This window comes from Acinetobacter sichuanensis, assembly GCF_003024515.2.
Lineage (GTDB): Bacteria > Pseudomonadota > Gammaproteobacteria > Pseudomonadales > Moraxellaceae > Acinetobacter > Acinetobacter sichuanensis.
The window spans coordinates 1-57,671 of record NZ_PYIX02000020.1 but is presented as its reverse complement, the minus strand read 5'-3'; the positions used below and the strand labels follow the sequence as shown (position 1 = coordinate 57,671).

At 35.2% G+C, this 57,671-nt stretch carries 58 protein-coding genes and 1 pseudogene; 31 read left to right on the top strand and 28 right to left on the bottom strand.

Translation table 11 applies throughout. The features are described from left to right. Window positions 1-173: 173 nt before the first annotated feature. Window positions 174-1,379 (top strand): amino acid aminotransferase, encoded by a 1,206-nt coding sequence (locus C9E89_RS12575; protein ID WP_107008690.1) that lies wholly within the window; start codon window positions 174-176, stop codon window positions 1,377-1,379. Between the two features lie 65 nt (window positions 1,380-1,444). Here C9E89_RS12575 and C9E89_RS12570 read toward each other — a convergent pair whose 3' ends face one another. Then, a complete protein-coding gene (locus C9E89_RS12570; protein WP_107008689.1) occupies window positions 1,445-1,879 on the bottom strand; it encodes a putative hemolysin in 435 nt (144 codons plus the stop codon). 139 nt (window positions 1,880-2,018) lie between these two features. Beyond that, window positions 2,019-3,128 carry an S-(hydroxymethyl)glutathione dehydrogenase/class III alcohol dehydrogenase gene (locus tag C9E89_RS12565; protein WP_107008688.1) on the bottom strand — a complete coding sequence of 370 codons (1,110 nt, stop codon included), beginning with the start codon at window positions 3,126-3,128 and terminating at the stop codon, window positions 2,019-2,021. Between the two features lie 192 nt (window positions 3,129-3,320). Between C9E89_RS12565 and C9E89_RS12560 the strand changes: the two genes are divergently transcribed. After that, window positions 3,321-4,799, top strand: coding sequence for a phospholipase D family protein (locus C9E89_RS12560; RefSeq protein ID WP_107008687.1), 1,479 nt, complete (start codon window positions 3,321-3,323; stop codon window positions 4,797-4,799). Window positions 4,800-4,816: 17 nt separating this feature from the next. Here C9E89_RS12560 and C9E89_RS12555 read toward each other — a convergent pair whose 3' ends face one another. Continuing rightward, entirely contained in the window at window positions 4,817-5,440 is a 624-nt protein-coding gene (locus tag C9E89_RS12555) for a class I SAM-dependent methyltransferase (protein WP_107008686.1), read from the bottom strand. 135 nt (window positions 5,441-5,575) lie between these two features. On the opposite strand from C9E89_RS12555, the gene C9E89_RS12550 reads away from it, so the two are divergent. Continuing rightward, complete coding sequence (locus C9E89_RS12550) at window positions 5,576-6,013, top strand: hypothetical protein (RefSeq protein ID WP_107008685.1); 438 nt, start codon at window positions 5,576-5,578, stop codon at window positions 6,011-6,013. A gap of 10 nt (window positions 6,014-6,023) precedes the next feature. Here C9E89_RS12550 and C9E89_RS12545 read toward each other — a convergent pair whose 3' ends face one another. Continuing rightward, on the bottom strand, window positions 6,024-7,412 hold the full coding sequence (locus C9E89_RS12545) for an aminotransferase-like domain-containing protein (protein WP_107008684.1): 1,389 nt from the start codon (window positions 7,410-7,412) through the stop codon (window positions 6,024-6,026). A 136-nt stretch (window positions 7,413-7,548) separates the two neighbouring features. On the opposite strand from C9E89_RS12545, the gene C9E89_RS12540 reads away from it, so the two are divergent. Then, entirely contained in the window at window positions 7,549-8,421 is an 873-nt protein-coding gene (locus C9E89_RS12540; RefSeq protein WP_107008683.1) for a DMT family transporter, read from the top strand. A 120-nt stretch (window positions 8,422-8,541) separates the two neighbouring features. Here C9E89_RS12540 and C9E89_RS12535 read toward each other — a convergent pair whose 3' ends face one another. The 3 genes from C9E89_RS12535 to C9E89_RS12525 all read right to left on the bottom strand — a co-directional run bounded on the left by C9E89_RS12535 (window position 8,542) and on the right by C9E89_RS12525 (window position 12,772). Beyond that, entirely contained in the window at window positions 8,542-9,828 is a 1,287-nt protein-coding gene (locus C9E89_RS12535) for a DcaP family trimeric outer membrane transporter (RefSeq protein WP_107008682.1), read from the bottom strand. Between the two features lie 102 nt (window positions 9,829-9,930). After that, window positions 9,931-11,304 carry an MFS transporter gene (locus C9E89_RS12530; RefSeq protein ID WP_107008681.1) on the bottom strand — a complete coding sequence of 458 codons (1,374 nt, stop codon included), beginning with the start codon at window positions 11,302-11,304 and terminating at the stop codon, window positions 9,931-9,933. Window positions 11,305-11,854: 550 nt separating this feature from the next. Continuing rightward, entirely contained in the window at window positions 11,855-12,772 is a 918-nt protein-coding gene (locus tag C9E89_RS12525) for a LysR family transcriptional regulator (protein WP_107008680.1), read from the bottom strand. A 249-nt stretch (window positions 12,773-13,021) separates the two neighbouring features. On the opposite strand from C9E89_RS12525, the gene catA reads away from it, so the two are divergent. The 6 genes from catA (at window position 13,022) to benE (ending at window position 19,243) form a co-directional block, all read left to right on the top strand. Then, on the top strand, window positions 13,022-13,942 hold the full coding sequence (gene catA, locus C9E89_RS12520; protein ID WP_107008679.1) for a catechol 1,2-dioxygenase: 921 nt from the start codon (window positions 13,022-13,024) through the stop codon (window positions 13,940-13,942). Window positions 13,943-14,032: 90 nt separating this feature from the next. Then, window positions 14,033-15,433, top strand: a complete 1,401-nt coding sequence (benA, locus tag C9E89_RS12515; protein WP_107008678.1) for a benzoate 1,2-dioxygenase large subunit — start codon at window positions 14,033-14,035, stop codon at window positions 15,431-15,433. After that, entirely contained in the window at window positions 15,430-15,930 is a 501-nt protein-coding gene (gene benB, locus C9E89_RS12510; protein WP_107008677.1) for a benzoate 1,2-dioxygenase small subunit, read from the top strand. The genes benA and benB overlap by 4 nt, the downstream gene beginning before the upstream one ends. A gap of 78 nt (window positions 15,931-16,008) precedes the next feature. Then, window positions 16,009-17,025, top strand: coding sequence for a benzoate 1,2-dioxygenase electron transfer component BenC (gene benC / locus C9E89_RS12505; protein WP_107008676.1), 1,017 nt, complete (start codon window positions 16,009-16,011; stop codon window positions 17,023-17,025). A gap of 79 nt (window positions 17,026-17,104) precedes the next feature. After that, on the top strand, window positions 17,105-17,890 hold the full coding sequence (gene benD, locus C9E89_RS12500; protein WP_107008675.1) for a benzoate diol dehydrogenase BenD: 786 nt from the start codon (window positions 17,105-17,107) through the stop codon (window positions 17,888-17,890). Window positions 17,891-18,025: 135 nt separating this feature from the next. After that, window positions 18,026-19,243: a benzoate/H(+) symporter BenE gene (benE, locus tag C9E89_RS12495; protein ID WP_107008674.1), complete on the top strand. Its 1,218-nt coding sequence runs from the start codon at window positions 18,026-18,028 to the stop codon at window positions 19,241-19,243. Window positions 19,244-19,285: 42 nt separating this feature from the next. Here benE and C9E89_RS12490 read toward each other — a convergent pair whose 3' ends face one another. From C9E89_RS12490 to C9E89_RS12450, 9 genes are all read right to left on the bottom strand, one after another. Continuing rightward, on the bottom strand, window positions 19,286-19,564 hold the full coding sequence (locus tag C9E89_RS12490; RefSeq protein WP_107008673.1) for a DUF7710 domain-containing protein: 279 nt from the start codon (window positions 19,562-19,564) through the stop codon (window positions 19,286-19,288). Window positions 19,565-19,587: 23 nt separating this feature from the next. Further along, the gene (locus C9E89_RS12485) at window positions 19,588-19,983 is read right to left on the bottom strand and encodes a tautomerase family protein (protein WP_107008672.1); all 396 of its coding nucleotides are present in this window, start codon (window positions 19,981-19,983) and stop codon (window positions 19,588-19,590) included. 150 nt (window positions 19,984-20,133) lie between these two features. Beyond that, complete coding sequence (locus C9E89_RS12480; protein WP_107008671.1) at window positions 20,134-20,721, bottom strand: TerD family protein; 588 nt, start codon at window positions 20,719-20,721, stop codon at window positions 20,134-20,136. Window positions 20,722-20,733: 12 nt separating this feature from the next. Then, window positions 20,734-21,450 (bottom strand): TIGR00266 family protein, encoded by a 717-nt coding sequence (locus C9E89_RS12475; protein ID WP_107008709.1) that lies wholly within the window; start codon window positions 21,448-21,450, stop codon window positions 20,734-20,736. Between the two features lie 11 nt (window positions 21,451-21,461). Further along, the gene (locus tag C9E89_RS12470) at window positions 21,462-22,769 is read right to left on the bottom strand and encodes a vWA domain-containing protein (RefSeq protein ID WP_107008670.1); all 1,308 of its coding nucleotides are present in this window, start codon (window positions 22,767-22,769) and stop codon (window positions 21,462-21,464) included. A 133-nt stretch (window positions 22,770-22,902) separates the two neighbouring features. After that, window positions 22,903-23,481, bottom strand: coding sequence for a TerD family protein (locus tag C9E89_RS12465; RefSeq protein WP_107008669.1), 579 nt, complete (start codon window positions 23,479-23,481; stop codon window positions 22,903-22,905). A gap of 3 nt (window positions 23,482-23,484) precedes the next feature. Then, on the bottom strand, window positions 23,485-24,588 hold the full coding sequence (locus C9E89_RS12460) for a DUF475 domain-containing protein (protein ID WP_107008668.1): 1,104 nt from the start codon (window positions 24,586-24,588) through the stop codon (window positions 23,485-23,487). A gap of 16 nt (window positions 24,589-24,604) precedes the next feature. Beyond that, a complete protein-coding gene (locus C9E89_RS12455; protein WP_107008667.1) occupies window positions 24,605-25,180 on the bottom strand; it encodes a TerD family protein in 576 nt (191 codons plus the stop codon). A 51-nt stretch (window positions 25,181-25,231) separates the two neighbouring features. Further along, entirely contained in the window at window positions 25,232-26,467 is a 1,236-nt protein-coding gene (locus tag C9E89_RS12450) for a TerD family protein (protein WP_107008666.1), read from the bottom strand. 368 nt (window positions 26,468-26,835) lie between these two features. Between C9E89_RS12450 and C9E89_RS12445 the strand changes: the two genes are divergently transcribed. From C9E89_RS12445 to C9E89_RS12425, 5 genes are read left to right on the top strand one after another with little or no spacing between them, the layout of a single operon-like run. Beyond that, window positions 26,836-27,843, top strand: coding sequence for an ATP-grasp domain-containing protein (locus tag C9E89_RS12445; RefSeq protein WP_107008665.1), 1,008 nt, complete (start codon window positions 26,836-26,838; stop codon window positions 27,841-27,843). Window positions 27,844-27,852: 9 nt separating this feature from the next. Beyond that, window positions 27,853-28,974 (top strand): phosphoribosyltransferase domain-containing protein, encoded by a 1,122-nt coding sequence (locus tag C9E89_RS12440; protein WP_107008664.1) that lies wholly within the window; start codon window positions 27,853-27,855, stop codon window positions 28,972-28,974. Then, entirely contained in the window at window positions 28,964-29,746 is a 783-nt protein-coding gene (locus C9E89_RS12435) for an HAD family hydrolase (RefSeq protein WP_107008663.1), read from the top strand. The genes C9E89_RS12440 and C9E89_RS12435 overlap by 11 nt, the downstream gene beginning before the upstream one ends. Further along, window positions 29,739-30,893, top strand: coding sequence for a cysteine protease StiP family protein (locus tag C9E89_RS12430; protein WP_107008662.1), 1,155 nt, complete (start codon window positions 29,739-29,741; stop codon window positions 30,891-30,893). The genes C9E89_RS12435 and C9E89_RS12430 overlap by 8 nt, the downstream gene beginning before the upstream one ends. 4 nt (window positions 30,894-30,897) lie before the next feature. Continuing rightward, complete coding sequence (locus C9E89_RS12425; protein WP_107008661.1) at window positions 30,898-31,830, top strand: HpcH/HpaI aldolase/citrate lyase family protein; 933 nt, start codon at window positions 30,898-30,900, stop codon at window positions 31,828-31,830. A gap of 66 nt (window positions 31,831-31,896) precedes the next feature. On the opposite strand, the gene C9E89_RS12420 is transcribed toward C9E89_RS12425, so the two are convergent. From C9E89_RS12420 to C9E89_RS12390, 7 genes and pseudogenes are all read right to left on the bottom strand, one after another. Beyond that, window positions 31,897-33,426 carry a helix-hairpin-helix domain-containing protein gene (locus C9E89_RS12420; RefSeq protein WP_107008660.1) on the bottom strand — a complete coding sequence of 510 codons (1,530 nt, stop codon included), beginning with the start codon at window positions 33,424-33,426 and terminating at the stop codon, window positions 31,897-31,899. 63 nt (window positions 33,427-33,489) lie between these two features. Continuing rightward, window positions 33,490-35,241 (bottom strand): PP2C family serine/threonine-protein phosphatase, encoded by a 1,752-nt coding sequence (locus C9E89_RS12415; RefSeq protein ID WP_107008659.1) that lies wholly within the window; start codon window positions 35,239-35,241, stop codon window positions 33,490-33,492. A 34-nt stretch (window positions 35,242-35,275) separates the two neighbouring features. Continuing rightward, window positions 35,276-36,328 (bottom strand): TerY-C metal binding domain-containing protein, encoded by a 1,053-nt coding sequence (locus tag C9E89_RS12410; protein WP_107008658.1) that lies wholly within the window; start codon window positions 36,326-36,328, stop codon window positions 35,276-35,278. Between the two features lie 138 nt (window positions 36,329-36,466). Continuing rightward, window positions 36,467-37,101 (bottom strand): annotated as a pseudogene (locus tag C9E89_RS12405) (vWA domain-containing protein). A 36-nt stretch (window positions 37,102-37,137) separates the two neighbouring features. After that, entirely contained in the window at window positions 37,138-37,779 is a 642-nt protein-coding gene (locus tag C9E89_RS12400) for a TerD family protein (protein ID WP_107008657.1), read from the bottom strand. 85 nt (window positions 37,780-37,864) lie between these two features. Next, a complete protein-coding gene (locus C9E89_RS12395) occupies window positions 37,865-38,503 on the bottom strand; it encodes a vWA domain-containing protein (RefSeq protein ID WP_107008656.1) in 639 nt (212 codons plus the stop codon). A gap of 273 nt (window positions 38,504-38,776) precedes the next feature. Further along, window positions 38,777-39,403: a cation transporter gene (locus C9E89_RS12390; RefSeq protein ID WP_107008655.1), complete on the bottom strand. Its 627-nt coding sequence runs from the start codon at window positions 39,401-39,403 to the stop codon at window positions 38,777-38,779. Window positions 39,404-39,468: 65 nt separating this feature from the next. On the opposite strand from C9E89_RS12390, the gene C9E89_RS12385 reads away from it, so the two are divergent. The 3 genes from C9E89_RS12385 to C9E89_RS12375 all read left to right on the top strand — a co-directional run bounded on the left by C9E89_RS12385 (window position 39,469) and on the right by C9E89_RS12375 (window position 41,618). After that, window positions 39,469-39,879, top strand: coding sequence for a Cd(II)/Pb(II)-responsive transcriptional regulator (locus tag C9E89_RS12385; protein ID WP_107008654.1), 411 nt, complete (start codon window positions 39,469-39,471; stop codon window positions 39,877-39,879). An 81-nt stretch (window positions 39,880-39,960) separates the two neighbouring features. After that, window positions 39,961-41,361, top strand: a complete 1,401-nt coding sequence (trhP, locus tag C9E89_RS12380) for a prephenate-dependent tRNA uridine(34) hydroxylase TrhP (RefSeq protein ID WP_107008653.1) — start codon at window positions 39,961-39,963, stop codon at window positions 41,359-41,361. A 2-nt stretch (window positions 41,362-41,363) separates the two neighbouring features. Next, window positions 41,364-41,618, top strand: coding sequence for a YfhL family 4Fe-4S dicluster ferredoxin (locus C9E89_RS12375; RefSeq protein WP_107008652.1), 255 nt, complete (start codon window positions 41,364-41,366; stop codon window positions 41,616-41,618). Window positions 41,619-41,880: 262 nt separating this feature from the next. On the opposite strand, the gene ahpF is transcribed toward C9E89_RS12375, so the two are convergent. Then, window positions 41,881-43,446 carry an alkyl hydroperoxide reductase subunit F gene (gene ahpF, locus C9E89_RS12370; RefSeq protein ID WP_107008651.1) on the bottom strand — a complete coding sequence of 522 codons (1,566 nt, stop codon included), beginning with the start codon at window positions 43,444-43,446 and terminating at the stop codon, window positions 41,881-41,883. Window positions 43,447-43,604: 158 nt separating this feature from the next. Here ahpF and C9E89_RS12365 point away from each other — a divergent pair, with 158 nt between their 5' ends. From C9E89_RS12365 to C9E89_RS23290, 8 genes are all read left to right on the top strand, one after another. Continuing rightward, window positions 43,605-45,410: a DUF4116 domain-containing protein gene (locus tag C9E89_RS12365; protein ID WP_107008650.1), complete on the top strand. Its 1,806-nt coding sequence runs from the start codon at window positions 43,605-43,607 to the stop codon at window positions 45,408-45,410. A gap of 539 nt (window positions 45,411-45,949) precedes the next feature. Continuing rightward, entirely contained in the window at window positions 45,950-46,822 is an 873-nt protein-coding gene (locus tag C9E89_RS12360) for a MetQ/NlpA family ABC transporter substrate-binding protein (protein ID WP_107008649.1), read from the top strand. 74 nt (window positions 46,823-46,896) lie between these two features. Next, window positions 46,897-47,922 (top strand): methionine ABC transporter ATP-binding protein, encoded by a 1,026-nt coding sequence (locus C9E89_RS12355; RefSeq protein WP_107008648.1) that lies wholly within the window; start codon window positions 46,897-46,899, stop codon window positions 47,920-47,922. Next, window positions 47,919-48,614 (top strand): methionine ABC transporter permease, encoded by a 696-nt coding sequence (locus tag C9E89_RS12350; protein WP_107008647.1) that lies wholly within the window; start codon window positions 47,919-47,921, stop codon window positions 48,612-48,614. The genes C9E89_RS12355 and C9E89_RS12350 overlap by 4 nt, the downstream gene beginning before the upstream one ends. Before the next feature lie 160 nt (window positions 48,615-48,774). Further along, window positions 48,775-49,332 carry a hypothetical protein gene (locus C9E89_RS12345; protein ID WP_147305721.1) on the top strand — a complete coding sequence of 186 codons (558 nt, stop codon included), beginning with the start codon at window positions 48,775-48,777 and terminating at the stop codon, window positions 49,330-49,332. A 12-nt stretch (window positions 49,333-49,344) separates the two neighbouring features. After that, window positions 49,345-49,920 carry a hypothetical protein gene (locus tag C9E89_RS12340; protein WP_116746695.1) on the top strand — a complete coding sequence of 192 codons (576 nt, stop codon included), beginning with the start codon at window positions 49,345-49,347 and terminating at the stop codon, window positions 49,918-49,920. A gap of 100 nt (window positions 49,921-50,020) precedes the next feature. After that, the gene (gene yddG / locus C9E89_RS12335) at window positions 50,021-50,947 is read left to right on the top strand and encodes an aromatic amino acid DMT transporter YddG (protein ID WP_107008644.1); all 927 of its coding nucleotides are present in this window, start codon (window positions 50,021-50,023) and stop codon (window positions 50,945-50,947) included. A gap of 127 nt (window positions 50,948-51,074) precedes the next feature. Beyond that, window positions 51,075-51,230: a hypothetical protein gene (locus C9E89_RS23290; protein ID WP_171405126.1), complete on the top strand. Its 156-nt coding sequence runs from the start codon at window positions 51,075-51,077 to the stop codon at window positions 51,228-51,230. A 38-nt stretch (window positions 51,231-51,268) separates the two neighbouring features. Here C9E89_RS23290 and C9E89_RS12330 read toward each other — a convergent pair whose 3' ends face one another. The 3 genes from C9E89_RS12330 to C9E89_RS12320 are packed head-to-tail and all read right to left on the bottom strand — an operon-like array spanning window position 51,269 to window position 52,972. Next, the gene (locus tag C9E89_RS12330) at window positions 51,269-52,141 is read right to left on the bottom strand and encodes an MBL fold metallo-hydrolase (protein ID WP_107008643.1); all 873 of its coding nucleotides are present in this window, start codon (window positions 52,139-52,141) and stop codon (window positions 51,269-51,271) included. Window position 52,142: 1 nt separating this feature from the next. Beyond that, on the bottom strand, window positions 52,143-52,556 hold the full coding sequence (locus C9E89_RS12325; RefSeq protein WP_107008708.1) for a DUF6691 family protein: 414 nt from the start codon (window positions 52,554-52,556) through the stop codon (window positions 52,143-52,145). A gap of 2 nt (window positions 52,557-52,558) precedes the next feature. Next, window positions 52,559-52,972 (bottom strand): YeeE/YedE family protein, encoded by a 414-nt coding sequence (locus tag C9E89_RS12320; RefSeq protein ID WP_107008642.1) that lies wholly within the window; start codon window positions 52,970-52,972, stop codon window positions 52,559-52,561. Between the two features lie 361 nt (window positions 52,973-53,333). On the opposite strand from C9E89_RS12320, the gene C9E89_RS12315 reads away from it, so the two are divergent. The 3 genes from C9E89_RS12315 to C9E89_RS12305 all read left to right on the top strand — a co-directional run bounded on the left by C9E89_RS12315 (window position 53,334) and on the right by C9E89_RS12305 (window position 55,366). Then, entirely contained in the window at window positions 53,334-53,450 is a 117-nt protein-coding gene (locus C9E89_RS12315; RefSeq protein ID WP_107008641.1) for a hypothetical protein, read from the top strand. Window positions 53,451-53,785: 335 nt separating this feature from the next. Next, complete coding sequence (locus C9E89_RS12310) at window positions 53,786-54,535, top strand: HD domain-containing protein (RefSeq protein WP_107008640.1); 750 nt, start codon at window positions 53,786-53,788, stop codon at window positions 54,533-54,535. Window positions 54,536-54,550: 15 nt separating this feature from the next. Then, the gene (locus C9E89_RS12305; RefSeq protein WP_107008639.1) at window positions 54,551-55,366 is read left to right on the top strand and encodes an alpha/beta fold hydrolase; all 816 of its coding nucleotides are present in this window, start codon (window positions 54,551-54,553) and stop codon (window positions 55,364-55,366) included. A 53-nt stretch (window positions 55,367-55,419) separates the two neighbouring features. On the opposite strand, the gene C9E89_RS12300 is transcribed toward C9E89_RS12305, so the two are convergent. Next, on the bottom strand, window positions 55,420-56,319 hold the full coding sequence (locus tag C9E89_RS12300) for a LysR family transcriptional regulator (RefSeq protein WP_107008638.1): 900 nt from the start codon (window positions 56,317-56,319) through the stop codon (window positions 55,420-55,422). Window positions 56,320-56,417: 98 nt separating this feature from the next. On the opposite strand from C9E89_RS12300, the gene C9E89_RS12295 reads away from it, so the two are divergent. Continuing rightward, a complete protein-coding gene (locus tag C9E89_RS12295) occupies window positions 56,418-56,867 on the top strand; it encodes a CidA/LrgA family protein (protein ID WP_107008637.1) in 450 nt (149 codons plus the stop codon). After that, the gene (locus C9E89_RS12290) at window positions 56,867-57,562 is read left to right on the top strand and encodes an LrgB family protein (RefSeq protein ID WP_107008636.1); all 696 of its coding nucleotides are present in this window, start codon (window positions 56,867-56,869) and stop codon (window positions 57,560-57,562) included. The genes C9E89_RS12295 and C9E89_RS12290 overlap by 1 nt, the downstream gene beginning before the upstream one ends. The last annotated feature ends 109 nt before the right edge of the window (window positions 57,563-57,671 follow it).

The window sequence follows — 57,671 nt, the reverse complement described above, 5'->3', positions numbered from 1 at the left end:
AAAAAATATGACTAAAATTGATCTTTCCCCTTAAAAAGTACAAAATTTATCCACTATATAAACTAAAGTTGAAAGATTTATAAGAATTTATCTTCAATCCTGAGTTGAGTCAGTCAAAATTTCGCTTATATTATCTAAACACAATAACTTTGTTTGATTTAGGACTTTTCACCATGTTTCAACATGTCGATCCTTATGCAGGTGATCCAATTCTTTCATTGATGGAAGAGTATAGTAAGGATGAACGTACTCAAAAAGTAAATTTGAGTATCGGTTTATATTATAATGAGGACAATATCGTTCCTCAGCTTGAAGCGGTTAAAACTGCGCTTAAAAATATTGAACCTTTAAATGATAAAGTAAAACTTTACTTACCAATGGATGGTTCTAAAACTTATAATCAAGCAACACAAGCACTTGTATTTGGTGAAAACTCACAAGCACGTAAAGACGGTCGTGTTGTGACGATTCAAACTTTAGGTGGCTCAGGTGCGCTTAAAGTCGGTGCAGATTTCTTAAAAAAATACTTCCCTGAATCTGATATCTGGGTCAGCCAACCGACTTGGGAAAACCATATCGCTATTTTTAATGGTGCGGGTGTAAATTCTCATTTCTATCGCTATTTTGACGCTGCAACTAATGGTGTCAATATTGAAGCAATGCTCGAAGATTTAAATAAAATTCCAGCAAAAGGCATCGTTTTACTGCACCCGTGTTGTCATAATCCAACGGGTGCGGATTTAACCCCTGCACAATGGGATCGTGTGATTGAAGTGTTAAAAGCACGTGATCTCATTCCATTCTTGGATATTGCATATCAAGGTTTTGGTCAAGGTTTAGAAGAAGATGCTTATGCGATTCGTGCCTTAGATCAATCTGGTATGAACTTTATTGTGAGTAACTCTTTCTCTAAAATTTTCTCATTATATGGCGAACGTGTTGGTGGCTTAAGCTTCGTTTGTGATGATGCAGAAACTGCACAGAAAGTTTTGGGTCAATTAAAAGCAACTGTACGTCGTATCTATTCAAGCCCAGCAACAACAGGTGCTTTGATTGTAGACAATGTATTGCACGATGAAGCTTTGGCTGCAAACTGGAAAGCTGAACTACAAGAAATGCGTGAACGTATTATTAAAATGCGTGAGTTATTAAAAGCAAAACTTGAAGCAGCATTGCCTGAACGTGATTTTAGCTATCTTGTTAAACAACAAGGTATGTTCAGCTACACAGGTTTAACGGCTGAACAAGTAGATACGTTAAAAGATCAATACGGTATTTATTTAGTACGTAGCGGTCGTATGTGTGCGGCAGGTCTAAACTTAAATAATATCGACACAGTTGCAAATGCATTTGCTGAAGTCATTAAAGCAACGGCTTAATTGTTAAATTGTATCAAAAACCCAAGTTCGCTTGGGTTTTTCTACTTCAACGATAATTTTTCTACTTAACCACAATTTGCTTGCACAATTTTTTGTGTGACTGGATCAGTGATAATGGTAATTCGCTCCACACGATAGTCTTGTGTCACAGCATCATTTGGTTGTATATGACGAATATTTTGAGCATGAGTGAGTTGCTTAATAATCTCATCTGATAAGTTTGATTGACCAATCAGTTTTTTAGCTTCATCTGCAACACATTGTGCGTGATTTTGGCGAAATAACGCCCATTCTTCAATTTTCTCACCATTTTGCAAATGACAATAGGCAGATTCACCCTGCGCATCTTTCACAACTTCTAACTTTCCGCCCTGTTCAATACAATACTGACTTGCAGGATTTGGCATCCCAATCAATGGTGCTGCTTCCTGTTGATTTTGAATGGTAGAACAGGCACTTAAGGAAAGTAGAATAACACTAGAAAATACAATATTTTTCATAAATAATTTAAAGTCAAAATAAAGGCACTAGACTAGCAAACTTATAGAAATTTAATGTCAAATTCTTGCAAAATTAATAAAAAATCAGCAGAACTTTGGCTCTGCTGATTTTAAAGTTTTAACAATTGTGATTTGAAGTTTAAAAATGAATCACTGTACGAATTGACTTGCCTTCATGCATTAAATCAAATGCTTCATTGATCTCTTGCAAGCCCATTGTATGTGTGACAAAAGGTTCCAATTGAATCTCACCTTTCATTGCATCTTCAACCATACCCGGCAATTGACTACGCCCTTTAACCCCACCAAATGCTGTTCCCATCCATTTACGTCCTGTCACCAATTGGAACGGACGCGTTGAAATTTCTTGACCTGCACCCGCAACACCGATAATCACAGATTGACCCCAACCACGATGGGCACATTCAAGTGCTGAACGCATTACATTGGTATTACCAATACATTCAAATGAATGGTCAACACCCCAACCCGTCATTTCTACAATCACTTGTTGAATGGGTTGATCATAATCTTTAGGGTTTAAGAAATCAGTTGCGCCAAATTCTTCAGCCAGTTTAAATTTGTCTGGGTTAGTGTCGACAACAATAATACGTCCTGCTTTTGCTTGACGAGCGCCTTGTACTACAGCCAAACCAATCCCACCTAAACCAAAGACAGCAACTGAGTCGCCTTCTTGTACTTTCGCTGTATTATGTACTGCGCCAATGCCTGTGGTTACACCACAACCAAGTAAACATACATGCTCAGGATTTGCATCAGGATTGATTTTTGCTAATGATACCTCAGCAACAACGGTATATTCACTAAAAGTTGAACATCCCATATAGTGATAAATTGGCTCGCCATTATATGAAAAACGTGTTGTGCCGTCAGGCATTACACCTTTACCTTGCGTTGCTCGTACTGCTGTACATAAGTTGGTTTTACCTGACTTACAAAATAAACATTCACCACACTCTGCGGTATAAAGTGGAATAACATGATCACCCACAGCAACAGATGTTACGCCTTCGCCCACTTGCACCACAATGCCTGCACCCTCATGCCCCAGTACTGCTGGAAATACACCTTCTGGATCATCGCCTGATAAGGTAAATGCATCTGTATGGCATACACCTGTATGGGTAATTTTAACCAACACTTCACCTTTTTGTGGTGGAGCAACATCAATCTCCACAATTTCCAAAGGTTTTCCTGGCGCAAATGCCACCGCTGCACGTGATTTCATACACTATCATCCTTCATAGGGTCGTTCTTTAACAGATTAGCTACAGTAACCTTTTTTCATTTGATGATTCAACCAATAACTAGTGTTATGATTTATTAAAATTTAACAATTTATTCAATAAGAATGAAATTTTCCCACGCTTCAATTGCACTCACACTAAGTTTGTCTTTTTTGTCAGGATGCAGTTTGCCTATGAATCAATCAAAACCCACCAATGAAATTCAGATTCATAGTAAACATTGGCTGAATGGAGAAAATACTCAAAATCAACTACAACAAGGTTTAACTGCTTATTTAGCCATGAGTGATGCATTTCAAAGTATTGCTGCTCGTATTCACTTAATTCGTCACGCAAAATCTAGCCTAGACTTACAGTACTATATTTGGGCAGATGATTTTATTGGCAATCTGATGCTACATGAATTACTTAAAGCGGCTGATCGTGGCGTAAAAGTTCGTGTACTCATTGATGACCAAAATGGTACAAAAATAGACCCTCAATTAAAGGCATTAAGCACACATCCCAATATTGAAATTAAACTCTATAATCCCTATAAATTTAGACACTTCAGAGTTTTAGATTATATTTTCCGTTTAAAACAAATTAACCATCGTATGCACAATAAGCTGATCATTGCCGATGGTATTATTGCTGTCACTGGCGGACGTAATATTAGCAGTGAATATTTTGATGCCAGTGAATCCTTCCAGTTTACAGATATGGATATTTTATTTTTTGGTACAGCAGTACATGATGCAAATACTGTATTTTCAAACTTTTGGAAAAATGATTTAAGCTATCCAAATCAACAATTTATTACTCAAGGCAATGCTAAAGATCTAGAAAAGTTAAGATTAGACTATCAAAAATTAGAAAAAAAAGAGCCTGAAACTGATACAAAAGTGGATACTGAACAACGAGAACTCGCAAATGAGCTAAAGCAAAATCGTATCAATTGGGCACGCGCACATTTCCTTGCAGATTCACCTAAAAAAACCTTAGGGCAAGCCCAAAATGGCGAATTAATTTCTCACCAAATTCGTCAACATTTAGGTGAGCCTAAACAAGAAATGGACTTAATTTCAGCTTATTTTGTTCCAACGAAAGTAGGTACACAATATTTAGCACAATTCCCCAAGCAAGGCGTTGATGTTCGCGTTCTGACCAACTCCTTTGTCGCAAATGATGTTGCATTAGTTCATGCTTTTTATCAAAAATATCGTACAGATTTATTGAAAAGTGGTGTAAAACTCTATGAGTTTAAACCTTATATTGAACGTAACAATCGAACTTGGTATGAAGTAGTTACAGGGAATGTTATTCCTAAAAAAGGTAAAGATAAATCAAGTTTACATGCCAAATTTATTGATATAGACAATAAGGTTTTTATTGGTTCTTTTAATCTTGATCCTCGTTCTTTTAACTTAAATACTGAAGTTGGCTTAGTGGTTGAGTCAGATCAACTGCAAGAACAAGTGTCATTATTACTTGATACCTATCTATTAAAAGTTGCCTATGAACTTAAACTCGACTCACAAGGCAAAATCAATTGGTATGACCACCAACCCGATGGCAGCATCAAAAAATACACTCAAGAACCCGAAACAACACGTTTTCAGCGTGGTGTGATGCATAGTGTCTCGTATTTACCGATTGAGTGGATGATGTAAGTTAGTCATCACAACAGTCAAGCTTTACACTCAAATAAACACAAACTTTCTTTTTGCATCACCAAGTCGATATCTTTAAAACTTGCTGACTTTAAACTTTGAACGTGTTCTTGCGTAGACATATATAAATCATGATTTTGCATCGCATGTGGTGCAAAAATATGATCACATACCAAATAAATGGCTGTAGGTTTTAATAATTTTCTGACTTGGCAATGAAAGTTTAAGACATAAGATTTATGTCGCAGCTCATGCAAAGCTTGATGAATAATAATCACATCATATTGTGGTAAATGATCTGCCCACGTTGTTGTTTTAAAATCTGCCACATAAAAAGTGGTCTTTTCTAACTGCTGTGCTGATAATTTACTTCTTGATAGCTCATGCATGGCTTCAGAAAAATCTAAAGCACTATAATCAATATTTTCACACTTTTCTAATAAATATTGAGCCAGAAAACCAGGACCAGAACCTAATTCTAAAACACAAATAGGTTGAATATTCAAATTATTAATTAAACGTGAATAATAATTAAAAAATTCATAACGCCACGGTCTTTTTTCATTTGCCTCGCTTGCCCATAAAGCTGCATCTTGGGGATTACGAAGATCTATAGGGCTTGCAACTTCTTGTATCGCCATCAAAATAAAGCCTAATCAATCAGTGATGTTTCTTTATACAGAATAATAGCCAAGTATTGCAAAGGTTTTACTCTCCACAATGCTTCGCATAAAATATGATTTTTCATTGTTTATTTTGTTATAAGTTTTCCTCCCATGCAATTTTTCGATTTAAGCCAAAAATTTAATCTTGATGATATTTTAATCCCCCACCACACTTTAGATGAGTTAAAAATGCAGGAGTGGTTTTTAAGTAAAGTAAGAGTAGATCATGACTGTCTATCTACAAATGATTTTCTCGAAGGTCAAGCTATTTTAAAGTCTAATAAAAACATAGAAATAGAACTAGAGTGGCAAATCATTGACACAGGTCACAGCTTACAGGTTTTATTTAAAGGAATTGAAACTGTTGTTTGTGAGCAAACTTTGATTGTGGTCAAAGGTGTACATCTTATTGATGCGGCACAACGAAAAATCTCAACGCAAGCATTTAGCTTATGGATAGATGGTACACTTTTACCCTTATTACCAAATATTCGTAGTGAAATTAAAGCCCGTTTAAATCTTTGGGATTATGTAGAATATACTGATTAAACAATGATATTCATTGAATATTCTTCATTTCCTCCATTGCACTTTCTAAAACATCAAATACTTTTTTATACCCACATTGTGCAACATTAAAACGCATAAATTGCCCTGCATCAGGTGACTGACTAAATGAGTTTCCTGGTGCTAAAATAACACCCTGTTTCAAGCATAATTTTGATAAAACTGAAGCATTCATCTGTTTTGGTAACTGACACCACAAAAAAATGCCTGCTTTAGGAATAATCACAGGTTCAATTCCAAGTTTAGCCAATGATTGAATCGTGAACTGCATTGTTTTTAATAATTTTTTATGTAAGTTATCCAGATGCTTTTTATAGCTACTATCAAGTAAAGCTTGATAAATAATTTCTGCATTTAAATGCCCACCACTAAAATTGGTGGCAATTTTTAAATCAATACATTCATCAATAAATTTTTCATGTGAAATAATATAACCACAACGAATAGCCGCCGTTACTGTTTTAGAAAAGCTGCCTATTTGTATAACGCGCTCAAATCCCATTAAAGATGAGTAACGTGGTGCTGGGATCTGTTCAAACTCAGCAAAAATATCATCCTCAATAATGATTAAATTTGCCTGTTCTGCTAATTTTGCAATTTGATACGCATGTGCAATAGATAATGTTGCACCTGTTGGATTATGGATGCCTGAATTCGTTAAATAAATTTTGGGTTGATATAATAATGCTTGCTGAAAATGCTGTACGCTTGGACCATGCTCAGTAAATGGAATTGAAATAACTTGTAAATCATGTACTTGACTTAAAGCTAAAAAATTAAAATAACATGGATCATCCACTAAAATGACATCTCCTGCTTTTAACAATTTTCGAAATAATAAATCAATTGCTTGTGTGGCAGAATCGGTCATTAAGATTTGAGAAACACTCAATTCAAGATCATATTTTTTGTTTTTTCGCGCAATCCATTGTCTTAAACCTAAATGACCATGTGGAATAGGATAATCAACCAAAAGAGAAGCTTCTGCTTTGGCAACCTGTTTGAGTGCTCGGCGAAGACTTAACTCAGGCATCCACTCCACAGGTAGCCACCCACACCCTGCTTTAATGACATCAGATTTAGCCTCTAGGGATTGGCGTGAAATCCATAAAGGATCTACTTCACGTTCGTATTGTACAGGTTTTTCAATATTGTGAATGACCTGCATCTTTGTGGATACATAATAACCCGAGCCTGTTCGTGCCTCAATTAAACCCTCAGCCACTAAGCGCGCATAAGCCTCAACCACTGTAGAGACTGAATAGTTTAAATGTTGTGCAAGCTGTCGCACAGACATTAAACGTGTACCTGCTATGAGTTTTTTATTGCTAATTTCTTGCTGAATAAAAGCAATGACTCGTTCAATTTTACTGATCGTCATGGGCTGCACTTTGGTCTATTTTTCAAATTGTACTGTATACAGAAGCATAACAGTTTCTTTTTATTGTATTGCACTGTGGCTTTTTTCAAAAAAGATAAAAGCTTTAAATAAGCCTTATTTGTCAAGATTTTAAAATATGAATCGTCAAAATATAGGTTGGCTCAATGGTTTGATTGGCGTTGTAATTTTTGCAGCTTCACTTCCTGCTACACGTATTGCAGTACAAGGATTTAGTCCTGAATTTCTCACGGTAGCCCGAGCTTCAATTGCAGCAGTTTTGGGACTTTTTTGTTTGCTATTTTCTTATAAATTTCAATTAAAATATCCCAGTATTCCCCAAATAAAATCTTTAAGTCTTGTTGCTTTGGGTGTTGTACTTGGTTTTCCTTTGTTTACTGCTTTAGCATTACAAAGTATTCCTTCATCTCGTGCCATTGTTTTTGTTGGTTTATTACCACTTTCAACCGCAATTTTTGGTGTGTTTCGAGCACATGAAAAACCTAGTATTCAATTTTGGTTATTTGCCCTACTCGGCAGCAGTTTTGTACTGATCTTTATGTTCAGCCAGAGTACAACCCAAGAGGTCGCAATTGGTGATGCCTATATGTTGGTTGCGATTATTTTATGTGGGCTAGGTTATGCTGAAGGTGGATATTTATCTCGTGAATTAGGTAGCTGGCAAGTGATTTGTTGGGCACTTATTTTAACTTTTCCAATCATGGCACCCTTAACTATTTATTATTTCCCTCAAAGTTTTACAGGCATTAAAGCTACTGAATTTTTAGCGCTATTTTATGTTGCTATCTTTAGTATGTTAATCGGTTTTTTCTTTTGGTATAAAGGCTTAGCACTTGGGGGTATTGCAAAAATAGGGCAAATTCAATTATTACAGCCTTTGATTGGCTTAATGCTTTCAGCTTTTTTATTGGGTGAACAAGTCACGATGAGCATGCTTATGGTCAGTTGTCTGGTCTTAATTTGTGTACTACTTGCAAAGAAATATGCTTAACTTTTCATCTAAAACATGTTCTTATTTTTAAAAATATCATGTGTAAAATAAAAGTCCAATAAGTCAAAATAGGTTTATATATCGACTTATTGGAACTCTTTTAACTCATATAACTTTAACTTAGAAGTTATACATTGCCACCGCATTTACACGATTATCTTCACCTGTTTTGCTGCCATTTGGTGCTGCACCAAATGCTTCACGCTCACCGTAAACATATTCAACACCAAAGCTGAGTGGTTTAACTGGGCTATAAAATACGTTACCCCATGCTTGCCATAAGTCTTTGTTGGCTTTGGTTTTATCTGCAAGGGCATTGATATAACGGTCATTTTGATCCGCTTTCATATAACCATAAGCCAAAGTACCACGCAGTTTTTCATTGAACTGTTGAGTAATACCGAAGGTAATAGAATCAAATTCATTGGTTTCAAGAATCTGATTATTCGCATCAGTCACAAAACCTTGGTTTGTCCATGACACGAAACTACTGTCACCATTGACATGGTAGTAGTCCGCCTTCAATGTTGTAGTTGGTGTTACATCATATTTTAAACCAACACCTACACCCCATGCTGTTTGCTCATCTGCTTTGGTACGTTTTTCAGTTACCATTGCACGCGCACCAAGTGATAAATTATCCACTATTTTATGGTTAAGTCGTGCTGTCAAAGCAGGTAAACGCATATCTGAACTGCTATCTTTAGAATCTTCTAAAGCATAGACAAAGTTAGTATCTGCATTTAATTTTTGCGTATAACGAACCTGTGGTGTACGTTTAACTGAACCACCAACAAAGCCAAGTGCATCAACGACTTCAGGCATAAAATCTACAGGTGCAAAGTTTGACCATGTCTGACCAACCAACCAATTTCCATAGGTTAAATAAGCATGACGAATACGTAAGGTATCTAAAGACGAGCCGCCTAAGAAGTCAACTTCAAGCTTACCACCGACATCACCGACTTGAGTTGGCGTTTTAAAATCAAAACCAAAACGTGTAGCAGCCAATGTTGATTTTAGGTTGTCGCTATTTTCATTGACACCATCTAAAGCAACTGTGCTGATTTGGTTATATAGTCTATTCGCTGGACCACCTTCAATTTGATATTGAAGATCAGCACGTACATTTCCATAAAAGCTTATTTCAGCGCCACCTTTAGTTAAAGCCAAACCACCGCGTGTTGTATTTGCTGCGAGTTGAACTTTTTCTTCCTGATAGTTTTGCAGTTGTACGGCTTGTTGCTGTTGTGTCTGCTGATTTAACAGTTGGCGTAATTCACTAATCTCATTACGCAATTGTTCAATTTCAGGATTCACATCTTTTGCATGCGTTAGCGCAGTACTACATACGCCCATAGCCAATAGAAGCGTTTTTACTTTAAAAAATTTCTTATGAGTATTCATCCAAACCTCATTTCTTGATGATAGTGGCATCATCCTTTGATGCCACGAATAAATTTATCTGATTCAATAAGATAAAGAAAACTTAAATTATTTTTCTTTAGTTTAATTGACAGATGACTCTATTGTTGATCCATTTTTAACCGAAGCAGAAGGACGAGTCTCTTTGCTTTGGTCTACCGATGCTTTCAAATTCACCAAGAAAATTGCGAGTGCTGCGATTACCCCTGGAATTGCAATTGCTAAGAAATTCATTTGATGTGGCAATTGTAAAGTTAATAACGCTCCTGTTAATACAGGTCCTACAATTGCACCAATACGTCCGATGCCTGAAGCCCATCCCATGCCTGTAGAACGTACAGCGGCTGGATAAAACTGTGCAACAAAAGTATAAAGTAAAATTTGTGAACCAATGGTTGCCGCACCTGCGATTGCAATCAGTGTATATAAAACCGCTTGTGGGCTCTTAAATCCAAGTAAAATTAATGCGATTGCACCAACTGCAAACATAATGGTTAATACAGGTTTTAAATGGAAACGGTCTGATAACACCCCACCACCAATTGCACCGACCATCCCACCAATATTTAATGCAAATAAGAAAATCATACTTGCACCAAGCGAGTAACCTGCTTGAATCATTAGTTTTGGTAGCCAACTGCCTAATGCATAAACCATCAGTAAACACATAAAGAAAGCGACCCAGAACATCAAGGTACTGAAAGTACGCCCTTGTTGGAATAAAGCACGTAATGGCGCTTCATCGCCTACAGTTGCTTCATTCAGTACAAATACGGTATCAGCAGAAATATTTTTTTCTGGTGCAATTTTTTGTACAGTTTGACGGACTTGTTCAGTTTTCCCCTTATTGGTCAAGAACATGAGGGATTCAGGTAAAAACTTCCAAATTAATGGCAAGGCAACAAATGGAATAATGGCAATATAGAACATGATTTTCCAACCATAGTCTGTCACTAACCACGCGCCTAATAATGCAGATGTCATACCACCAATGGCATAACCACTAAACATCACAGCAACTAATGTACTGCGAATTTTTTTGGGTGCGTATTCGGTCATGAGTGCCACAACGTTTGGCATGACCCCACCAATGCCTAAGCCTGCAAGGAAACGTAAAATACCAAATTCAATTGGGTTAGAAGCAAATGCGCCTAAAAAAGTAAACCCACTAAAAATTGCAACGCAAATCATGATGGTTTTTTTACGACCTAGTTTGTCTGACAAGGTTCCGAAGCACATTGCACCGAACATCATGCCAAATAAGGCGGTACTTGCGAGCATACCTGCTTGTACAGCAGATAATCCCCACTCTTGCATTAATAATGGTAATGCAACGCCATAAATAACTAAATCATAACCATCAAAAATAATAATCAGTAAACACCAAATTAATACGTTCCAATGAAATGGGGTGAACTTCGCTTCATCCACAATTGTATTTATATTTAGATTCGCCATACACTTTGCGCCTCCTGCGCGTGAACGGTAGAAAATTTCTCAAACAATGGATTAAAGTGTTTTTAATGTCCAAAACCAATTGCGTATAAATCTATACCTAAAAAGTAGGTTTTATTTTTATTATATAAATAACAATAACTTATAATTAAATAACCGCTTTTTTAAGCAGTTCTACAAAATGACGAACGGTTTTAACCGCTATTTTGGATTTTATTTAAAAAAATCATATTAAGAGAATTTTAATAGAGTTTTTTCACAAAAAATTTAAATCGTCTTATTTTAATTCTTGCCTGATGATGTTTAATCTTTAAATAACTCATTATATTATTTTCTGCTCTTTTGTAAGATTTTTTATAAATATAATAATATTGAATAGATTTTCTAATCAGTTAATGATTATATTGCGACAAAGGTCTATATTTAGTGATGAAATATTATTCTACTTCAAATTTAATATGTATTAAAAATAAACAATTCAAAAAAATAAGTGCTATTTATCTTGAAATAAAAAGCACGTATGTTTAAATTTTAAGCACAAAATTATTTTTCTTTAGAGAACGCGGCGCTCATATTCAATCTGCTCAAGGTCATAAACCTGATAAACACAATCAAATAAAGAGTGAATATCGTTATTTTCATCCATATTACGCATTGCCATAAAGATTGGACTCACCGCAGCATCATCTAATAAAGGTATAAAGTGCAGATGGGATAAATGTATATTTTGGGCACTGCTTGGGACAATTGAGATGCCTTCAGCAGCAGCAACAAAACCTAAAGCAAGTTGTAACTCGCGTACTTCTCGTGCATTTTTTAAGTCGAGTCCATACTCTGAAAATAAATGACGAATCTGTGTTGAAAAGTTTGGTTTATGGTGGTTTGGGTATAGCAAAATATGCTGGTCTAATAAGTCTGCCAAGTAAATTCCATCTTTATATTGGCGTACTAAAGGGCTACTTCCATGCACCGCAACCATTAACGGTTCTTCTCGTAGTAAAACGCGTTTTACTGCTGAGTCTGAAATTCTTAAACGTCCAAATCCGACATCTATACGTCCTTCTTTTAATGCCTCAATTTGATCTGTTGTGGTCATTTCAACCATTTCTATTTTGACATCGCGGTTTTGTTGCTTAAATAAATAGACAATATTTGACAACAAACCGAACAATAATGAACCAACAAAACCAATATTTAATGTGCGATCGGCTAGACCAACACGCTTGGTCATGCTCTTTACTTCTTCAGCATTAGACAAAAGTTTAACGGCATGTTGATAGAAAAATTGACCTGCTTCTGTTGTTTTTAAAGGGCGACTTCCTCGTATAAATAGTTGAACATCCAACTCATTTTCTAAATTTTGAATCTGACGGCTCAAAGGTGGTTGAGCAATAAACAATTTTTCTGCTGCTTTTGTAAAGCTTTGCTCCTCAACAACAGCAACAAAATAGCGAAGGTGTCTAAGTTCCATGACAGCGAATACCTTTGAAGTATAAAAAAATACATAATTGATCTTCGACAAGACCTAATTCATTCATTTAAGGTATATAGCATGAAGTAAATTAGCAACAAAGTGAAGTTTTTTTAAACGGAATTTTATTCTAGAGATTTAAAAGCCTAATCATGTTGTTGTGATCAAATTTGGGCCAGCCTGTCAGCCAGCTACAAAAAGGAATGCTTGTCGCTCAGGATGACCTCATACTCTAGGAGCATAGATAGTATGAATCGTCAAGAAATTAATGAACTTGTTAAAAAAATGAATGTTGACACTGCCACAGGTGTTGTCGATGCTCGTGTGCAACAAGTCGTCGTCCGTCTTGTCAGTGACTTATTCCAAGCCATCGAAGACCTTGATTTATCTGCAACTGAAATTTGGAAAGGACTTGAGTACTTTACCGATGCAGGTAAAGCAAATGAACTTGGGCTACTTGCTGCGGGTCTTGGTTTAGAACATTATCTCGATTTACGTGCCGATGAAGCCGATGCTAAAGCAGGCATAACAGGTGGAACACCGCGTACGATTGAAGGTCCACTGTATGTAGCAGGCGCTCCTGAGTCGATTGGTTTCACACGTATGGACGATGGTTCTGAGTCTGATCACGTTGATACTTTATTTATTGAAGGTCAAGTGACAGATACCAATGGTCAGCTGATTGAAGGTGCTAAAGTTGAAATCTGGCACGCAAACAGCTTAGGTAATTATTCATTCTTTGATAAATCTCAGTCTGATTTTAATTTACGTCGTACAGTTTTATCTGATAACAACGGTCAATATGTCGCTCAGACGACTATGCCTGTAGGTTACGGCTGTCCACCAGAAGGTACAACTCAATTTGTACTTGATAAACTGGGTCGTCATGGTAACCGTCCTTCTCATGTTCATTATTTTGTTTCTGCACCAGGTTATCGCAAACTCACCACTCAATTTAATATCGAAGGTGATCAGTACCTGTGGGATGACTTTGCATTTGCAACACGTGATGGTTTAGTCGCAGTCGCAGAAGATGTCACAGACGAAGCTGAAATCGCGCGTCGTGGTTTAAACAAAGCTTTCAAACACATTACATTCAATATTCAGTTAGTCAAAGAACAAGTTCAAGCGCCATCAACCGAAGTTGAACGTCGTCGAGCTTCTGCATAATTTCCCTTTTATTTAAAGCGCTTTTGGAACCGAAATATATTTAAACATATTTCGGTGACTTGCCCACATTTGGACAGTCGGAGAACGGACATGCCACGTATTCCAGTGATTAATACCAGCCATCTTGATCGTATTGATGAGCTTCTTGTAGATGATTATGAAACAGGTGAATTTAAACTTCATCGTTCAGTATTTACAGACCAAGCCCTTTTTGACCTAGAAATGAAATATATTTTCGAAGGAAATTGGGTGTATTTGGCACATGAAAGCCAAATTCCAAAAAACAATGACTACTATACAACTTATATTGGTCGTCAACCGATTCTGATCGCACGTAACCGTAATGGTGAATTGAACGCAATGATTAATGCGTGTTCACACCGTGGCGCTCAGCTTTGCCGTAATAAACGTGGTAATAAAGCAACTTATACTTGCCCTTTCCATGGTTGGACATTTAATAACTCAGGTAAATTACTTAAAGTTAAAGATCCAAGTGAAGCAGGTTATTCAGATTGCTTTAACCAAGAAGGCTCTCATGATCTGAAAAAAGTTGCGCGTTTTGAAAACTATAAAGGTTTCTTATTCGGTAGCTTAAACCCAGATGTTCCATCATTAGAAGAATTTTTAGGTGAAACTACAAAAATCATTGACATGATTGTTGACCAATCTGAACAAGGTTTAGAAGTTTTACGTGGTGCATCAACCTATACCTATGAAGGTAACTGGAAACTCACTGCTGAAAATGGTGCAGATGGTTATCACGTTTCTGCGGTACATTGGAACTATGCAGCAACAACGCAACAGCGTAAAGAAAAGCAACAAGAGCTTGATAATGTTCGTGCAATGAGCGCAGGTTCTTGGGGTAAACAAGGCGGTGGTTCTTACGGTTTTGATCACGGTCATATGTTACTTTGGACACAATGGGCAAACCCAGAAGACCGTCCAAACTTCCCTAAAGCTGAAGAATATACAGAAAGATACGGCGCGGCGATGTCTAAATGGATGATCGAGCGTTCACGTAACTTATGTTTATATCCTAACGTATATTTGATGGATCAATTCGGTTCACAAATCCGTGTATTACGTCCAATCTCTGTGAATAAAACAGAAGTTACGATTTATTGTATCGCGCCTGTCGGTGAAGCACCTGAAGCACGTGCTCGTCGTATTCGCCAATATGAAGACTTCTTTAATGCTTCAGGCATGGCAACACCAGATGACCTTGAAGAATTCCGTGCATGTCAAGCAGGTTATGCAGGTATTGAACTTGAATGGAACGACATGTGCCGTGGTTCTAAACATTGGATTCAAGGTCCAGATGATGCTGCAAATGAAATTGGTTTAAAACCAGCATTAAGCTGTATCAAAACTGAAGATGAAGGCTTATACCTTGCTCAACATCAATATTGGTTAAAAACCATGAAACATGCCATCGCAGCTGAAAAAGAATTGGCTGAGTTAGAAACGTCTGCACAAGGAGAAAATGCATGAGCGCGCAAGATAAAGCATCATTAGAAAATATTGCACAATTTCTCTATCGTGAAGCTCGTTTTTTAGACGATGAACAATGGGATGAATGGTTACAGTGTTATGCACCATCTGCATCATTTTGGATGCCAGCTTGGGATGACGATGACAAACTTACTGAAGATCCTCAAGCTGAGATCTCATTGATTTATTACCCTGACCGTCAAGGTTTAGAAGACCGTGTGTTCCGTATTAAAACTGAACGCTCTTCTGCAACCATGCCAAATACACGTACTGCACACAACATTGCTAACGTAGAAGTTGTTGAACGTGATGGCGATAAAGTCACTGTTCGCTTTAACTGGAATACATTGAGCTTCCGTTATAAAAACAGTTATAGCTATTTTGGTATGTCTCGCTATGAAATTGATTTTTCAGGTGAACAACCACAGATTTTAAGTAAATACGTTGTACTTAAAAATGACTATATCAATCAAGTCATTGATATCTACCACCTCTAAAAACAAACAAGGATGGCATTCGTCAAACTCCCATTTGGCGAATGTCAGAAGTATCAAAATTTAAGTAGGATTCTAGCCATGTCAAACCATAATGTTGCACTTCAATTTGAAGATGGCGTAACGCGTTTTATCAGTGTCGCTCAAGGTGAAACCTTATCAGATGCTGCATATCGTCAAAAAATTAACATTCCTTTAGATTGCCGTGATGGTGCTTGCGGAACGTGTCGTGCGTTTTGTGAGTCTGGCTCTTATGACATGCCTGAAGAAAACTATATTGAAGATGCTTTAACACCTGAAGAAGCAGAAGAAGGCTATATTTTAGCTTGCCAATGTAAACCAACTTCAGATGCAGTATTCCAGATTCAAGCAACTTCTGATGTCTGTAAAACTCAGATTCACGAGTTCCAAGGCACTTTAGCACGTGTAGAAAACTTATCTGAATCGACTATTACCTTTGATATTCAACTTGATGAAGGTCAGCCAGATATTCATTTCCTTGCAGGACAATATGTCAATGTTGCGCTACCAGGCACAGCAGAAACACGCTCTTATTCATTTAGCTCAAAACCAGGCAACCGCTTAACAGGCTTTGTTGTACGTAATGTACCTAATGGTAAGATGAGCGAGTTTTTAAGTGCCAATGCTCAAGCTGGCGACAAAATGACATTCACAGGTCCTTTTGGTAGCTTCTATTTACGTAATGTTGTTCGCCCTGTTCTTATGCTTGCAGGTGGTACAGGTATTGCACCATTTATGTCAATGCTACAAGTTCTAGAAGAAAAAGGTTCTGAACAACCTGTACGTCTTGTTTTCGGTGTAACCAATGATTTTGACTTAGTTGCGATTGAAAAACTTAACGAGTTACAAGCAAAATTACCATGGTTTGAATATCGTACTGTTGTAGCACATGCTGACTCTACACATGAACGTAAAGGTTATGTGACAGGTCATATTGAAAATGAATGGCTCAATGGTGGTGATGTTGACGTTTACCTTTGTGGTCCAGTTCCAATGGTCGAAGCCGTTCGTGGCTGGTTAGACCAAGAAGGTGTAAAACCTGCAAACTTCTTATTTGAAAAATTCTCTGCAAACTAAGCTTTCCACAAACCTCGTTTTGCACTCAAAACGAGGTTTTTAAATATTCGGTTTTAAAAAATTGAGCATGGAGAAAAAAATGTCAGATCGTCAAAGATTTTTAAATAAAGTTGTTATTGTTACAGGTGCTGCTCAAGGGATTGGTCGTGGTGTTGCGCTGCAAGTTGCTGCTGAAGGCGCACAAGTGATCCTCGCAGATCGCTCTGAAATTGTAGATGAAGTTTTAGCTGAAATTTTGCAGCATCAAGGTGATGCGATCACGATTAAAGCAGATTTAGAAACTTTTGCAGGTGCTCAATCTGTTGTGGCTAAAGCAATTGAAAAATACGGTCGTGTTGATGTTTTAATCAACAATGTCGGTGGTGCAATTTGGATGAAACCCTTCCAAGAATTTTCTGAAGAAGAAATTATTAAGGAAGTGAATCGTTCTTTATTCCCAACATTATGGTGCTGTCGTGCAGTTTTACCAGAAATGTTGAAAAATCAGAAAGGTACGATTGTTAATGTATCTTCAATCGCGACACGTGGTATCAACCGTGTACCTTATTCTGCATCTAAAGGTGGTGTAAATGCCTTAACTGCTGCAATGGCTTTTGAACATGCGAAAGATGGTATCCGTATCAATGCTGTAGCAACAGGCGGCACCGAAGCACCACCTCGAAAAGTACCTCGCAATAGCAATCCTTTATCTGAAAATGAAAAACAATGGATGCAACAAGTGGTTGATCAAACCATTGATCGAACTTTCTTAGGACGCTACGGCACGATCCAAGAACAAGTGAATGCAATTTTATTTTTAGCCTCAGATGACTCATCTTATATTACAGGTACTGTCGTTCCTGTCGGTGGTGGAGATCAGGGCTAAACCGATCACCCATTTTATTTTTTAAATACTTAAATCTACATTACGATGTGGATTTAACTTTTTCTAAATGCTACATAATTTTAAACACAATTCAGCAGGATCATTGAATTAAACACGCATGGAGGCAAATGCCCAATGGCAACCCTGTTTAAGACCCTAAAACAGGACTGGTCAATTTCAGCTACAGTTGCTGGTTTCTTAGCAGTCTTGATTTCGTACTCAGGTCCACTCATTATCTTTTTCCAAGCAGCACAACAAGCCCATGTCAGCAATGCCATGATGATTTCATGGATCTGGGGCATTTCTATTGGCGCTGCAGTCGCTGGAATATTTTTATCCATTAAATTTAAAGTTCCTGTGATCACAGCGTGGTCTGCTCCCGGAACAGCTTTATTGGTCACACTATTTCCACATATATCACTCAATGAAGCTGTTGCTGCATATATCACGTCTGCAGTGATTATTTTCTTGATTGGAATTTCAGGTTCTTTTGATAAATTACTCAAATGGATTCCACAAGATGTTGCCGCAGGCATGATGGCAGGTATTTTATTTCAGTTTGGGCTAGGTTTATTTAAAGCCACAGACACCATGCCAATGATTGTTTTTGGCATGCTTTTGGTTTATTTGGTCGCAAAAAGACTCAGCCCTCGTTATGCCATGGTTTTTGTGCTTGTTTCAGGTGTGATTTTAAGTTTAGCTTTAGGCAAAATGAATCCCGTTGATGTCGATTTTTCTCTCGCTATTCCACAATTCATCATGCCTGAATGGACTTGGAACTCAACGCTTAACCTTGCTATTCCGCTGACATTGGTGAGCTTATCTGGGCAATTTCTACCCGGTATGGCGATTATGAAGTTAAGTGGCTACGACACCCCTGCTAAACCGATCATCACAGCAACCAGTCTGGCATCTATGGCTGTTGCATGCGTAGGTGGAATTACCATTGTTCTTGCCTCGATTACTGCGGCACTTTGTATGGGTAAAGATGCACATGAACTGAAAGAAAAACGTTATATTGCAGGGATTGCCAATGGTATTTTTTATATCTTAGGTGGTTTATTTGCAGGAAGTATTGTGATGCTTTTTACATTATTACCCAAAGAATTAGTCGCTGCATTAGCAGGTTTAGCCTTACTGGGTGCGATTGCGATTAACATCTCTGCTGCAATGAAAAATGAAAGTCAACGTGATGCTGCTTTACTGACTTTTTTAGCAACGGCTTCAGGAATGAGCTTCTTAGGTCTCAGTTCAGTATTTTGGGGCATTTGTATTGGTATCGTGGCACATGTAATTTTGACAAAACGTCAGAACACAGCACAAAACCAGACTGAAGCTGCCAACGCAAAATAAAAAAATAGCATGAAGCTCACTTAAATAAGTTTTGGGTGGGCTTTATTCTTGCTCAATTTTACCATCAATATAATGCCAATGTTTTTGATAAGCTGAACTAAATCTACCAATAAACTGAGAAGAACAGTCGATCTCAGACTTGGGTTTAAAATAACCCTGATCAACCGCCCAATCATATACTGGATAATCCAGAATATATTCCGTTAAAATCCCACTTAAATTATTTTTTTCAATCCACTCTGTAGCTTGTACTATATTTGAAAATACAGCCGAGCTAAATATTGCACGTTCTCCCTGAAAAATATAAACATTTTTATTCATCATCACACCTTATTTTTTTATTTTTAAACATTTATATTAAAATCTAAATCTATATCACATGCCGCTTTTCCCCCACGTATACCAAAATTTTCCGCAGGAATTTCACGTAATATTATTTTGACATGATTTTTTGGTATGCCTAAAGGTGCAAGATTATTGACAATATTTTCATATAACTTTCGCTTTGCATCTAAAGAACGCCCAATAAAAGCATCAATTGTGATCAATGTATAAAATTCAGGTTTGTCTTTATCTGGCGGACATTGAAAACGCTGTGGTTCATGTTCTATAAAACGTATATTACGATCATAAGGCAAAATTTTAAAAGCATCTCTAAAGGCTTTATGCACAGCCTCCATTATTTCTAGTTCAGTATCAACTGTATAATGTTGTCTGACTTCAATCATAATACTTGGCATGATGATTCGCCTATTTAAAATATATTTTCACTATTGAACGCAGTTATAGCAAATGCATTATTTTTATTACAACTAAACCAAAAGCATGCAACCTATGTAGAAAAGCCCAATTTCTAAAAATTAGGCTTTTATGTCATAAAAAATAATCAATTACAACAATGGCAATACCGAAGGTACGATGTCATGAATCGTTTTGCCTTGACAAGACTCACCCAAGGCTGACATTTTCCAAGCACCATTATGACGATATACTTTCGCAATAATCAAAGCAGTATAATTACCTTGTGCTGACAAATTATATTTTGCAACTTCAGTGTTAGTGGTTTCATCGACTAAACGACAAAAGGCATTCTCTACTTTTTCAAAAGTTTGACCACGGAAGCTACTAATCGTAAATACGATTTGCTGAACTTGATCAGGAACACGCGTCAAATCTACAAAGATTTTCTCGTCATCACCATCGCCTTCACCTGTTAAGTTATCACCAGAATGCTGAATACTGCCATCACGACTACGAAGCTGAGCAAACCAAACATTATCAAGCACTTGTTTATTGGCATCAAATAAAATTGCCGAAGCATCTAAATCAATAGAGCCACCGCCGCCACCAAATAGACCACCTAAAAAGCCACCGCCTTTAGCCACGTCCCAACCTGCACCCAAATAAATTTTTGTTAATGAAGAACCATCTGGTTTTTCTAACGAAATTTTTTGACCTTTTACTAGACTAATACCCATTTATTGTTTCCTTCAGTTTGAGTTTCCACGACCTAAAGCCGATGCCAACCATTGTAAATAACTTGCACGATTTCTAGAGCATACAATCACTTTGCCATGCCCACGAAACTTAATCACTAAACCTTCACCGCTTGTTAAGCTATTAAAAATATTGCCCACAATACCACCGCCGCCTGAAGTCGGCATACCAATGTTATAGTTTAAAGACGCATCCCAAGCTGCAACATGACCATTATCAATGGTGACTTCACCTTGTTCAGGGGTAATATCTAACTCAAGCAAGGTACCACTGCCTGAAATACAGACTTGCCCCTGCCCACCTGTTTCCATCACCACAAAGCCACCTGTGCCGCCAAATAATGCACCACCAATATTACTCTGTACTTTCGCTTTAATATTGGTATGTTCAGTTGCAGCGACAAATGCACCGTCTGACAAAATATATTGCCTTTGCCCAACATCTAAAATTTGCATATCTCCATCTAAATTTGGTGACAACAAACATTCACCATCTCCATTTGAAGCTTTGATTTGCTGCTGAAACAAAGATTCGCCTGAGGTAAATTTACGCATAAACGCCTGAAATACACCGCCACGTAACTTACCTGTCACTTCGAGATTTTGCTCAACCATGACCATGGCATCTGATTCACAATAAATCGATTCACCACGTTTCATACTGACATGTAAAAAAGGTTCTGGACTACCAACTAAGGTAAATGTTGCCATTGCTCTTTGTCCTACTTGATTATATTTTTTTGTTGCGCAGCTTTGAGCCACATTGGAAATTCATTTAATAACAAATCATAAAGTTGCGACTCAGGCATACTGTCGATATTGTCCATTGCAAAGAAATTACAATTATCAATCACACGTCCCGACATCTCATCTAACTGTTCTAAGACACCATAGTTTCGACCACCAATGCCCACAAACTGCCAAAAAATTGCTTGATTGGATATATCTTTTAAAATTTGTTTAATTTTTTTAGTTTCAGATACACCACCATCCGAAATAAACACCACATAAACAGGCAAATCGGATGGGCTTTCTTGAATAAAATAATCAATCACCGCATTCAGTGCCGCAGGTTCATTATTAAAACGTGCGCCAGCATCCCATTTTTTATGCCCGCCCTGTTCTGTGTTGATATAGTTTTTTAAATTGCCTAAATGTACATCGCTTAAACGTAAAGCATGCTGTGCAAATGCCCAACATTCAAAACGACCATCATCATCAAAATTCACCGCTAAAGGCATAATCCGATCAAGAACTTTTTGCACATCACCTTTTTTATATTGCTGATTCATTGAACCTGAATAGTCTAAAACAAGTGCTACCCGTGCTTTCACATTGAGTAAGTTATTCTTTTCTAAACTGATCAAAGATTTTTTAGTGAGTTCTAAAAGCTGTGGGGCAGATTTCTCAATTTTATCTAACACTACTTTTTTCTTTAAATCTAAAGTCGATGTCGTTGCAGGTACATGGTTTTGAGTTACGGTATTTTCGATAGGAGAAGCAGTTTCATCTGCAACTTCACCACCAAAATGCTCAACTAACGCTTTTAAACCACCATTAAAACCTTGCCCAACCGCCGCCATACGCCAAGCGTCATTTTTAAAGTAGATTTCACACAACATAGCCGCTTTTTCTTGCTGAAAATGAGCACTATTTAATGGATAATGTGCTACAACTTGCTGCTCAGCATTGACTAACTCAACTTGAATAGATTGGATATAATTTAAAGTTGTTTGATCTGTTGTCGCACAAATCACAAAACGGGGCGTTTTTTCAGTATCAATTTGACTGAGATCCAATTTAAAAATATGTTGCTGTGCTTGCTGAAAATATTGCACTTCATTTTCAGGCGTTTTTGGCTGATTATAAAAAGTCATATAATCATCATGATAAAGCTGATCATGCTGCCCTAAGCCAAAGCTAGAAATATCAATTTCAAAACTTGCTTGCACTTGAACACGTACACTCAATTCTGATGTAGATTGTAACAGTTGGGTCAGTACGAACTTTTGTCCTGAAACAAGTTGCATATATCATTCTCTATTTTAGTACTTGAAAATAATCGATTTAAAACGATTTTTATAAAATACAAAGACTATAAAATTATTTTCAAGTACTAAAAGATTGCTCTTTTAGTACTCTGTTTTATACTGTTTTTACAGATTAAACGGCAACACCATAGCTTGCAGCCAATGCGCCTAAGCCACCGTTAAAGCCTTGACCTACAGCTTTGAATTTCCACTCACCGCTGTGACGGTATAATTCACCAAAAATCATCGCAACTTCAGTGCTACCATCTTCAGATAAGTCAAAACGCGCAAGCTCTTCACCGTTCGCATCTTGGTTGATGACACGGATATAAGCACGGTCAACTTGACCAAAGTTTTGACCGTTTTGTTGACCTTCGTGAATGGTAACTGCAAAGACAACTTTCGCAATATTTGCAGGAACTTTAGACAAGTCTACAGAAATCGTTTCATCATCACCGTCACCATCACCTGTACGGTTATCACCTTGATGCGTTACAGAACCACATGGAGATACTTTTTGGTTAAAGAAAATAAAATCGCCATCACCTGTGACTTTGCCATTTTCATCTGTTAAAAATGCGACTGCATCTAAGTCAAATGCTTTACCATCAGTTACACGTGGGTTCCAACCTAAACCTAAATCTACTTTATTCATCGTAGGTGCAGTTTTAGATAAGTTAATGTTACCGCCTTTAGATAAGCTAATCGCCATGTCTTAATTTCCTTCTTGTGTTGATTCTAACTTTTGCTGTTTCTTGCTATACGAAATTGATGATAATACCGCCCATACAATAAACGCTACACCAATCAATCCTGTTACAACTTCAGGTACATGCACACCTGTACCACTTGCGAGCATAATCAATGCTAAAGCACCAATCGCATAATGCGCACCATGCTCTAGATATACATAGGCATCCAATGTGCCTTTTTCAACTAGGTAAATGGTCATAGAACGAACAAACATCGCACCTATTGCCAAACCTAACATAATCACAACAACATCATTGGTAATTGCAAATGCACCAATGACCCCGTCAAAGCTAAAAGATGCATCTAAAACTTCTAAATATAAGAAGCCACCAATACCACCTTTTACAACCGTGCCTGTAACTGTTGCGTTGCCATTTGAAGATTTTTCATCTTCATCTTCGTCATCAGAACCACTGCCTTCAAGTAAATGTCCAATGACCTGCACACCCACATAGACCACGATTCCCCAGATTCCTGCCATAACCACAACTAAACGCTGTGCTTCTGGTACAAAACCTGCGATCACCAACAACACAACCAGTGAAATAAAAACTGAAATCGCTTGAATGCTACCTAAATCTGCTAATTTAGACTCGATCCAATGAAACCAATGTTCATCTTTTTCATCATCAAAGAGGAAGTTTAAAAAGACCAATAATAGGAAAATACCACCAAAGGCAGCAATTTCAGCATGATGATCCATCAATTTTTCAGAATAAGTTTTAGGGTCATTCAGTGCTAACTTAGCCACTTCAACCATACTCATGTCTGCGGTTACACCAACAATGAGCAATGGAAAAACCAATCGCATACCAAATACAGCAACGATGATTCCGACAGTTAAGAATAACTTACGCCAAAACATATCCCAATGTTTAAGTACAGAAGCATTCACAACGGCATTATCAAATGACAATGACACTTCCATGATGGCTAAAATACCCGTAATTGCCAATACTTTAAACATCATCATCAGACCTGCATCAGGTCCGTGAGTAAATCCCCAATATGCTGAAATTGCTAAACAGATAATGGTGAATAAGATCGAAAATCTAAAATGCTTCATTCATTCCACTCAACGTTTAGATGCTAATGCCATATTGATGGCACATTGCACGCAAACCACCTGCATAGCCCTGACCTACAGCACGGAATTTCCATTCACCGTTATGACGATACAATTCACCAAATACCATTGCTGTTTCAGTTGAATAATCTTCATTCAAGTCAAAACGAACGATTTCGACTTGACTTTGATCATTAACAATACGAATAAATGCATTTTGTACTTGACCGAAGTTTTGACCACGTTGCTCTGCATCATGAATCGTCACCGTAATCGCAATTTTTTGAATATCCGCAGGTACTAAACCCAAGTTAATTTTGACGGATTCATCATCACCATCGCCATCACCTGTACGGTTATCGCCTGTATGTTCCACAGAACCTTCAGGAGAACGTGTTTGGTTATAAAAAATAAAGTCATGTTCACCACGAACTTTATCATTTGCGCCCAATAAAAATGCTGAAGCGTCTAAGTCAAAATCCGCACCATCTGTTGCACGAGCATCCCAACCTAAACCCACAAGTACTTGTGATAATGATGGATCTGTTTTGCTTAGTGATAAATTACCACCTTTATTTAAAGTAATAGCCATGTATTTCTGCCCTTTCTCTTATGAACTTAAATATAAAAAATAAATCAAATTTTAATCTTTAGATCCTTGTGTCCAACGGAAGCCAAACCTGTAATGCTGATCTAAATATTGTTGATCTTTAAAATAACGCACCTCACGATTTGCCTGAATACTACCCGCGATATTTTTTAACTCAACAATAGCGCAAGTCGTCAAATGATTACCATCTGTTAAACGCACTTCAATTTCAGGCTGATTTGGGATACGAATCGTCACGACACCATCTGTTGCAGCCCATTGTGCTGCACCCGAATAAATATAGGTATAGATCACTACACGCTCAATTTCATCCCAACGATCACCATTAATATGCAAGTTCTCGCCTGTCGTCACGGCGCCAGTACGATCATCACCATCTAAATAAATGAATGGCGGACGATCATAATGTCCAAACTGATTACCCAATGGCTGTACCAATGCAATCTGACCGCCTTTGAACTGAATCATTGCACCCAAATCGAGATCGACTGTTTTATTTCCACCCACTAACTTCTTAAAAAATGAACCAGATTGGGCTTGTTGCCCTTGATTCCAGTTTAGATTTACTGAAATTTTACCGAAACCTGAGCCTTTTTTAGTCAGGTTAATACTTGAATTGGTTTTGTCTAATTTAATTTTAGATAAATTTAAACTTGAGCTTGGCGTTGGCGTTGGCGTTGGCGTTGGCGTTGGCGTTGGCGTTGGCGTTGGCGTTGGCGTTGGCGTTGGCGCAGCTTGTGTTGTTTCTGCTGCAATTTCAACACCAAAATTTTCAGCGAGTGGTTTTAACCCACCATTAAAACCCTGATTCACAAAACGAAATTTCCACTTTTCATTATGCTTATAAACTTCAGCCAAAATCAAAGCTTTCTCAGACTTTTGTTGAGTTTCCACAATTGCTGTTGCAACTGTTTGCCCATTTTCCTGTAACTCGATATGAATTGGAGCAAGTACATGAACTGCATGCGGTTCATTTAAAGTGGCACAAATTACAATTTTACTGATTTGAGGATCAATTAAAGCCGTATTAAAGCTTAATTTACTCTGATAAGGTGCTTTACTGTTAGATTCAGTTAAGATTACACTTTGATTAGTGGTCTGTTTTTGTCCGTAGAAAATCATATCCTGATCACCACGAACTTTTTGTGTGGTTTGGTTTAACAAATAAGCAGTGATGTCTAAATCGACATGCGCTGGGACATTTGTTTTTATTAAAATTTCAACATTTTGTTGATTTAGTCCAATATTACTACCTGCAATCAATTGCATATTATCCTCAAAGCCATTGTTATAAATCTATAAAAAGTGAATTTCCCAATGAAATCAAAATTTAAATTACTCTGATTTAATATATTTGAATAACTCATTTTTATCATAAAAATGTGACATACCAAAGCATATAATTCTTTTTTTTAACAAAAATATAAACAAAGCAGCTTTAAAAAAAGATTGCAAGTGATTCTATTTTAATTATATATTGCAAAAGATTTTAATAATTGATTACCTAGCTTCTGAGATAATTTTTTGTAATTGTTTTATTTTCTCTTATATCGAGAAATATACAAAATAATATCCAAGAAATTTATTATTAAACTTTAATTTTTTTAAATTTAACTTACTTGAGAATAAAACTGACTGTGAAAAATTATTTTACTGTTTGGATTGCTGAAAGTTTTTCCTGTCAAAAAGATATTATTGCTGCTTTAAAAAATTCCACTTTAAACACTCAACTGCATATCATCTGTTCACACAATTTGCAGCGCCCTGAGCTGTTAAATATCGCAGATTTATTTATACATCAACCACCTATTGAAGAGTCTGCAGCATGGTTGTTAGAACAATGTATTTTTCACAAAGTTCATCTGTTATTTTGTGGTAAAAGAGCCCAATACATTGAACCTTATCGTGAACAATTTAAACAACATAATATTCAATTAGTTACAGGTGCATCGTCCTTAGCTGAACTTAAACTTATGGATGATAAATACGCTTTCACAGAAAAATGTAAAGCATTAAATTTACCCTATATTCCTGCATTTAAAGTAGATTCAACGACAAGTTTAAAAAATGCCATTGAAACTGCTCAAGCGCAGTTTGGTGAAATTTGTGCCAAACCTGTACATGGCGTATATGGAGCAGGCTTTGTACATTTAAAAAATGATATTGATTATTTTCAACACTTTAAATCACCTTTTGTTGCCAATACACAACAATTTATCGAAGCGTATGCACAGCTTCAACAAGGTATTGAATACTTGATTATGCCGTATTTGAATGGTGAAGAGTGTTCTGTTGATATTGCTTGTGATCATGGTAAAGTTTTGGCACAAGTCACACGTATTAAACATCAATTTCATCAAGTGTGTTTTTTAGATCATCCTTGTCATGAAATTTGCACACAACTCGTTCAACATTTTAATTGCGACGGTTTAATTAATATTCAGTTTAAACAAGACCAACATCAAAAATGGCATATTTTAGAAATTAATGCACGTCCTGCGGGCGGATTTGCATATACCCAACATACTGGGGTGAATTTAGTGGCAGAACTTTTTGCACAAAAATTAGGCTTAAATTTAACTCGTGAGGCACCGCTTTCACCTGTCAAAGTATTGCCTTTAGTACAAAGCTTTAAAATGGATTAAGATTAATTAATGAAAGAAATTGAATTAAGTCGTGGTTGTATTCGTGTTTCAGTTCGTCAACATCATCCTGATTGGGATTTAGATCATTTATTAGATTTTGCAGAAAGAATTAATCCTAAACGCGCATTTTTGTTTGTTTCCAAAGTCTTAGGCAAACATATTCCTGTTGCACCTTCAACAATGCAACGGAGTTATGCTGATTTATCTACTTTAATTCCTAAAGACCTTCCTTATCCGATTTCAGTGATTGGGATGGCTGAAACGGCGGTAGGTCTAGGTGCAGGCGTTTATCGTGAGTTAAAACAAGATTTTGCTGAGAATGCTTTATTTTTAACTACAACACGTCATCCTGTTGATGCTCTACCCACTTTAGGATTATTTTTAGAAGAACACAGTCATGCACAAGATCAATTTATCTTAAGTAGTCATGATCCTAAAAAACATCAACATATTATTGATTCTAAAACGCTCATTTTAGTTGATGATGAGATTTCAACTGGCAAAACTTTTAAAAATCTCATTTTAAGTTTACAAAAAGCAGGTTTAGCACAAGTTGAACGTATTATTTTAGTGACTTTAGTGAATTGGGCAGAACAACATTTAGATGACTTAGATGTTGGTGTTCCAATTGAAGTAGTGTCTTTGTTACATGGGCATTGGCAATGGCAAGATAATGATAAAGCCATTGAGATTCATATGCCTGATGTGAATAAAACCAATCAGGAAGCACAGAAAATTATTGCTCCACATAACTGGGGACGTGAACCTTGCTTTTTAGACTGTACAGCATGGTCTAACGTCAAACTTAAACATCCTCATGAAAAAATTCTAGTTTTAGGCTCAGGTGAGTTTAGCTGGATTCCCTTTTTACTTGCGGAACAATTAGAGCAACAAGGTGCTGAAGTTTATTATAGCTCCACAACACGCTCTCCTATTATGCAAGGACATGCCATCCAAAGCATTTGCTCATTTACTGACAACTATGGGCTTAATATTAATAATTACGCTTATAACGTGAAACATCAAAAATTTGACCGCGTTTTATTGGTCGTTGAAACAGAAAAAAATAGTGTAGATCCTGCACTTTTTGCACAAATTGAAAATTTAGAAGTGATTAGCTATGAACCATAAGCCATTAATTTTTGTTGATTTAGACGATACTTTATTTCAAACCAATCGTAAATCGGCACCCACAGATTTGCATAAAATTGCAACGACTGATATTAGTGGACAGCCTTTATCGTATATGAAACCTAAGCAACAGATTTTTGTAAATTGGCTATTTGCTTCTGCTGAGGTTATTCCTGTCACCGCCCGTTCTGTAGAAGCCTTAAGACGTGTACATTTACCATTTCAATATGGTGCGGTATGCTCACATGGTGGCACAATTATTGACCACCAACAAAATATTGACCAAGATTGGTTTAATATTCAACAACAAGCTGTTGCACAATTCAATGAATTATTACATGAATTACCTGATATTTTACTAAAAACTGCACAAGATTTAGGCTCAATCCGCACTTGGACAGTCGAAGAAAATGGGCTAAAAATATATTCAGTCGCTAAACAAAATCAGCCAGAGACTGGTTTGTTCTTAGATCAATTGGTTGAGCATTTACCAGCCGAAGTGATTGAGCATTGTTATATTCATATCAATGGCAATAATTTAGCGGTTATTCCAAAATTTGTTTCGAAACAAAAAGCAGTTGAATTTTTTATTGAAAAACATGATCCAAAAGGCGAACGTGCTATTTTAGGTTGGGGAGATAGTCTCTCAGATGCAGGTTTTTTAAGCTGCTGTGATTGGTTTGGCATGCCAAAAAATAGTCAACTCGACCAATTTTTAGCACAAAACCTCATCAATGATCACCGACAGAAAGGATTCTTAGGACATGTCTAATTTAAATGATATCAACCCAATCTTAGCTAATTTAGGTTTTCATGGTTCTTATCGCCCAGAAGATATTACATTTTTACTCAATATTACTCAGATCAAAACCACCCCTGTCGCAGAAAAAGAACGACTGATTCAATCGGGTAAAAAACACTACTCAGAAATGATTAGTGAAGAAAAAGCGCCAACGGCTGAACATTTAAAACATTTTCAGCATGCATTTGTACATGGCGCGGAACGTTTGGCACAAGAAGTACAGCAACTTAGTCAAGCTTTGATGACTCGTTTTCCAAAGCAACCGATTATTTTAGTTAGCTTAGTCCGTGCGGGTATTCCTTTAGGTGTCTTGTTAAAACATTGCATTGCGAAACAACAACAATGTTTTCATTATGGTATTAGTATTATTCGAGATCGTGGTATAGATTTTGCTGCTTTAAGTGCCATTATCCAACAACATGGTGCTGAAAATATTGTTTTTGTTGATGGTTGGACAGGCAAAGGGGCTATTTGCCGTGAATTAACAAAAAGTTTACAAGATTATCCTGCATTGTTTGATGAAGGTTGGACTATTCCTCGCCTTGTTACCTTATCCGATTTAGGGGGATATTCATGGTTAAGTGCTAGTTGTGATGACTGGCTTATTCCTTTTGGTATTTTAGGTTCAGTGATTTCAGGTTTAACATCTCGTAGCATTTTAAGGGAGGAGATTTTACAAACCGAAGCTGAACAAGATTGTTTTAATCCTGAAAAATGGCATGATTGTGTCATTTACAACCACCTACAAGATCATGATTTATCTGTAAAATTTATTCAAGATATTTTAAAAATTATTGATACACAACATCTTCAATCTAGCATTGAATGGAACAATGACATTCGTCTACAGCAACAACAACTTTGTTTAAGTACAGTTGATTGGATTGCTAAACAATATGAAATTGAGAATATTAACCATATTAAACCAAGTATTGCTGAAGCCACACGTGCTGTTTTACGCCGCGTTCCTGAAAAAATTTTAATTCGCGATGAAAACAATCCACATGTTCAATTATTGCTGCATTTTGCACAACAACAAAATGTTCCTATCGATATTTTAGGTTCTCGTTTAGGTCCATATCATGCGGTGACCTTAATAAAAAAAGTTGGAAAATAAAATCATGAAACAATTACAACATGCTATAGAACTTGGCGCGACCATGTATATTCCCGCAACTCATGAAAATTTATGGGAAGTCACCCAAGGTATAAAATTTCCAAATTTAAAATCTATTGCAGTCTGTTTAGAAGATGCTGTGTTAGAAAAAGATGTACAAACGGCTATGGTCAATTTAAAAGCGTTATTACAACGCCGTTCTGAACATCCAGACTTCAAAGCACCTGCTGTTTTTATCCGACCACGTCATATTGAGATGGCAAAATATATTGTTGACTGGGATTTTAATCACACAATCAGTGGAATGATTTTACCTAAGTTTACCTTACATAATTTAATGCAATGGATGGACGTTTTACCCTCACACATCCATCTTATGCCAACATTTGAAACCAAAGAAATATTTGATATGGGGCATAATGTTGAGTTACAACAAGCTTTAAAATATGACTTTCATAAAACCTTATGTTTAAGAATTGGTGGCAATGACCTACTGTCTTGTTTACATTTACGTCGACCTAAAAATACAACGATTTATCAAACACCTGTAGGTATGCTAATTTCACAATTAGCAGGCTTATTTATTCCTGCAGGTTTTCAGTTAAGTTCACCTGTATGTGAACATATTGAAAATACTCAGATTCTTTTAAGTGAACTCGCACAGGATATGAACAACGGTATTTATACCAAAACAGCAATTCATCCCTCTCAAATTGATTTCATTCACAAAGCGTTTCAGGTTTCTATAGACGAATTTCAAGAAGCGCAACAAGTCCTAGCAATTGATGCTAAAAGTGTATTTAAAAGTCAGGGTTCAATGCTTGAGCCTGCAACACATCGTAATTGGGCAGAAATGGTCTTATTACGCTATAAAACTTTTGGTTTAGATAAATCCAACCTAGCACATCAAAATGATGTGTTCAAATTAAATGCTTAAAACTTAAATAGCGAAAATGGCGAAAATTTTCGCCATTTTTTTTAAATCTATATTGAACAATAAGCGCTAAGCCTCAACCATTTGCACCACCACCAAACGCCCACCATCCTGTTTAGATAATAAAATTTGTGCGCCATCTGTAAGTTCTACTTTTCCACCAATTGGAATAGAAGTCTTGGTACGGACATCAGTCAAGTCAGCTAAGTCTTCATTGACCAACCACCAACGATCTTGATGTAATACAAAATACCCTTTACGTTTTGTTTGTTCAGCCGTTAAACGCTCATTTGGTGCAATCATACTATTGGCATGCCAAGCAAACAAAGACTGCCCTGTCCATACCATTAAACGATGGTTATCAGGACGATAACTTGAACCTTGTCGCGCTGAATATAAATTTAGAATAGGGAGTTTTCCTGTAAATGCTGTTTTACAAAATGGACAACTCGGTTTTGTCGTATTATCAAATACATACCACTTATGACTACATGCTGAATTTAAACAAGGTTGTACCAAGTCTACTGTTTTCACTAAAGCTGTTTCCCATTCATTTGCTGAAGGGCGCTTGCTAGGATCATGTAGACCATCAATAAAACTTCGATTAAATAACTCAGTTAAATAAGGTCCTGTCACAGTATAGGGAATTTGTGCGGGATCAGCCCAAGGTAACTGTGAAGGTTTGAGTTGACTCGCTTTTACTCGATTACTTTGATCTGTTGGATGCTCAACAAATAAAGCACGTTCTCCCATCGCTAGATTTTCATCTTTTTGTGGATCATCTACATCATGAATTTTACCACCACGCAAAGGATGTCTATACAGTAAATACATATAAATCAATACTGCAAGTGCATGCTTATCTGTAGCAATACTGGGTAAAATACGCTGAGGATCGTGTTTAGATAAATGGCTTGTCATCACCACTTCAGGCGCAATAAAGTCTGGCGTTCCTACAACATCAGGTGGAAATTTCCCTGGTACAACCAAACCATCAACATCTATTACGCAGGCACTCCCTGTCACAGGATCTATCAACACATTTTTATAGGATAAGTCTGAATGTGCCAAACCCGCAGCATGCATGCGACGTACTGCACGTGATATCAATATACTGATTTTTAAATAATTTAACCAAGTTCCTTTTTCTCGATCATCCAAGAAACGGTTTTGATTATTCGCACTTGCAAACCACTTTCCTTCTTTTTCTTTCCCTTTAATATTTAAAAAATCATTATTTTTTGAGCCATAATCAAAGAAAAACTGTTTTTTATACGTTGGAGCCGTAATTCCAAGTAGATTATTATGCTCAATCAAACCATCTGGCCAACAAAAAATATTTTTCCAATAATCACCACCTACACCATTAAAAATACCTTGCCATTTATTACCCACAATTTCTTTTAAGCGGTCTTTTTGCTGTTCAAATGCAGCTTTAGACTCATAAAATTTATTTTTTTCTTTACTAAAAAAACATACAACATAACTACGATCAGGTGAAAAATAGACATCTTTCATGGCACCTGATCCAATCACCTCATCTACAAATTCGATTGGACGTCCATCAACTGTAGTACATTTTACGATTTTTGCCGACATTGCTTGACTACCTGATTTTTAAATATTTTTAGTTCAAAACTAGATTATTTTCCACAACCCGTACTATTTTTCAGAAGATTTCTTCCATAATGCCGCTAAAGTACGATCATCATGATGCCCTGTTTTAAAGAAATGCATCCATTCTAAAAGCGCTTGCTCAGGTTGAGTTTGAGCAAAAATAGGTTGTAATTCTGCATATAAATCTAGCCATTTTTGCTGATTTGCCAAACCCGCATCTGTTTCAAAAACTGGATCTGAAATACCATCGGTCATTAGCAATACGGCATTTAAATCTTTAAAACAGCCAATTTTGATACGACTACCTAACTCATGATGAATACTACGATCTAAAAACTTAGTCTGCCCTGCATATTCACCACCATCAGCAACATTCATCATGCGTACCATATCGTCACTAAGAACAGCAATAGCGCCGTCTCCAACTGAAAAAGTACTGATTAGATTTTTTTCAGGATGTTGATAAATCACCGCAACCAAAAGTGTAGTCGAAAATGCTTTCGCTGCAACATTCATTTCTTGTGCAAGTTGATCGAGTTGCGTCAAAATAGAACGATAAATTTCATAATATACATTATAAAATTGTTGATTTAATTTATTCGCAATACGTTGTGTTTCAGCTTCTTGCGGCTGATCTACTTGCCATAGCTTAATATCAGCATCTAAAGCATCAATCGTATATTCATTAAAATATCGTTGAAATTCTTTTTGTACAATCTCTACAGCAACACGAGAACCTTCACGAGAATATTCAGCACTTCCTGCTCCATCTGCAACGGCTAAAATAGACCAAGAGCTTTTTGCAATATGTGCAATACAAAAATCATCATCTCTAAAACTGCCCGCATGTTCATGTGAACGTCCACGACGACTTGCTGCAATTAATTGATAATTTTCTGTATCAATGCACAATTGATCCGTATGAAGTTTAATAAAAGCTTGACCTTCTTTAGGCTCTATCACTTTCCATAAACTACGAGGGTCTGGAATTACATTGATACGGCATTGTCCTGTATATATTTCATGATTCACACGATATTGAAATGAAAAATTAAACTCGTCAGCTTCAGTGGGTTGACCTTGAATACTTTGTGATTGTTCATCAAACTGAAATTGCTCATTGGGAAATTTAAAACTTTCAGTAATAAATTCAATATTTTCTGGTACTAATGCAGATATCACTTGAATTTTTGAGCAATATTCCTGCCCTGCACGTGCATTATCTACTTGGAATTTTAACTCATTGATCATTTTTGATTTAAACACATCTGTAATCTCTGCTCTATTTTTTTCAATTTGTGCTTGTTGTTCAGGTACAGTACGAGCTTGCTCTGGAACAATTAAAATCTCACTTAATTTCAATTGATCTTGCTCATTTTGCTCTGTCTCTATAATAAAATGTTCTTGGGTCAGTTCTAAATCAATTTTCTGGTCAAGCTGAGCGTCAAATAAAAGTGCTGTATTTTTTTCTAAATGATCTTGTTCTTTATCTTCTACATCTAAGTTGTTTTTAGTTGGTTCAGGTTCAACCACAATGACCGCATTTTCAATATTTAAATCTAAGGCTTTGTCTATCATGACATCTTGTGATGCGATTTCAGTTTTATTTTCAACTTGATGAGGTTCTGAAATCGTATTGAGTACAGGTTGTATTGAACTTTGTTTTTTTAATTCAGAGATCAGTCTAGATAGTTGTTGTAACTGCTGCTCTGTTTTAAAGAAATCAATAAATTGTTCATCCAAACCAAGATCATTGACTGCTAAAATTTTTTTTATTTTACACGCTAACTCTTGCATAATATCCCTCTAAAATGACCCATTTTAAGATACTCTAACCTTGCCCACGTGTTAAATCAAAATCGCCGCCCTCTGTGGAAAAGCTAATTTGACGATGACACCACGGGCAAGTTACATACTCGCTATAGCCGTCATAACACATCAAATTACCACAACCACACATCGCAAAAGCGGTATCGGCATAACAGTGTGGGCATTGCGACCAACCTTCTAATTTTGAAGTATTAATTTGTGGTTTTTCTGCACTATGATCTGTCCAACTAAAATACTCTTCACTAATGGCTTCACAGGCTTCTAACTTAAAATTATAAAGATTAATATTTAAATCAGATAAACCACCATATTGTAAATTTCGGCTATATTTTAAAAGATAAGGGTGATGTAATTTTTGACAACGTCCAACAAATGTGACCACTCGATCATCAGCATGACTTTTTCTAAATGTTAATTTTGATTTGGCTAAATTCATATAACGCTGATCAAGTGGAAGCAACTCTTCGGCATTTTGAAATTTTGCTACACTCACACTTTGTGATACGACTGATGCACTAATCCATTTACATAAACCTTTGACATATTCATGATCAATTTGATCGACTGAAATACAATGCTCTGTTAATTCTTTTAAAATTGAAAAATCAACATCTTGACCCAATCCAATGACAATCATCGTCACTCGATGACCATATTGAGCTTTCCATTCTTGTATCGTACTTTGGTACTCGTCCGTAGGGCGACCATCGGTAAATAAGTAAACGACGGGTTTCCAATCTCCTTTGACATCTGCTGTGGTTTTAATCACTGAACGATCAATTTCTCTGCCTAAATGCTGTAAGGCTTTACCTAAATGTGTTCCACCACCTAAGGGTAATTCACATTTTTGATAAGCAAATAACTCTGTTAATGGGACTAAAGTTCGTACAATACCAGCATAAGCAATGACAGAAATATATACAGTTTCTAAAGCATAAGGGTCGGTGCGTAGACTACTCATAATAAAATCTACCCCCTCTTGTACTGCTTTTAAGGGTTGTCCAGCCATAGACTCTGAACAATCAATCATAAAAAATACTGGTAGTCGACGCATAAAATCACCCTTTTATTGTTATTCGTTGCCTATTATAAAATCTGTATTTGAGTGTAAATTTAAAATCAGAAAATCATGACATTACAGATATACAATCAGTAAAAACCTGTTCAGTCACGCATATTACAACCACGTCTATTACAACACCAATTGGATCTCAGAAGGTGGTGGTGGCAATTCAATATTATCAACAACACCAGCACTACTACTTCCCGCAACAACGCTCGCTGATACCCATTTAAAAAAGCTCGCAAAAGAACTTGAGTCCATCGAATCCAACACAACCACTTGTGAAGTCAGTTGCTGTAAAGCTTCAGTTTTTGCTTTAGGTCCTGCGGCACAGCAACAATTGTAGCAAAATTAAGTTGTTGAATCGTAGGAATGATTTGCTGATACGCATAAACATCTGAAGGTGAGCCATCAGTCATTAAAAAAAGTAAAGGTCGCCAGTCTCCTTTTTGATCTTCTGTACTTTTTTTAATATTTTTTTGCACATCTTCAGCCAATAATTCAAGTGCGGCACCCATAAATGTTGCACCAACACTTGGAACTTCAATATCAGGCAATTGCACTTGATCTAAAGGTGTCAAAGGTAAATAAATCTTTGCTTGCATATCAAAAGTAATCACACTGAGATATACACTTTCAAGTGCATAAGGGTCTTGCCTTAATGCACTCAGCATCGACTGTAAACCAACATTTACAGAGTGAATTGGCTCTCCTCGCATAGAGCCAGAAGTATCCAATAAAATATAAACAGGGAGTCGACGCATATTATTCTCTATCTATTTAACGATTTAGGTCTAGTTTTAAACGTAATCTTTTAGCCATTCAACAAAATTATCTGAAGGTGAAGATGAACCTATCGCATTAAATTTCCAACCTGAATTTTCACGTACTAATTCAGCAAAAAGTAATGATCGTTGTTGTTCATACTGCCCTTGCCCTGATAAGTTAAAACGTACCATTTCTTTACCCGACGCATCAACAGCACGAATGAAAGCATTTTGTACCTGACCAAAATGTTGTTTATTTTTATTTCCTTCATAAATTTGCACAATAAAAACAATTTTATGATAAGCAGTTGATAATGAATTTAATTTCACAATAATTTGTTCATCATCACCATCACCCGCACCTGTTCGGTTATCTCCTGTTAACCAAATATGACCTGATGGATGTTTTAAATTATTGAAAAAAATTACATCACTATTATTTAATGTCGGATGCCCTGAAGCATCTCGCCCCAAATTTTGAACCTTGCCATTGTTATCACATAAAAAAGCGATGACATCTAAGTCGTATTCAGCAGTTTGCCCACCAAATAGCCCACCTAAAAAGCCTTTTTTCTGCTCAGCAATATCCCAACCTAATCCAATGGTTACCAATGACAGGTTATTGTCTGCTTTTTCTAATGAAAGACCTTGTCCTTTTGCGAGTGTAATTCCCACGTTATTTTCCTTTTTGTTTTTCGTTAAAAATTTGAGGGCAATTGAAACCTAGAATTTCATTGTCCAAGCCTATAAAGACTCAAAACTACAATACAACATTCACTTCTGGTGGCGGTGGTGGTAAATCACTTAAACCCGTCACTTCTTTTTGACCTGCATCTACTTTCTGACTGCCTGTTGAAATACTTGCAGATACCCATTTAAAAAATGCTTTGATGGTATTTGAGTCTGCTGTCGCTAACTCCACAACAACTTCTGTAATTTGCTTTAAAATTGCAGTTTCAGCATTGTGTCCTGCTGCACATGCAATCACCATACCTGTTTTAACTTTTTTTAATTTTTCAAAACCTTTTTTCCAATCATCTGTGGGCGCACCATCTGTCATAATAAAAACCAATGGTTTCCAGTCTCCTCGTGTATCTGGCGTGGTTTTTTGGACTTCTCGCTCTATTTGATCTGCCAACAAAGACAGTGCTTCACCCAGTTGAGTTGTACCTGTTGCTTGTAAGTTAGGTGTATTAAACATGGCTAATTCAGTCAATGGCATTAACTGCTTTGCTTTGGTATCAAAACTAATAATCGAAAGATATGCAGTTTCTAAAGCATAAGGGTCTTGTCTTAAAGATGAAACTAACATTTCGACCCCATTTTTTACGGCTTCTATCGGCTCACCTAACATAGATCCTGAGGTATCTAGCAATAAATAAACAGGTAATCTTCTCATCATTCTGTCCTTTTTTATCAATTTTAAAATTTGTAATTAAAAGCATCTTAGCCTAAATATCAAAAATTAAAATAGAGAAATGTCCTGATTTTTTCATTTTTTATTAAATATCATTTTTCTTAATATACATTCAATAATGCAATGAACTCTATTCTTTTTTAAATAATTTTTATTGTTCAAATCACAAATTTGTCTTTTTAGGCTATAAATCAATCTTACTGAATCAAGTAATAAAAAAGACCACAAATGAGTGGTCTTGTGCAAAATTGTCTTTTAATGGCTCAAATGAACTTCTGTTTTTCGTTCTTCTTGTGCTTTTTTAATCACTTGATAACCTCCTGTCAAACCTAAAACAGCCATAATTACTGCAACAATAATGTCAGGAAACATACTTCCTGTGCCAAAAACACCTATTGCCGCCATAATTACCGCAACATTTCCAATGGCATCATTACGACTACACAACCAGACTGAACGCATATTTGAGTCACCATCACGAAATGCATATAACACAACCGCAGAAACCACATTTGCAATCAGCGCTAATATGCCTATTGCACCCATTGTTAATGCTTCAGGTGGAATGCCTTGTATATAAGCGTAAATGACTTTAACAATCACCACTAAACCAAAAGTTGCCATCACAATACCTTTAGCCAATGCAACAGTAGCACGCCAATATAAACTTGCACCTAAAACAGCCAAAGAAATGGCATAATTTACGGCATCACCAAAAAAATCGAGTGAGTCTGCCCATAACGCAGAAGAATGTGCATATGCACCACCAATTAACTCGACAAAAAACATAGCAAGATTAATCACCAACGCAATCCAAAGTGCTGTACGAAACTTGCTATTGGGTTGTTTAGGTGCAGGTTCATGACTACAAGTACATGCCATTTTCAAAGTCCTCATGATGTATTATTCTTATTCAAAACTATGAAGTAACTCCAAGGTCAAGCACAATGAAGACACATTATTTAATTAAAGATTTAGCCCTAAAAACTGGCTTAAGTTCCGATACCATCCGCTTTTATGAAAAGAGAAAATTGCTTCAACCCAGCTTTCGTGCAGCGAATAATTATCGCTATTATGATGAAAATAGCATCAAACGATTAGTCTTTATTAAACGTTGTCGAGCACTTGATATTTCATTATCAGAAATCCAAACCTTAATCGAACTTGAACAAAATCCAAATCAAAGCTGTGAAAAAGTCAATGTTATGATTGAAGATCATATTCAACAAGTTACTGATAAAATTGATGAATTAATAAAATTTCAATCACAACTGATTCAACTAAGAGCATCTTGCCCTAATTCACAAAGTATTCATCATTGTGAAATTTTAAAACAGCTTGAGGCTGAAAATTATTGAAATTCCTACTAATTTACTAGGTTGAATCATTTTTTTATCTGTCTACAATAAAAACCATAATTTTTTTATGCCTTTTATTTCATGACCATTTCTTACGTAACAGAACTTCTCTCTCCAGCAGGCTCGCTAAAAAATATGCGTTATGCCTTCGCTTATGGTGCAGATGCAGTTTATGCAGGTCAACCGCGTTATAGCTTGCGTGTTCGTAACAATGAATTTACTCATGAGCATTTAAAAACAGGCATTGAAGAAGCCCATGCTTTAACTAAAAAATTTTATGTTGTTGTGAATATTCAGCCACATAACGCTAAACTTAAAAATTTTATTCGAGATTTAACACCCATTATTGCGATGCAACCTGATGCTTTGATTATGTCAGATGCAGGATTAATTATGCTAGTACGTGAGCATTTTCCTGATATGCCTATTCATTTGTCAGTTCAAGCCAATGCTGTAAATTGGGCAACAGTTCAGTTTTGGAAAAAAATGGGCTTAACTCGTGTGATTTTATCACGTGAATTATCACTCGAAGAAATTAAAGAAATTAAGCAAAATGTCCCTGATATGGAACTTGAGGTTTTCGTACATGGTGCACTTTGCATGGCTTATTCTGGTCGTTGCTTACTTTCAGGCTATATGAATAAACGTGATGCCAATCAAGGCGCTTGTACCAATGCTTGTCGCTGGGATTATAAAGTTCACGAAGCAGCAGAAGATGTACTTGGGGATGTTATTCCAGTTCAACAATTGGAGACAACATCAAGCTGCTGCACCCATAAAGATGCCGACGAGCAACACGCCCAAAATCAAAATACATTTGGCGAACCAGTTTTATTACAACGAAATCATGAAGATATGTTTGCCGCAGAAGAAGATGAACATGGCACATACTTTATGAATTCCAAAGACTTACGTGCTGTACAGCATGTAGAGCATTTAACTCAAATGGGAATCCATTCTTTAAAAATTGAAGGTCGTACCAAGTCTTATTTTTATTGCGCACGTACTGCACAAATTTATCGTCAAGCAATTGATGATGCAATGACAGGTAAAGTCTTTGATTCTGCATTGATGACACAACTTGAAGGCTTAGCAAATCGTGGTTATACCGAAGGCTTTTTACGTCGTCACATACATTCTGAATATCAAAATTATGCAACAGGTTCATCACGTTTTGAGCATCAACAATTTGTTGGTGAAATACTGGAACGACATGAAAATTACTTGAAAATTGATGTGAAAAATCGTTTTGTTGTGGGTGACTCATTAGAGTTGATGACAACCTCAGGCAATATCACTTTTGAACTCACTGAGATGTATGACCAGAAAGGCAATGCAATTACTGTTGCTAAAGGTTCAGGGCATATTGTGAATATTCCAACACCTGCGGAGGTAGATATGAATTTTGCTTTACTTATTCGCAATTTACCTCATTCAAATACTGATATTTCTGCTGCCTCTTTAGCTTATAAGGCGAGTTAGTTATGGCTTTATGTATTACTGATGAATGTACCAATTGTGACATGTGTGTACCAGAATGTCCTAATCAAGCGATTTTTGAAGGTGAAAAAATTTATGAAATTGATGTTGAGCGTTGTACAGAATGCGTCGGTTTCTATGAGCATCAAACATGTATTGCAGTTTGCCCCATTGAATGCATAAAACCACATCCAGAATATCGTGAAACACAGGCACAACTCTTAGAAAAGTTTCATGGTCTTAATTTATGGAATAAATAAAAGAATAAAAAACAACCACAAATAATAAAGAAATTGTGAATAGCAATTTCATTAAGTTAAAAACAAAAAAATTGTAGGGGAAACGAAAGCCACATGTTATTGGGGAAATTTGGGGAACATGTGGCTTTCAATTTATTTAAAATCTAAATTTTATTCGACATAAAAAAAGGAATTGAGCTGTTAGGTACTCAATTCCTATCAAGAGGAAATCTAAGTCTGATCAGCCAAAGTCTATAAATACTAACTTTGGCTGCTTTTCCAATTACTGCCCAGAACGAATAATATAATCAAAGGCAGATAACGAGGCTTTGGCACCTTCACCCGCAGCAATGATGATTTGCTTATATGGTACAGTGGTACAGTCACCCGCAGCAAATACACCTTTGACATTGGTTTCGTTGCGGTCATTGACTACAATTTCGTTACGGCTGGAAAGTTCCACTGCTGTTTCTTTCAGGAAATCTGTATTTGGCAATAAGCCAATCTGTACAAAGATTCCTGCAAGTTCAACAATGTGCTCTTCATCCGTCGCACGATCTTTATATTTCAAAGCAGTCACTTGTGAACCATCACCGATCACTTCAGTTGAAAGCGCATTCATGATCACGGTGGTATTTGGCAAACTGTTTAATTTGTCTTGTAACACCTGATCAGCACGCAGTTTGGTATCAAACTCAACCACAGTTACATGCTCTACAATACCTGCAAGATCAATCGCCGCTTCGATTCCTGAGTTACCTCCGCCAATCACAGCAACACGTTTACCTTTGAACAATGGACCATCACAGTGCGGGCAGTATGCAACACCACGTGTTTTATACTCTTTCTCACCCGGCACATTCATCTCTCTCCAGCGTGCACCTGTAGACAGGATTACGGTTTTCGATTCAAGTTTTGCGCCATTTTCAAGTTCAATTTCAACCAAACCATTGCTTGTTTGATCAGCACCTACAATGTTTTTAACTTTTTGTAAGTTCATGATATCCACACCGTACTCACGTACATGCGCTTCCATATCTGCACCGAACTTGGGACCCTGGGTTTTTTGCACTGAAATAAAGTTTTCAATGTCCATGGTATCCATAACCTGACCACCAAAGCGTTCAGAAACAATCCCAGTACGAATGCCTTTACGTGCAGCATAGACCGCAGAAGTTGCACCGGCAGGTCCACCACCAATCACCAATACATCAAAAGCATCTTTGGCATTGAGTTTTTCAGCATCTTTAGCTGCCGATCCTGTATCTAGTTTGGCAACAATTTCTTCCAAAGTCATACGACCCTGACCGATATGTTCACCATTCTGGAACACCATAGGTACAGCTAAGATTTTGCGTTCTTCAACTTCATCTTGGAAGAATGCACCGTCAATCATGGTTGCAGTGGTATTTGGATTATTAATCGCAATCAAGTTTAATGCTTGAACCACATCTGGACAGTTGTGACAGCTTAGAGACACAAATACATCAAAGTTTGCAGTTAAATTTAAACTTTTAATTTGTGCCAAAACTTCATCAGAAACTTTTGGTGCATAACCAGAAACTTGTAAAAGTGCAAGAATCAATGAAGTGAACTCATGCCCCATAGGTAAGCCAGCGAAGAATACACGTGGTTGCTCACCGACTTTTGCGATTCCAAAGCTTGGTTTACGGTCATTTTGACCATCAAAACGAGCAGTCACTTGATCTGAAAGAGCAGCAACTTCAGTCACAAGTTCTTTGATTTTGTCAGATTTATCAGAATCATTTAAAGAAGCGACAATTTCAATCGGGCTTTCAAGGCGTTCTAAAAGTGTTTTTAATTGAGCAGAAGTATTTGTATCTAACATGCTAACAATCTCCAAGGGAGTAAATTTATTCATTGAGCTTATAGTAAGATAATTTTAAACATAGGTAAAACAGTTTGTTTTTATTTTAATGATCGTTTTTTTAGATACAAATTTAAATCAGGCATAATGATGAACTAATAATAAATTTCAACCATTATATGTTTGATCATCAATTTAATTTTTCTCGTTTACTAAATGAACCTGACCACTTTCTTAACGCCCCCAAACATCTAAAAGACAATAAAGCCTTTATTGAACAATGCGCACAAGAAAGTACAGGTGACTTTTTTGTCTATGTTGATAAAAAATTTAAACAAGATGAAAATTTTGTTTTTAATTGTGCTTCTCTTTATGCCACGCCTCAATATTTAAAAGCATATAAAGGTTATACTTTTTGTCATAGTTTATTAGGCAAAACGAGCTTTTTTAGCATTCCTAGAAAATTTAGATACTTAGATCATGACATTGCTCTTGCAATTGCTTACTCGGGACATAATCTTGACTTTTTTTCACCACAATTTGCATTTAACAATACAAGTGCATATTTTTTTAATACTTATTACTCATATAATTATGAACATCTTAATCCAAAACAACAGGCTAACCCTTATGTAGCTTTTGCAACAATGTTAGGTACATTTCCTTTAGATTTTAGTGAGCAAACACAATTATTCAATAATGAAATATTTTGTCAGCTTTATGTTTTATTCAATGCTAAAAATTTTACAAAGATACCTCAAAAATTTCAGAAATCTCCCAAATTTATCAAAAAAGTTTTAGCCAAAAATTCAGATATTTTTCAATTTTTACCGAAGAAATTTCGCTGTAAAAATAAATATATTCGTCTAGCTTTCAATGTAAAACTTGAAATGCCAGCAAAGCATATTGATGCAAATCGTCGTATGATCTTTCTTGAAAAGTTACAAGAAAAAGGGGATTTTATTTTCTATGCGCCACAAAAATTTCATACGACTAAAAACCTATATAAAGCTGCAAAATTAGGCATTAGTTCTATAAGCAACTATCAAGGCAAAATGAACAATGAAATTGCAAGAAAATTAGTTGAAATTAGTCCTAAGTATTTCTATTTTTTAGATCAAAAATTTCAGTGTAATGATCTTATTATCCGAACTGCACTTTATAAGTGCCCTTCTATTCTTAGCACTCTTCATCCTGAACTCCAGCATTATCCCAAATATTTAAAAATTGCCTTACAGAATAAAGGTGCTCTTTTCACTCAAATTCCCACACAATTTAAAACAAGAACATTGCTTGAAATAGCTTTAAAAAGTGATGGTAATATCTATTTAGACTTAGAAGAACAGTATAAGCAAGATAAAAACTTGGCTTTCATTGCGGTCAAACAGTGTCCTGATATGTTTAGTGCTCTGCCAGATCAGTTTCAGAATAATAAAGAAATCATTTGGGCTGCTTTAAAAGGAAATCCAAATATTTATAAAAACTTAGCTTTAAAATATCAAAAAAACTTAGAAATATGTGAATATATCTACACTCAATTACCTCGAATAATTGAATTTATGCCAAAAAAATACCTCACTAACCAAGCTAAAATTTTTCAAGCTATTCAAAAGGATCCCGATATTTGGCAATATTTGCCTAAAAAAATACAACAAGACCATGAGATTAAAAACTACTGTCTGAATCACTCCGCAAAATCTGTTGTAGAACAGCTTACAATTGATTCAAGTTATGCAAACTTAGAGTGGGTGTTGTATAAAATGCAACATTTAGAAATTTATCCTGATTTACCTTTGTTTTTACGTGAAGATGCTCGCATTTCTCTACTCGCCATACAACAAGATTTCGACAATATCTATCATTTACCCGTTGCACTGATGAAAAATGAATCCTTTATGGAAAAAATTTATCAACTCTTTAGAAAAAAATGTAAACAAGAATGGCGATATTTCAAGTTGAGTTGTGACTTTCTCATTCAGCAATAATCTTGTCATCTCTTTATGTCAAATTCATGATATAAATATTCTATATTTTTTTCATTATTACTAAAAACTTCAAACATATATTACTCTTTTTAAAAAGATAGCTTTTAGAACACTTATGAACTTTTATCATATAATTTTCATAATATCTTATATTAAAGAATAAGAACAAAAAGTAATCTAATCCTCTACTCTATTCAACTAAAGTTTTTGTTTTATTTGTTTTTTTAGACAATTGATTATTTTATAAGGATTTTTCCTAAGAACTTTGTTTATCGTGAGTGACTATGTATAAGTTAAATTTATTGGTATGATAAATAAAAATTTAGTGAATATTATGTAATTTATGTTTTATGCTTGGGTCATTAAAGCTTAAATTTACATCGTAAATTGCTAGAACCAATTGCAAATTTAAAATTTTTTGTTTGTCATATCAAAACCTTAGAGAAGACGAAAATTTGTTTTAAGCTGTATTGGGTACTTGAAAATTTTAATTTAAAAGTGTAGTGATTTAAATACATTTTATTACTCAGGATTTGAACATGAACAAATTGTTTGGCGTTTTACTCAGTGCATCTGTCCTTTCTCTAGCAGCATGTGGTAAACAAGAGGCACCAAAAACAGAAGCAGCTCCAAGCGACTCAGGGAAAGAACAAACTGTTGTTATGGCATCCACAGGTTCAGATGCTGATATTTGGCGTTATATCGCAACATTGCCTGAAACTAAACAAGCAGGAATCAAACTTGAGGTTAAAAATTTCACTGATTATGTGTCAATGAATACAGCCGTTGCCAATAAAGAAATTGATATCAATGCCTTTCAATCTTATGCTTATTTAGTTGCATTTAATGAATCTAATAAAGATAAAATTGCACCGATTTCAACTACATATTTAGAACCTATGGGCATCTACTCAAGTAAAGTAAAAAAAGTTGAAGACTTTGCTCAAGGTGCAACTATTGCAATTCCAAATGATGGGGCTAATGAATCTCGTGCCTTATTACTCTTACAATCAGCAGGTTTAGTTAAATTAAAATCAGGTTTTGACAGTGTTAAAGGCACACCTGCTGATATTGTTGAAAATAGTAAAAAAATTGTCATTAAGCCGATCCAAATGGCAACAGCAGTACGTGCTAAAGACGAAGTTGATGCAATTGTTTTAGGCAATACTTTAGCAATGGAAGGTGGATTGAATGTATTAAAAGATTCAATTTATTATGAACCGATTGATCAAAGCACAAAAATGAACGTGAATATTCTTGCTGTAGCAGAATCACGTAAAGATGATCCTCTCTTGAAAAAAGTAGGTGAACTTTACCATGTTGCTGCAGTAGGAAAATATGTCCAAGAGCATTTTGGTGGTACTAAAATTGATGTAAATAAACCTGTAACTTATCTTACAGAAAACAAATAACCCCTATTCTGCTTTCCATAAAACAGGCAAAATGATTTTGCCTGTTTTTCATTTTTTGTATAGTTTTTGACAACATGATTGAATTTAAAAATATTTCTAAACACTATGTACTTAAAGGTCAAACTGTACGTGCATTAGATGATATCAATTTACAAATCCCTAATGGCAGTATTTTTGGCATTATTGGCTATAGTGGTGCAGGAAAAAGTACCTTAATTCGTATGATTAACCTTTTGGAGCGCCCAACGCAAGGTCAAGTCATTATCAATCAAAAAGACTATACAGCTCTAGATGCACGTGCTTTGCGTCAAGAACGTGCAAATATTGGTATGATTTTCCAGCATTTTAATTTACTTGAAACCAAAACGGTTGCTGCCAATATTGAAATGCCTATGAAGCTTTTAGGTTTTTCTAAAAATGAACGTGAAAAACGTCTCAATGAATTACTCGATTTTATTGATTTAAAACATAAACGTGATGCTTTTCCTGATGAACTTTCAGGTGGGCAAAAACAGCGTGTCGGTATTGCTCGTGCGCTTGCCAATCATCCAAAAATTTTACTTTGTGATGAGGCAACTTCAGCTTTAGACCCACAAACAACCAAATCTGTTTTATCTTTATTGAAAAAAATTAATAAAGAACAAGGTATTACCATAGTTATGGTGACACATGAAATGGATGTTATCGAGTCTATTTGTGATTATGTCGCCGTCATGGAGTATGGTAAAGTGATTGAAACTGGCTCAACAATTGATATTTTTAGCCGTCCCAAACAGCCAACCACTCGCAATTTTATTCAAACTGTTTTACAGCAACAATTACCTGTCAATATTTTGAATAATCTTGAAAATAAAAATCATAACAGTATTTATAATCTGCAATTTTTGGGCACTTCTGCACAAGAAACCGTGATTCAAAAACTAATTCAACAATTTGATATTAGTCTTAATATTTTATTTGCCAATATGACTGAAATTAATGGATCAGTTATTGGGCAAATGTTTGTACAGTTATTGGGTGATCCAATTGTCATTCAACAAGCTGTTCAATTCCTTGCTTTACAAGGTGTTAAAGTATCTCAAGCAGGAGTAGCAGAATGAGAGATTTCATTGTTCAATGGTTAACTGAAATCACTGCTCCCTATTGGCAGAGCTCATTATCTATAGACCAGTTTGTTACAGCAATGCAAGAAACTATGCATATGGTCTTTTTTGCCATGCTATTTGGAGGTATTTGGGGCTTCATTCAAGCGATCATTTTATTGTTAACACGTCCTAATGGAATTTTACCCAATAAAGTGATTTATCATGTGCTTAATCCACTAGTAAATGCTTTGCGCTCCCTGCCTTTTATTATTTTATTAATTGCTGTTATTCCTCTGACCAAAATGATCGTCGGTACATCGATCGGTACTTGGGCAGCAATCGTGCCACTGACTATTTATGTTGGTCCTTATATTGGTCGTTTAATTGAAACTTCACTTTTAGAAGTTAATGAAGGAATTGTTGAATCTGCTCAAGCAATGGGCGCTTCTCCTTGGCAAATTATTTTTAAATTTATTATTCCTGAAGCACGAAGTTCTTTAATTTTAAATTTAACAACAGCAACCATTAGTTTAATTGGTGCAACAGCAATGGCAGGTGCCGTGGGTGCAGGCGGCATTGGCGATTTAGCAATTTCTTATGGTTATCAACGTTTTGATACTAGCGTGGTTATTTTAACTGTGATTGTATTATTAATTTTAGTACAACTTGTACAAAGTTTAGGAGATTGGCTTTCTAAACTGAGATAATCACTTATTTTTTAAATTTCCTTTTAAACCAGTACTTTAAGTACTGGTTTTTTTATAAATACTTTATTATTAAAATAAAATCTGTATCTTACTTATATATTATGTTAGTTTTATACAATTAATTTTTTAATATTAATAAGCTTAAGCTATTTAAATTTTCATGAATAACCAAGTTTCCATACAAAAATCGAATACCCAGTTGAGCATTAATATTTATATGAATGGTAGTCGCTTTAAATCTTCCATTTTATTTATACGCTTATTTATGATTTTTTGGTTTTTTATCAGTGTTGCTATTACTTCTACACAATTACAACCTCATCATTTTAATGAGCAAATTCCACTCATATTATGGTTATTAGTTTCAACATTAATAATTGGACTCAACTTTTATTTTATTGCTTGGCTCAAAAACACACATGAAGAACTCATTTTTAATTCAGATTATTTAATTTTTAAAAAACATTTACCATTTAATCAAAGCTCAGAATATAAAATTAACTTAATAGACTTTAAAAAATTACATTATCAAGCTTGGGAAAATCCTTGGCGTGGCGTAAATCTACCAAGCCCAAGTAAAGGTAATATTCACTTTAGAGCCAAATATAACCTAAAACACTCCTTTGGTATTAATCTCTCTGAAGATGAGGCTAATTCTATTATTTTAAATATTAATCAATGGTTTGAATCTCATCATTTGCATTTAGAAAGAGCTTAGTCAATGAATTTCATGTATCAAACATATAATGATATTGATATAAAACAAAATGCGACTACAGTTTGTATTCACTTAAAAATCACAAAAAGCGTTTTTAAACATTTAATGATTCCATTTGTTATTACATGTCTAGTATTTTTATTTATAGGAATAAGTTCATTATTTACCTCCTTAGTTAATGATACAGATAGTATTTTCATTTTATTAATATGGAATAGTTTTGCTTGTGTGCTAACGTATAAAACATTGACTGAATGCTTATGGTTATTATATGGCAAAGAAAAAGTGAGTTTAGATTTAACACATATGACTTTAGAAAAAACTTACCCGCTAAGATTTTTTCAAAAAAATTATACGAAAAAGCAAATGATTGATATAAATGAAATTATAAATATCCAATATGATTTTTGGGTACAACCTACAGCTAACTTAAACTTACCCAAACTCGAAGATGGTCAAATATTAATTGAAACTAAACAGCAAAAAATTTATTTCGGCATTAATTTAACTGATGCTGAAGTCAAAAAAATCCTTATTGTCATCAAAAATCATCTACAGAAAAATACATTATATACGCTCATAAAATAATTAAATTATGATCTTATTTTTATAGAAAAGCGCTATAATATTTGGGTCAATTTTCTCTCCCATCGCCCCATTTTTCATGGGTTGAAGCAGAAGCTCTGTCATGTCAAAAAATCTTGCGACGCTGATTGGTTTTAGCGCTATTTTACTGTGGTCAACTCTCGTTGGCTTATTAAAAAATCTCAGTAGTTTGCTTGGTGCAGATTATGCTGTGACCTTAATGTATAGCTTTAGCACACTGATTTTATTAGCTATTTTTAAGATTCCCAAACTCAGTGAAATTCCTAAAAAATATTTAATTGGCGCATCTTTATTATTTTTAGTCTATGAGCTTTGCTTTTCTTATGCAATTGCACTTGCTAAAACTGCACAACAAGCCATTGAAATTAGCTTGGTTAATTATTTATGGCCAAGTTTGACTGTGGTCATGTTAATTTTATTTAAAGAGTTAAAATTCAGCATATTTGTTGTACTTGGCTTAGTCATTAGCATGAGTGGTATTGTCCTGATCCAAACAGGCAATGGTGCTTTAACATGGATAGAAATTTCCGCACATTTTATGTCTAACCCTATAAGTTATATTTTGGCATTTATGGGTGCACTGCTATGGGCAATTTATTGTGTCGTGACTAAAAAATATAGCCAAGGTCACAACCCTATCGCACTTTATTTCTTAATGATTTCAATTGTATTATGGGCAAAATTATTATTTAAATATTCACTCGAAGAATTACCTCCATTAAATATGGACGTTGCACCTTATTTAGCAGGTGTTTCTTTGGCGACAGCCTTAGGTTATGCCGCTTGGAATATTGGAATTATTAAGGGCAATATCACAATATTAGTAACACTTTCATATTTTAGCCCTATATTTTCTACCGTATTTTCTATGATTATTTTACAAACGACATTATCTTTAGAATTTTGGCATGGCGTCATTTTTGTCACTTTAGGTTCATTCATTTGTTGGATTTCAACCAGTTGGGAACACATTAAACCACGCATCCGTAAACTCAAAATTCTATTTTAAATGGATCAGTCTAGAATAATGACTTCATCTTTTAGCTGTTATAATTTTTTTTAAGCACATTGTATCTATAAATATCTCATCATTTTTCTCATAATTAATTAAAAGAAATTGAAGTGAGATCAATATCATGAACCAAGATCAAGACGCTAAAAATGCACCAAAATATGCGGACAGTTCGATTTCAGATAAGGCTTTTAAGCGTATGCTGCTTTGGTTTTTTCTTTACTGTTCTGTATTCATTATTGGCGTTATTTTAGCTGTCAATGCCGACTCAATCTCCTAATATTGTTGATCAATATTTAAAACAAATCTTGGCTCAGCCTAAGATTTGAAATAGTTAAAGGGTATTTTCAAATACTGTATTCCATTCGCTTCTGGCTCAGGAAAATGCCCTGCAACCATATTAATTTGAATTGCAGGTAAAATAAGTTGTGGCATGCCTAATGTTGCATCACGTTGTTCACGCATCTGTACAAACTGATCTTTTTCAACACCTTGATGCACATGAATATTCTTTAATTTTTGCTCTTTAACTGTACTTTTATATTGATATGTTGTACGTGTTTTTGGCAAATAATCGTGGCATAAAAATATTTGATAATCATCAGGTAATTCAAATATTTTTTGAATTGAATTATATAATTGAGATGCACTACCTTTCGGAAAGTCACAGCGTGCAGTACCATAATCATGCATAAATAGCGTATCGCCCACAAAAACACAGTCTTGTATGACATAACTTAGACATGCTGGTGTATGTCCCGGTGTCGCAATACTATAAGCCTCGATTTGACCAATTTTAAATCTTTCCCCTGCTTCAAATAAATAATCAAAGGCAAGATGAAAAGATTTTTGTTGTGGATCTAAATGATAAATTTCAGCAAATATTTGTTGTACTTCACTAATTTTCTTACTCATTGCAACCTGACCACCCAGTTTTTGTTTTAAATACTGAGAAGCGGTTAAATGGTCGGCATGAACATGTGTTTCTAAAATCCATTGCACAGTAAATTGATGATTTTGAATATATTCAATCATTAAATCTGCTTGTGTGGTTTGAGTCGTTGCAGATGCCGCATCATAATTCAGAACACTATCAATAATTGCACATTGTAAAGATTGAGGATCTGCAACTACATAACTGAAAGTATTGGTTTTTTCATCAAAAAAATCTTGCACTATTAATTTTGACATATTATTTTGCTCCTAAGAATTTTCGATGTAACCACACACCTAACAACATCGCAACGATAAAGTAGATCGCTTGATAGTAACCTAGCCCAATTAAAGTAAAAGCAGGTGCTGGACATATCCCTGCAATCCCCCAACCCATACCAAAAATTAAAGCACCTATACATAAACGTGGATCAATTTTATTTGATGTTGGTAATTCTATTTTCTCATTAAATAATGTCACAGGACGACGAATTGCCTTTTGAAATGGAATAAATGCAACAAAAATTGCGCCTAACATTACAAACATTAAACTTGCATTCCATTCTCCAAAAATATCAAGAAAACTAAGCACATTTTCAGGGTTTGCCATACCAGAGAACATCAAACCAATAGAAAATAAGCCACCAAAAATAAAAGCAAAGACATTTTTCATCATTAATTCCCCAGTAAATGACGCATGATATAAACCGTCACAAAACCTGAAAACATAAATAAACTTGTTGCTACGATAGAACGCTTAGACAAACGGCTCATTCCACAAATTCCATGCCCACTGGTACAACCAGAACCTAAGCGTGTACCAAAGCCAACCAAAACTCCTGCAATAATCATGGTGATGGGTGAAGCTGAGATTTCAATTTTAGGTGTAATAAATAGACCATAAATAAATGGAGTGACAAATAAGCCCAATAAGAACCAAGTTGCAGGTCGCTGAAAAAGTCCTGTTCCATTAAAAAGTTGCCCAATCAGACCACTGATTCCCGCAATTTTGCCATTGATATAGAGATATCCAACAACAGCAACACCCAATAGCGTTCCACCCAGAAACGCGCTTACATATTCATGCATGATTGATTACTCAAAATTGGTCACTTAATACATTATACTTTTTTATAATATATTATTTTATATAATATTAAAACTATTTTTTAATCAAACCATTATTGTGAGATTTAGAGTATCACTGTTAATTTTCAAAAATATTGAAAATTACAAAATCTATCACAAGATTTTTAAAATAAATATTTAACAATAAAAATCAATAAATTAAATCTAAATTCAAACCAAATAAAAGTAATATTACTTTAGTTTTTGCATTTAAAATTAATACAGAGAATTTTCTCTGTTATATTTTTTTTCATCAAATTTGTATCTTTCCTTTTATTTTATTTCATTCAAAATGAACATAATCTGTTAAAAGGTCAATGATATGAATTTTTTAAGAAAGAACAATAAAGCAAGTTTTGTATTTTTTATCATCACTGCTTATTCATTCTTAGGATTTGGCTTAGGCTATATTATTTGGGAATATCTTCTGTCAAAATAATATATGCAACCGACTTTTCTCACATGCCATTTGGTCAATATAACAAGTCATACACGGATTCTGCTCTAAATGGAATAGCTCATCGTTTGGGTTAAATTGACGATTTTCATATTTTAAAATCAAATGGCGAAGGAGATTAAACGTTGGTCATGTTATTAACATTTTATAATATTCACTTGATTTATCATTCTAATTAAAACTTTTATTTTGATCACTCCTTCTTTAATTCAGTAAAAATCCCTCTCAATTTTCATTAAAAAATTAAAGCTCTTGTATTTTTAAAATATCCCATCTATATTTTAGAGTAATTACTCTAATTATTTTTTTGGTGAGTTATGCTAGGTGATCGAGAGTGGATGAACCTTACTCAAGGTAAATTGAGCTTTTTAGAAAAATTACAGCTCATTCAAAAAGTAATGCTCCCTGCCAGTTTAAATTTTATTCATGCAAAAATGGGAACTTATGCACAAGATTCAGACTTAGTACTAAAAAATATTCAAATTCCAGATACAGCTCTGATCAAAGATGCTTTATTTGAATTAGAAAAAACTGAGTCTAAAATAATTTTTCAACATTCTTGGCGTTGTTATTTTTGGGGAGTTGCCATTGCAAAATATAAAAAATGGCAATTTGATGAAGAAGTTTTTCTTGTTTCAAGCTTAATGCATGATGTTGGTTTAGCAAAATCACAAGCCGAATTCTCTTATTGTCAATGCTTTACCTTTGAAAGTGCCTTACGTGCCGAACAATTATGTCAGCAACATGATTTTCCTCAAGACAAAACTCAGAGAATAGCTGATGCAATTTGTCTGCATATGAATGGGTATTTAAATGAAAATGATCATAATATTTCCAAAGAAATTTTATTATTACAACAAGCTACAGCTTATGATGTTGTAGGTACTCAGCAAAATTTGATTTCTGAAAAATTTTATCTTGATGTGTTAAATCATTATCCTAAAGATAATTTTAAAGTCAGTTTTAAAGAGTTAATTCAACAAGAAATTAAACGTCATCCATATGGAAGGACTGCTTTCCTAAGTCCTCTAGGTTTAAAGTTGATGATTCATTTGAATAATAAATAACAATGAGGACTTACCATGATTCAGCAAAATCTTTTACAACATTATATTCAATTTCCTCATAGTCACCCTATTTTAGTTGATGTTTACCAAATTTCTGAGCATAAAAATAGCATTATCATGCTGCCTGCTTTAGGTGTCCCTATTCAAAAATATGAAAAACTTATTCAGAGCTTGATACAACAAGGCTTTAATGTCATTGCTGCTGATTATCCTGGTTGTGGTCGAAATACTCCTCAAGTGTCCTCAGATTTTGATTTTGGTTATGCCGATTTATTGGCTTACTTTATTCCTCAGTTGGTAAAAATCGCAAAATATTTATCTAAAAAAACCCCTGTTTTATTTGGGCATAGTTTAGGTGGTCATTTAGCAACTTTATTTGCCCAACACCACACTATTCATGTAATTGGTGTAGCAACTGGAAACATTGGTTTAAAATATTGGAATATGTCTGGAAAATTTAATATTTTAAAAGCTGCTACGATTTTCAATCTTATGATTTTAAAAGATGGTTATTTAGCAGGTGATAAAGTTGGTTTTGGCAAAAAAGAAGCGAAAACTTTAATGCGTGATTGGTCAAAAGTAATTTTTACAGGTCACTATCGTCATATTATCTCTGAGGAAAACTTGTCTCAGCAGCCCGCATTATTTATTCAATTTGTACAAGATAATTTTGCACCTATGCGCTCAACTTTAGCCTTGAGTCGTTATTTTAAGGATGCTCAAGTTAAGCAATTAGATCTCACCGCAAGCTTAAAAGGCAATCAACATTCAGTCTGGCTAAAACAACCAGAAAAAGTGGTTGAATTAGTTAAAGATTTTATTCAAATATAAACCTATAAAAGACTTAGAATCGGATGCTGTTTATGCATATTTATTGATGTAGATTAAAAGTGAATTTTATCACGATTTTCATCTACAATATTTAGCCATGCACGAGTTGCAGGACTCATTGCTACAGAGGTATTCCACGCCATACTTAATGTCCAGTGTAAATTTGGATTGCATAAAAATGCAACATTAAAATGTTCTGGATTTAATTGATCACAATAAATTTTAGGTAATAATGCCAAGCCCATATTGAGTTCGACCATTTTTGAAATAAAATCCCATTGACCACTTTTACAAACAACACGAGGTTCAAAACCTACAGTGTTTGCTGCATCTAAAATAACTTTATTTAACATAAATGTATCTGCATATAGCAAAAAGGATTCATCTTTTAATTCAATAAGATCGACACTTGTTCTATTTTTCCATACAGAATCTTTTGCAGATAATAAACACATTGCTGAATCAGCAACAGGAATTGCAGAAAAATTTGGTCGTAAATTACCCAATAAAATCCCGACATCTACCGTTTTCGCAGCAATCGCCTCTTCGACTCCATTCGCTCCAACCTCTAAAAATTTAAGCTCTATTTCTGGATATTTTTTATGAAATAACGCAATTAATGAACTGAGTAAAACAGACCCGAGAGGAGGTAAGCCTATGGTTAGTTTTCCTTTATTGAGACTTTGAACTTGTTGAATCGTGTCATAAATTTTTTGCTGTTCAGCTAAAATAGTCTGTGCATGTTGATAAATTAACTCACCAGTATAAGTCAATTGGACATCACGCTTACGACCTGCTTCGCCTTTTTTAAAAAGTGCTGTTGCTAAATCAACTTCTAAACTTGCAATTGCTTTACTAATCGTGGGCTGTGTTAAAAATAAACGCTCGGCTGCGATAGAAAAACTTTTTGATTCAACCACTGTAACAAAAATTTTAAGATTCTTCAGATCCATAAATATTCCAAAATAGAATAATATATATTTAATTATTCATAATTTAACATAAAAATAAGCATTAAAATAATAACCTCATCCGAAACTAAGCTGTCCTCATGTCCAGTACACCTCTATTCTCGTCACAAAGCTCTTTTTTTCTTAAAGTTATTTTGCAATTGGGCTTAATTTTCCTTTTTTTAGGGTTAGGAAAATATGTACAAGACATTTTGAATCTACCGATTTCAGCAGCAGTCACGGGTTTATTTATTTTACTGATTTGTTTAATAAGCGGTATTCTAAAATTAGAATGGATTAAAGTTGGTTCAGATTTTATTTTAGGTGAATTGGTTTTATTTTTTATTCCGTGTTTAGTTGGTTTAACTCAATATCAATCCTTATTTTTAGATCAGGGCTGGAAGTTATTTGTTGTTATATTTTTAGGTACAGCCTGTGTCATGGTGTTTACTGCATTTAGTGTATATTTAGGTTTTAAATTAGAAAAAACTATCAAGAAATTATTTAAAAATAAACCAAATTCTTATAAAAATTTACAGGAGAAAAACTAATGTCTTTTATCTCTATTTTTTGTCTCATCATGACATTATCTATATATGTTATTAGTAAAAAAATATATCGTAAATTTCCTTATTTTTTGCTCTCACCTGCTGTTTTAGTACCAGTAATATTGATTATATTTTTAGCCCTTACACATATTTCTTATGAAACTTATATGATAGATAACCATTGGATTGTTTGGTTATTAAGCCCTGCAACCGTTGCATTTGCAATTCCTATTTATGAATATCGGAAAATGATTAAACAACATATCATTTCTATTTCAATGGGAGTTTTTATAGGTATGTTTATGGGCATGCTGAGCGCATTTTATTTAGCACAGTTATTTCAATTTGACCAAATAACAACTTATAGTTTAATGGCACGTTCTATTTCAACTCCTTTTGCTATGGAATTAGTCAATCATATTGGTGGTTCTATTGAGCTTGTAATTTTATTTACAATGATTACAGGCGTTATTGGTATGTTATTTGGTGATCTTATTTTAGCTGCTATTCGCTTAAAATCACATTTTGCTTTAGGTGCTTCATTAGGAAGTGCTGCTCATGGTTTTGGCACAAGTAAAGCCTATATGCGTCATCAAGAAGAAGGCATTATTGCCAGTTTAACAATGGTACTTTCTGGAATTTTTATGGTGGTTTTAGGACCTAGCCTTGTACATTTTATTTTAATGCTAAATGCTTAAATTTTGAATGTTTAATATTTAATGTTTAATATTTAATGTTTAATATTTAATATTTAATGTTTAATGTTTAATGTTTAATGTTTAATGTTTAATGTTTAATGTTTAATGT

Excerpts from the sequence above, each read along its gene's own strand:
- C9E89_RS12575 (WP_107008690.1), top strand. The coding sequence starts at position 174 with ATGTTTCAACATGTCGATCCTTATGCAGGTGATCCAATTCTTTCATTG.
- C9E89_RS12570 (WP_107008689.1), bottom strand. The coding sequence starts at position 1,879 with ATGAAAAATATTGTATTTTCTAGTGTTATTCTACTTTCCTTAAGTGCC.
- C9E89_RS12565 (WP_107008688.1), bottom strand. The coding sequence starts at position 3,128 with ATGAAATCACGTGCAGCGGTGGCATTTGCGCCAGGAAAACCTTTGGAA.
- C9E89_RS12560 (WP_107008687.1), top strand. The coding sequence starts at position 3,321 with ATGAATCAATCAAAACCCACCAATGAAATTCAGATTCATAGTAAACAT.
- C9E89_RS12555 (WP_107008686.1), bottom strand. The coding sequence starts at position 5,440 with ATGGCGATACAAGAAGTTGCAAGCCCTATAGATCTTCGTAATCCCCAA.
- C9E89_RS12550 (WP_107008685.1), top strand. The coding sequence starts at position 5,576 with ATGCAATTTTTCGATTTAAGCCAAAAATTTAATCTTGATGATATTTTA.
- C9E89_RS12545 (WP_107008684.1), bottom strand. The coding sequence starts at position 7,412 with ATGACGATCAGTAAAATTGAACGAGTCATTGCTTTTATTCAGCAAGAA.
- C9E89_RS12540 (WP_107008683.1), top strand. The coding sequence starts at position 7,549 with ATGAATCGTCAAAATATAGGTTGGCTCAATGGTTTGATTGGCGTTGTA.
- C9E89_RS12535 (WP_107008682.1), bottom strand. The coding sequence starts at position 9,828 with ATGAATACTCATAAGAAATTTTTTAAAGTAAAAACGCTTCTATTGGCT.
- C9E89_RS12530 (WP_107008681.1), bottom strand. The coding sequence starts at position 11,304 with ATGGCGAATCTAAATATAAATACAATTGTGGATGAAGCGAAGTTCACC.
- C9E89_RS12525 (WP_107008680.1), bottom strand. The coding sequence starts at position 12,772 with ATGGAACTTAGACACCTTCGCTATTTTGTTGCTGTTGTTGAGGAGCAA.
- catA (WP_107008679.1), top strand. The coding sequence starts at position 13,022 with ATGAATCGTCAAGAAATTAATGAACTTGTTAAAAAAATGAATGTTGAC.
- benA (WP_107008678.1), top strand. The coding sequence starts at position 14,033 with ATGCCACGTATTCCAGTGATTAATACCAGCCATCTTGATCGTATTGAT.
- benB (WP_107008677.1), top strand. The coding sequence starts at position 15,430 with ATGAGCGCGCAAGATAAAGCATCATTAGAAAATATTGCACAATTTCTC.
- benC (WP_107008676.1), top strand. The coding sequence starts at position 16,009 with ATGTCAAACCATAATGTTGCACTTCAATTTGAAGATGGCGTAACGCGT.
- benD (WP_107008675.1), top strand. The coding sequence starts at position 17,105 with ATGTCAGATCGTCAAAGATTTTTAAATAAAGTTGTTATTGTTACAGGT.
- benE (WP_107008674.1), top strand. The coding sequence starts at position 18,026 with ATGGCAACCCTGTTTAAGACCCTAAAACAGGACTGGTCAATTTCAGCT.
- C9E89_RS12490 (WP_107008673.1), bottom strand. The coding sequence starts at position 19,564 with ATGAATAAAAATGTTTATATTTTTCAGGGAGAACGTGCAATATTTAGC.
- C9E89_RS12485 (WP_107008672.1), bottom strand. The coding sequence starts at position 19,983 with ATGCCAAGTATTATGATTGAAGTCAGACAACATTATACAGTTGATACT.
- C9E89_RS12480 (WP_107008671.1), bottom strand. The coding sequence starts at position 20,721 with ATGGGTATTAGTCTAGTAAAAGGTCAAAAAATTTCGTTAGAAAAACCA.
- C9E89_RS12475 (WP_107008709.1), bottom strand. The coding sequence starts at position 21,450 with ATGGCAACATTTACCTTAGTTGGTAGTCCAGAACCTTTTTTACATGTC.
- C9E89_RS12470 (WP_107008670.1), bottom strand. The coding sequence starts at position 22,769 with ATGCAACTTGTTTCAGGACAAAAGTTCGTACTGACCCAACTGTTACAA.
- C9E89_RS12465 (WP_107008669.1), bottom strand. The coding sequence starts at position 23,481 with ATGGCGATTAGCTTATCTAAAGGCGGTAACATTAACTTATCTAAAACT.
- C9E89_RS12460 (WP_107008668.1), bottom strand. The coding sequence starts at position 24,588 with ATGAAGCATTTTAGATTTTCGATCTTATTCACCATTATCTGTTTAGCA.
- C9E89_RS12455 (WP_107008667.1), bottom strand. The coding sequence starts at position 25,180 with ATGGCTATTACTTTAAATAAAGGTGGTAATTTATCACTAAGCAAAACA.
- C9E89_RS12450 (WP_107008666.1), bottom strand. The coding sequence starts at position 26,467 with ATGCAATTGATTGCAGGTAGTAATATTGGACTAAATCAACAAAATGTT.
- C9E89_RS12440 (WP_107008664.1), top strand. The coding sequence starts at position 27,853 with ATGAAAGAAATTGAATTAAGTCGTGGTTGTATTCGTGTTTCAGTTCGT.
- C9E89_RS12435 (WP_107008663.1), top strand. The coding sequence starts at position 28,964 with ATGAACCATAAGCCATTAATTTTTGTTGATTTAGACGATACTTTATTT.
- C9E89_RS12430 (WP_107008662.1), top strand. The coding sequence starts at position 29,739 with ATGTCTAATTTAAATGATATCAACCCAATCTTAGCTAATTTAGGTTTT.
- C9E89_RS12425 (WP_107008661.1), top strand. The coding sequence starts at position 30,898 with ATGAAACAATTACAACATGCTATAGAACTTGGCGCGACCATGTATATT.
- C9E89_RS12420 (WP_107008660.1), bottom strand. The coding sequence starts at position 33,426 with ATGTCGGCAAAAATCGTAAAATGTACTACAGTTGATGGACGTCCAATC.
- C9E89_RS12415 (WP_107008659.1), bottom strand. The coding sequence starts at position 35,241 with ATGCAAGAGTTAGCGTGTAAAATAAAAAAAATTTTAGCAGTCAATGAT.
- C9E89_RS12410 (WP_107008658.1), bottom strand. The coding sequence starts at position 36,328 with ATGCGTCGACTACCAGTATTTTTTATGATTGATTGTTCAGAGTCTATG.
- C9E89_RS12395 (WP_107008656.1), bottom strand. The coding sequence starts at position 38,503 with ATGAGAAGATTACCTGTTTATTTATTGCTAGATACCTCAGGATCTATG.
- C9E89_RS12390 (WP_107008655.1), bottom strand. The coding sequence starts at position 39,403 with ATGGCATGTACTTGTAGTCATGAACCTGCACCTAAACAACCCAATAGC.
- C9E89_RS12385 (WP_107008654.1), top strand. The coding sequence starts at position 39,469 with ATGAAGACACATTATTTAATTAAAGATTTAGCCCTAAAAACTGGCTTA.
- trhP (WP_107008653.1), top strand. The coding sequence starts at position 39,961 with ATGACCATTTCTTACGTAACAGAACTTCTCTCTCCAGCAGGCTCGCTA.
- C9E89_RS12375 (WP_107008652.1), top strand. The coding sequence starts at position 41,364 with ATGGCTTTATGTATTACTGATGAATGTACCAATTGTGACATGTGTGTA.
- ahpF (WP_107008651.1), bottom strand. The coding sequence starts at position 43,446 with ATGTTAGATACAAATACTTCTGCTCAATTAAAAACACTTTTAGAACGC.
- C9E89_RS12365 (WP_107008650.1), top strand. The coding sequence starts at position 43,605 with ATGTTTGATCATCAATTTAATTTTTCTCGTTTACTAAATGAACCTGAC.
- C9E89_RS12360 (WP_107008649.1), top strand. The coding sequence starts at position 45,950 with ATGAACAAATTGTTTGGCGTTTTACTCAGTGCATCTGTCCTTTCTCTA.
- C9E89_RS12355 (WP_107008648.1), top strand. The coding sequence starts at position 46,897 with ATGATTGAATTTAAAAATATTTCTAAACACTATGTACTTAAAGGTCAA.
- C9E89_RS12350 (WP_107008647.1), top strand. The coding sequence starts at position 47,919 with ATGAGAGATTTCATTGTTCAATGGTTAACTGAAATCACTGCTCCCTAT.
- C9E89_RS12345 (WP_147305721.1), top strand. The coding sequence starts at position 48,775 with ATGAATAACCAAGTTTCCATACAAAAATCGAATACCCAGTTGAGCATT.
- C9E89_RS12340 (WP_116746695.1), top strand. The coding sequence starts at position 49,345 with ATGTATCAAACATATAATGATATTGATATAAAACAAAATGCGACTACA.
- yddG (WP_107008644.1), top strand. The coding sequence starts at position 50,021 with ATGTCAAAAAATCTTGCGACGCTGATTGGTTTTAGCGCTATTTTACTG.
- C9E89_RS23290 (WP_171405126.1), top strand. The coding sequence starts at position 51,075 with ATGAACCAAGATCAAGACGCTAAAAATGCACCAAAATATGCGGACAGT.
- C9E89_RS12330 (WP_107008643.1), bottom strand. The coding sequence starts at position 52,141 with ATGTCAAAATTAATAGTGCAAGATTTTTTTGATGAAAAAACCAATACT.
- C9E89_RS12325 (WP_107008708.1), bottom strand. The coding sequence starts at position 52,556 with ATGAAAAATGTCTTTGCTTTTATTTTTGGTGGCTTATTTTCTATTGGT.
- C9E89_RS12320 (WP_107008642.1), bottom strand. The coding sequence starts at position 52,972 with ATGCATGAATATGTAAGCGCGTTTCTGGGTGGAACGCTATTGGGTGTT.
- C9E89_RS12315 (WP_107008641.1), top strand. The coding sequence starts at position 53,334 with ATGAATTTTTTAAGAAAGAACAATAAAGCAAGTTTTGTATTTTTTATC.
- C9E89_RS12310 (WP_107008640.1), top strand. The coding sequence starts at position 53,786 with ATGCTAGGTGATCGAGAGTGGATGAACCTTACTCAAGGTAAATTGAGC.
- C9E89_RS12305 (WP_107008639.1), top strand. The coding sequence starts at position 54,551 with ATGATTCAGCAAAATCTTTTACAACATTATATTCAATTTCCTCATAGT.
- C9E89_RS12300 (WP_107008638.1), bottom strand. The coding sequence starts at position 56,319 with ATGGATCTGAAGAATCTTAAAATTTTTGTTACAGTGGTTGAATCAAAA.
- C9E89_RS12295 (WP_107008637.1), top strand. The coding sequence starts at position 56,418 with ATGTCCAGTACACCTCTATTCTCGTCACAAAGCTCTTTTTTTCTTAAA.
- C9E89_RS12290 (WP_107008636.1), top strand. The coding sequence starts at position 56,867 with ATGTCTTTTATCTCTATTTTTTGTCTCATCATGACATTATCTATATAT.